This is a genomic window from Trueperaceae bacterium (genome assembly GCA_036381595.1).
Taxonomy (GTDB): domain Bacteria; phylum Deinococcota; class Deinococci; order Deinococcales; family Trueperaceae; genus DASVCN01.
This window is the reverse complement of sequence record DASVCN010000002.1, coordinates 57,672-112,441: the sequence shown is the minus strand read 5'-3', so window position 1 is coordinate 112,441 and position 54,770 is coordinate 57,672. Positions and strand designations below refer to the sequence as shown.

Sequence of the window (54,770 nt, the reverse complement as noted above, 5' to 3'; positions counted from 1 at the left end):
GGGCGGTGACCACCCGCGGTGAACTGCGCACCTACCTGGAGAGCAACTACAGGGTCGGGGACGAACTCGAGGTGACGATTGTCAGGGGGAGCGTCGAACGGCAGCTGAGCGTCGTGCTGGCGGAGCAGCCGCAGTAGCACTTGCCGCCCACGCGCCCGGCGTCAGCTGCGGGATGGTCTACCCGAAGGTCGCCGCCGCAGGTGAACGGACCGCTACCTCTGCGCCGTCTCGACCGTGGCGGGATGTGCCCGTTCGGAGAGCCGCACGGCGCCCTCGTCGGTCACGATCACCGGGGGCAAGGAAGAGGGCCGTATGGGCAGCATGGTGGCCAGGTCGAATGTGGAGTAGGTGATGCGGAGGGGCTCCCACCAGACGTCCACGAGGGTCACGGTCGAACGAGCCGGCTCGTCGCCGGCCAGCAGCCGGCGTGCCCCTACCCCGCCCGAGAAGAGCAGCTCGACCTCGCCCAGACGACCGGGATAGTAGGCGGCGTGATGACCGCTCACGTAGAGGTCCACTCCGCCTTCCTCGAGGATGCGAAGCAACACTTCGGGATGCTCGAGCACCTCGCCCGGCCGGTCCCGACCTACGCTCACGGGAACCAGCGGAAGGTGCCCGACGACCACGCGCAGCCCGGCGACCCGGGCGGTAGGGAGCGCCAGCACACGCCTGAGCCACTGTCGCTGATCGACGCTGACGGTCGCGCTCGAGGCGTCGAGGATGACGACGAAGGCCGGTCCGGCGCGGAAGGCGTAATCGAAGGGGAAGCGCTCCCGCTCAACGTAGAGGAGGTTGCTCTCGTAGAGTGGCTGCGTCCAGTAGTCGAGGGCCGCCCGCCGGTCCCGCTGGAAGACGAACTCGCCCGCGGGACCGCGAAGGCTGGAGGCATCGTGGTTCCCCATCGCGAAGGCGTAGGGGATGCCCGCTGCCCTGAGCGGAGCCGCTATCTCCCGGTCGAAGACCCGCCACATGTCCGCGTACCGGCTCTCGGGGAGAGACTTGTTCTGGCCCGCGACGACGTCGCCGGCAGAGAGGAGCAGATCGGGACGCCAGCTTCGGGCTATCGCCCTCATCGCCTTCTCGACGGGCGGAGGGTAGTCGAGGGCGCCGTACGATCCGTTGAAGTCGCCGAACACGGCGAACCTCAAGTCCCCCCGCGGAGGATCGGGCACGGACTGGCCGGCGGCGATGGCGCCGATGGAGAGGAGGAGGGTGACGACGAACAGGGCAGAACGTGGGGGCATGCATCTTCATACCGGGATGCCGCGTGCGCTGCGGTATGAGACTTCTCGGTTCCTGCTGCTCCTTACTCCCCTTGCCCTCGTTCAGCCCCTGTAGGCGGCCTCCAGCTGTGCGAGGTCGAGTTTCTTCATGGGCATGAAAGCGCGGATGACCCTGTCGACCTTGCTCCTGTCGGGATCGACCAGCATCCGCCCAAGAGCCCGGGGCGCGATCTGCCAGGAGACTCCGAACCTGTCCTTGAGCCAGCCACACTGCTGGGCTCTCGGGTCGCCCCCTTCCCCGAGCCGTTCCCAGTAGCGGTCTATCTCGTCCTGGTCCTCGCATTCGACGAGCAGCGATATCGCTTCGTTGAATGTGAACGGGTGGACGGCGCCCCCGTCCATCGCCACGAACGGCTCGCCGAACAGGGTGAACTGCGCGTGGGCGATCATCCCCTCCAGGGGGCCGCCAGCGGGGTGGGGGAAGGTGGCTTCGATGCGCGAGTCCGGGAAGACCTCTGTGTATAGCTCCATCGCCGCTTGCGCCTGCGGCTCCTCCCCGGTGAAGAGGAGACTGGGCACTAGGCGCCGGCGCCTCTGCTGCGCAACGGTGTGCATGACCTGCCAGCTCACGCCGAAGCGGTCCTGTACCCAGCCGTAGCGGTCGCTCCAATCGTAGCTGTCCAACTCCATCAGAGCGACGCCGCCCTCGGAGAGCTGCGCCCACAGGCGGTCGACCTCGCCGATAGAGTCGCAGTGGACGAAGAACGAGATGGAGGGGTTGAACCGGAAGTGAGGTCCGCCGTTGAGCGCCATGAAGCGAGTGCCGGCCAGCTCGAACTCCACCGTCATCACGCTGCCGGGTGGCCGGCCGTGGATCTCCCGCCCTTCTTCGCTGTAGCGAGTCTCCGTGCCCCGTCTGGCGTCGGGGAAGACCGAGGTGTAGAAGGCTACCGCCTCTTCAGCCTGCTCGTCGAACCAGAGGTGCGGGACTATCTTCTGATCGCGTGCGGTGACTCCGTTGGCCTGCTGATCGCTGCTGCTCGCCGGCATCGTCATCCTGGCTCTCCCTTGGCTGTGGTCTTGGGTTCGAGTGGGGGTGATCGGTACGAGGGCGGCCGGCCCTCGGATACCTCCTGCTTCTTGGACTCCCGGCAAGTGTATGTACACGTAACGGCAGAGTCAATACCTATGCGGGGCACGAGGGGCAGATGGAACTCCCGGTGTGACCGCAACGTCCGGTATCTCCCGTCATCCCCTCTTGAGTCAGCCCCCCATGAAGAGAAGGTTCCAGCGGTGTCCGTCCAGGTCGATGAAGCCGGCCCCGTACATGCGTTCGTCGCCGGACGGGCGCCCGAAGACCTGACCGCCGGCCGCCTCGACACGGTCGATGACCTCGTCAACCTCTGTCTTGCTCGCCACGCCTATGGTCACGAGCAGTTCGTGCCCGGCGTGCACCGCGTCTATCGCTGCGAAGTGCCGGAAACGCTCCTCCTGCACCAGCATGATCGGCATCTGATCCTGACCGATCCGCAGGGCGGCCATGTCGGGCGGTGTCGAGGGGTCGGCATCGAAGGCGAGACCGATATCAGTGAAGAACCTTCGAGCCCGGGTCAGATCATGTACCGGCAGATTCAGCCAGTAATCCCTTGCCACCGTCGACCTCCAGCTTCCAGCCGAGTCTAGCGGAAAGCCGCGAACCTTCACCAGGGCTCGAGGGCATCGGCACTGCGGGGGCGGGCAGGTGTAGCCCAACGTATTCGGCCGGGCGGCGCGTTACGAGGTTGCGCGGAGGCGGCAAGACCGAGTCGGCCCGCGTTATCGCGAACCGACTCCGCTTACTTCAATCTGCGATCCGCGAAGACATTCATCGCATCGCGAACGTACTTGGCGCCGCCTTCGCCGTGCTCGTCGTAGTTGGCCGCGAACCTCGGGTCGTTCACGTACATCTCTGCCAGTCCGCGGTACGCCTCGGCGCTCGGCTCGCGACCCTGCCACCCGATCTTGATCCAGCCGTAGTGGCGCTCCACTATCGCCTGGACCTCGTCGCTTGCGGGCTCTCGGCCGGCCGCCATCGCCTTCCCGAAGTCGGCCGCGATGTCGAGGTGGAGTTGCCCGAACTGCCGCTTCTCGTCCTCCGACAGCGAACGCCACCACTTGTCGCCCCGCTCGTAGGCATCCTTGCCCCACCGTTCGATGACCTCAGCCTTGTAGCGGCTGTGATCGAATCCTTCGAACATCTCTTCCGCCATCAGCGCCTCACCTCTCTCGACCTTCTCGATCGTCTCTCTCACGGTTTCCGTCAGGCGTGCGAGCCTGACTCTCTCCACTTCGAGCAGCTCCAGGTGCGTCCGAAGTGCGGCTGCAGCGTCCCGCTGGCCGGCAAGGACCTGACCGATCACGGGAAGGCCCAAACCGAGTTCCCGCAGCAGGAGGATCCGTTGCAGGCGCAAGAGGGCGGCACTGTCGTAGTACCGGTAGCCGTTGTCGCCGATCCGGCTGGGCCTGAGCAGGCCGAGCTGGTCGTAGTGGCGGAGCGTCCTGCTGGTCGTACCGGCTGCCCTTGCCAGCTGCTGGATCGACCACTCTTCGCTTGAACTCAACCTCACCTCCCGTCCGGTCGACAGTTCGACCAAGGTGAGTATCGGGGTTGACGTAGCGTCAAAGTCAATACCTAACGGGCGATAGACACGATTCGGAGACGGGGCTCCAGCGATGTGAGTGATGGGAGCAGGTCAGTTTGGGGGACGATACGGCGGCTGAAGACGTCTACGCCCCCACCTGACGCTTCACTACCTGCGGCATCTCCAGGAACGAACAGTTATCAGTAGGGAGTGGACTATAGAGCTGGTCGAAGACGCCTAGACCCGGGCTCCGATCGCTCGGTTGCCGATGACCGGAGTACCGTCGGCGAGGACGCCCAGGCGCGTCAGTTCGGCGTCGAGCTCCTGCCAGTCGAGCGGTTTGAGCAGGCAGGCATCGGCTGTTTCCCGCCAAGCTTTACGGGTCTCGTCGAAAGACCCGACGAGGAGCAGCACCGGGATCCGGCGGGTGCTCTCATCCGAACGCAAGGCCAACAGGACCTCATGTCCGTCGAGCTTCGGCAGGCGGGAGTCCAGGAGGATGGCGAGCGGCGCTGTCGCCGCGTGCTGGACGTGTTCGAGAGCTTGAGCACCGTCTGCCACGCACACCACCGCGTGCGGGAAGTCATTCCGAGCCAACGTGCGCCGTGTCAGGAAACAGTCGTCGGCATTGTCCTCGACACAGAGTAGATACGGCTCGCTCGCACCTTCGGGCTTTGTCCTGCTCGAACTCATCCAGCCGACAAGCTAACGTGCCGACATGAGAGGCGGCTAGACGCAAGCGCAATCAAGTAGAGCGTGCTCGTGTACCAGGTCACTTTCCCCCAGCCACGGGTGGGAGCCGTCATGACCTATTTCTACGCCAGCCCCGAACTCGCGCAGCGAGCGTCTCTCTTACCAGCTGTCGACCAGCAGGCGGTAGGTGGCGGGCGTACTCCGGACTAGAACCGGAGGATCACGAGATCCTCCTTGAAGCGGAGCGTGGGTGGCCGTGTCGATGCCGTAAAAGACGGTAATCCTGGGGCGCTAGATACCCGGATACCCGAAAGGCCCTCGCAGGAGGCCCCAGACAATCAAGTCGCCCTGGCGTACGGTTACTCGGAGGCGGATCTCCTTCGGAAGGTTCGTGAGAGACTATGGTCCCTGACATACTCATCATCGACGACAGCCGGGACGACTGCGAGCTGATGACGTGGGCACTGAACAAGGCCCTGCCGGAGGTCGTAGTCGATGTGTGCCGCGAACCGCAGGAGGCCCTGGCCAAACTCTTCGACGAGAGCGTCCCGCTGCCGCGAGCGGTGATCCTCGACGTCCATCTGAGCGACCATGTAAACGGCCACGACGTTCTCCGGGAGATCCGGGCGCACCGGAGGACTTACCACCTCCCTGTCATCGTGCTTACCGGCTACCCCGACGTCGGGCTGTCGGAGCTCAGTTATCAGTTGCGGGCCAACTCTCACGTGCTCAAGCCGGTAGAGGCTGGCGACCTGTCGGAATTGATGGGACGCATCGGCCACTACTGGACCACCCTGAACGCGCTTCCCACCGGCCCCTTCCCGGAGAGTGCGCCGAGCAGCTGATGCGAGAGGTCACGTCGTCACCGCTGGTGCTCGGGAAGCACTGCTCCCTCGTATCAGGGCCAGCTTGCCCGCCGTGGGCTCTGGATCTACCCTGCGTCCTAGCTGTCGCTTGACTCGGGTCTAATTTGGCACCACGGTAGCCGTTCTTGCCTCGAAGAGAGGAAAGGCCCGCTTTACGCGGGCCTTTCCTTCGCCGCTCCGTACGGCCATTTCTGTGGTGGGCGATGACGGGCTCGAACCGCCGACCTACCGCTTGTAAGGCGGCCGCTCTTCCAGCTGAGCTAATCGCCCCCGTTGCCGAGGAAAGTGAATCGAGGAGGCGCTCAGTCGGCCTCCTCGAATCTTGGTGACCCCTACGGGATTCGAACCCGTGCCGCCACCTTGAAAGGGTGGTGACCTAAACCGCTAGTCGAAGGGGCCGCTCTTTGGTGGGTCGTGTAGGGCTCGAACCTACGACCCGCTGATTAAAAGTCAGCTGCTCTACCGACTGAGCTAACGACCCAGCAGCCTGCGCAGTATATAGGTGGCTCGGAGCGAGCGTCAAGCAGTTGCGATAGCTCCTTCGGCCGAAAGGCTGACGGTGATCCCCCAGGGGTCGTCGGCGAGAAAAGTGCCGTCCTGCTCGGTCACCGGGTAGCCGGCTGCGCGCAAGCGCGAGGCCACTGCTGCGACGTCCTCCGGGCCAGGCAGCCGGAGCTCCCAGGTGAGGAGCCGGGCGTCGTCCGGGCCCGATGGCCGGGAGCCGGCCGCCCAGACGTTCGCGCCCACGTGGTGGTGGTAGCCGCCGGCAGAGAGGAACAGTGCGCCCGGGAAGTGCCAGGTGACTTTGTCGAGGCCGAGCGTCCGGTGGTAGAACTCCTCGGCCTTCACCAGGTCACCGACGAAGAAGTGCATGTGGCCCATCGTCGTCCCCTGGGGAAGACCGGCCCACGGCTCTGCGCCCGCGGCGGCGGCCACCCCTTCGAGGTCGAGCGGTTCCGTCGACCCGATGATCTCCCCGTCGGCAGCCAAGGTCCACTCGTCCCGCGGACGGTCGCGGTAGACCTCGAGGTCTATCCCGTCCGGATCGGTGAGGTAGGTGGCCTCGCTGTAGAGGTGGTCGGCCTGGCCGATGCGCGCCCCGCTGGCGTAGGCGTGCCGCAGGAAGCGGCCCAAGTCGGCGCGCGACGGCAGAAGCACGGCGAAGTGGTAGATGCCCAACCGAGCGTTTCGCGCCGCCGGCCTCGCACCCGGTTTCTCCTTCAGTTCGAGGAGGGCGTCCTCACTGCCCGCGGCGCCAAGTCGGGCGGTTCCCTCGCCCCGCGACAGCAGGCGGAAACCGATGACTCCTCGGTAGAACTCCAGCGACCTGTCGAGGTCAGCGACCTGGAGGGTTACCGTGCCTACGTGGGTCCGATCGGGCAACCTCTGGGGAGCATGGACACCGATCTTCGCCGGAGGAACCGACGAGTAGGGAACGGGCGGCCCAGCGAACACGACTTCAGTCCCCAAGGGCGGCCGCGACGGCCTGGGTGAGGGTGGTGGTAGGTCTCCCGATGAGCCGCCTCAGGTCCTCGCTGTCGGTGTAGAGGACTCCGCGTTCGAGTCCCTCGTCGGCATCGGCCAACATCTCGGCCACCGGCTCGGGTAGGCCGAAGCCGAGGAGCGCGTTCCGGTACTCCTCTGCGGGCAGGTCGCGGTACTCGACCGGCTGGCCGCTCTGCCGGCTAACCTCCTCCGCGAGTTCGGTCATGGTGAATGCCTCATCGCCACCCAACTCGTAGGTCCGGCCCTCGTGGCCCTCCTCGGTGATCACCGTTGCCGCAGCAGCGGCGTAGTCGGCCCGCGCTGCCGCGCTAACCCGGCCAGCGCCGGCCGTACCGAGTATGGCGCCGTTCTCGAGCGCCTGGCCGAGAGTGCCGGTGTAGTTCTCGAGATACCAGCCATTGCGCAGGAAGGTGTGGGCGATGCCCGAACGAAGGATCAGCCGTTCGGTGGCGCTGTGCTCCCGACTGAGGATGGTGTCGGCGCTGTCCGCGGCGAGGATGCTCGTGTAGACGAGATGCTCCACCCCCGTCTGCCTGGCGGCGTTCACCACCTGGCGATGCTGCTCCACTCGCTTGCCCACGTCGCTCGCCGACACCAGAAGCAGTCTATCGATGCCTTCGAATGCCGCTACCAGGCTGTCACCGTCGTCGTAGTCGGCGTTCCTCACCTCCACCCCGCGGGAGGCGAGGTCACTCGCCTTCGCCGGCGTGCGGACTATCGCCACGATCTCTCCGGCAGGGACGTTCCTGTCGAGAAGTTCGCTCACTATCAGTCGGCCCAGGTGGCCGCTTGCTCCCGTAACTGCGATCATCGTTGCTCCTCGTCCGGGCGGCCTGCTCAGCCTTCCCACTAACAACTAGTAAGCAACTATAGATAGTTGACCAGGTGCGGTCAACCTCGCCCGCTACAGGGTGCCAGTTCGCTCCGCGAAGCCCAGCCGATGAGGTCGCTTGCGTCGGGCCGGAAGCGACCGGCCCGATCGCCACCAACTCGTCCTAATGGTCGCCGCTTCCGCTGCCATGCTCATGGTGCGGCATCGCGTCGATGGCGACGAGCGAGTGGGCGTAGCCAGCGCCGGCGCGCATCTCGGCAGCCACCCAGATCGCCTCCATCAACTCCTCTTCGGTGGCGCCAGCCGCAAGCGCTTGCCTCGTGTGGCCCTTGACGCAGTAGGGGCACTGGGTCACGTGAGCCACGGCAACGGCGATCAGTTGCTTGGTCTTGCCCGGCAGGGCGCCGTCGGCGAAGACCTGCCGGCTGAATGCCCGCCAGGCCTCGAAGGTCTCGGGGGCGAGCCGTTTCCGCTTGTCCGTCAACTCCTTGCTTACCTTGGGCAGCATCTCGTCAGCCATGTCTCAGTCTCGCATTCCGGGCCGCCCGGCCCAAGGGGTTCGGCGGGGTTCGGACGTGGGCCGGAGGACCGGCGGGAACTGCCCGCTCCTCAGCCGGCGATGTCCAGGGTCCGGCGGACGCCGGCCAGGCTCTCCTCGTCGGCAAGGACGAGCAACCGGTCGCCCTCCAGGATCACAGTGCTGCCCCGCGGAACGATGAACTTGTCGTCTCTGCTTATCAGCACCACCAGAGCGGGTTCTGGCAGGTGCAGGTCGACTATCGACCTGCCGACGGCGGGCGAGCCGCCCGGTACCGGTACCTCGACGAGGTCGCTGTCGAGATCGGCAGTCTGCTCGAACTCGAGCGGATAGCGGGGAGAGGCTTGAGCGAGAGGTTCGTCGGCGTTCAGCCAGCGTGCCACCACCGGGATGAGCGGCCCCTGGAGGAGCACCGACACGATGACGACGAAGAAGATCACGTGGAAGATCACGTCGGCGTTCGGTACCTCGCTAACCAGAGGATAGGTCGCGAGGATGATGGGCACCGCCCCCCGCAAGCCCACCCACGAGATCATCGCCTTCTCCCGCTTGGGCATCGGGAAGGGGAGGAGTGCCAGGAACACGCCCAGTGGCCGGGCCACGAGGATGAGGAACAGAGCCAGCGCCAGGCCCGTCCAGATGACCGGCCGCAACTGAGAGGGGAATACAAGCAGGCCCAGGGTGATGAACATCGCGATCTGCATCAGCCAGCCCAATCCGTCGTGGAAGCGGCGGATGCTCCGCTTGTGGATGAAGTCCTGATTGCCCATCATCATGCCGGCGAGATAAACGGCCAGGAAGCCGTTACCGCCCGTCACTGCGGCGAGCCCGTACACGAGTAGCACTATCGCCAGGGTGAGGACCGAGTAGAGGCCGTCGGCGGTGAGGTTTATCCGGTTTATCACCCAGACCATAGCCCAGCCGACGCCCAGGCCTATGGCCGCTCCGAGGACCATCTGGACGACGAACATCGGCACCAGGCCGAGGATCGAACTGCTCGGTTGGACGATCAACCCGATGACCCCGGTAGTCAGGAAGATCGCCATCGGGTCGTTGCTCCCGGATTCGAGCTCGAGCAGACGCCGCAGGTGATCCCGAAGTCCGATCCCACGGGAGCGCATGACCGAGAAAACGGCGGCGGCGTCGGTGCTCGAGACTATGGCGCCGAGCAGCAATCCGTCGATGAATCTGAGGCCGAAGAGCCAGGTGGCGAAGAGACCCATGCTCACCGCCGTCAACAGCACCGCAACCGTGGAGAGGCTGAGTGCCGGCCACAGCACCGGCCTGACTGAAGGCCAGCTGGTGTCGAGGCCGCCGGAGAAGAGGATGAACGCGAGCGCTACGACACCCAGGGTCTGCGCCATCCCGACGTCGGCGAACTCGATCCCGCCGATCCCCTCGGAGCCGGCGAGCATGCCGACTGCAAGGAAGAGCAGCAGCGACGGCAAACCCAGCCTGCCCGAGGCCTTGCTGGCGAAGATCGCGATGACCAGCAGGATGGCGATGCCCAGTAGGAGTTGGTCGATGAAGATGTTCGGCCGCCTCTCTGCCTGCCGGAGCAAGGCACCTCGCCGGGTCGCGTCCCCGCCGCTGTCGTCCGATTCTCGCATAGCCGGATGCCCATGGATTGGACGCTCTCCTCACGTTGTCGCCGCTCGCGGACGGGTGCTAGAATGAGGGCGTTCGGAAGTTGTGAAAACCGGCACAAGCCGGTGATCACGCAGAGAGAACGGGCTCGAGGCAGACTCGAGAGGAAAGGACCCACCGGTTGTACATAGCGGTGTTGATCATGTTCCTTGCCGCCGGGTTCATCGGGGCAGCCGCACTCATGGCGAGCGCACTGCTGGGGCCGAAGAAGGCGACGGTCGACAAGCTGGCCGCCTACGAGTCGGGCGTTCCGGCGACCGGCTCGGCCCGGGAGCGCTTCCCGGTGCACTTCTACCTCGTTGCCATGCTCTTCATCATCTTCGATATCGAGACCGCGTTCTTCTTCCCGCTCGCCGTGAAGTTCCGCGCGGCGCCCGAGTTCCTCTTCGTCCAGGCCTTGATCTTCGTGATCATCTTGGCCGTCGGCTACCTGTACATCCTCAAAAAGGGTGTCCTCGACTGGAAGTAGGGTAGATGGCTCTCACAGATCTGTTCGAAAAGGACGTTCAGGAGTTGGAGGACGAGGGCATCCTCATGACCACCCTCGCCAAGCTGGTCGCATGGGGACGTTCCAATAGCCTCTGGCCGGCTACCTTCGGCCTCGCCTGCTGTGCGATCGAGATGATGCAGTCGACCAACCCGCGCAACGATCTGGCCCGTTTCGGCTCCGAGGTGTTCCGGGCCAGCCCGCGGCAGGCCGACGTGATGATCGTCGCCGGCAGGCTTTCGAAGAAGATGGCTCCCGTGATGAGGCGGGTGTACGAGCAGATGCCCGACCCCAAATGGGTCATCTCGATGGGCGCCTGCGCCTCCTCCGGTGGCATGTTCAACAACTACGCCCTGGTGCAGAACGTCGATTCGGTAGTGCCCGTCGACATCTTCGTGCCGGGCTGCCCCCCGCGTCCCGAAGCGCTCATCTACGCCGTTCAGCAGTTGCAGAAGAAGGTCCGCGGCGAAGCGTTCGACGAGAGGGGCGTGAAGCTTCCCATGGTCGAGGGGTGGGCAGGCAAGTGACGCAGCAGCTTGGAAGGCAGGAAGTCGGCAACGTGCTGGAAGCGCTGGGCGGACGCCGCAGCGAGTTCAAGGGGATGGTCTCCTACACGGTCGAGAAGGGGCGCGTGATCGAGGCGCTCGAGTGGCTGAGGTCGAACGGCTTCGAGATGCTCTCCGACATCTTCGGGATCGACTGGCTCACCTACCCGGGTTTCGATCGCACCGGGGAGAAGCGCTTCACCGTCGCCTACAACGTCTACGGGGTAGAGAACGGCTCCCGCATCTTCATCAGGGTCTCAGTGGACGACGGCGAGAAGCTTCCCACCGCGACCGGCATCTGGCGCTCCGCGAGCTTCATGGAGCGCGAGGTGTTCGACATGTTCGGCATCGAGTTCGAAGGGCATCCCGACCTCCGCAAGTTGCTCACCCCGGAAGACCTCGACGGGCACCCGCACCGCAAAGATTTCCCGATCGGAGAGACGCCCACGCTCTTCAACGACGGCCGCTACCTCGATCCTGCAGCGTTCAGGGCCGGGATCATCGGCAGTGACGCTGGTCTCACCGGCTGGAAGGGTGGCGCCCGCAAGGGCGTTCGCAGCGATCAGGGGCTCGACCTGGTGGGCCATGAGGTCACCGGACAACCGGGGGAGCCGGCGAAATGACGCTGCAGAAGCCGGTTGTCACCCCACCCAGCGACAGCGATCGACGCGGCGAGTTCGAGACGCGTCACATGCGGGTCAATGTGGGCCCACAGCACCCTTCCACCCACGGCGTCCTGCGCCTCGTGGTGGATCTCGACGGTGAACGCATCGCGGCCATCAAGCCGCAGATCGGCTACCTCCACACCGGTTTCGAGAAGACGATGGAGAACCGGCCTTACCAGCAGTGCGTCACCTACTCGAACCGGATGGACTACCTGCACGGCTATGCCCACGACCTGGCCTACGTGCTCTCGGCAGAGAAGCTGATGGACGCCCGGGTGCCAGTGCGGGCCCAGCGGGTGCGGGTGATCCTGAACGAGCTCAATCGCATCGCCAGCCACCTCGTCTTCTTCGGCACCGGCGTGCTCGACCTGGGCGCGCTGACCCCGTTCTTCTACACGATGCGGGAGCGCGAGCGGATCCTCGACATCTTCGAGCTGGTATGCGGCGTCCGGATGAACTACGGCTACTTCCGGGTGGGCGGTCTCTCACGTGACGTGCCCGAGGGCTTCGAGGAGGCTGTCCGCAGCTTCCTCGACGACTTCCCGCCGATGCTCGACCAGTACTACGACATCTTCGCGGGCAACAAGATCTTCATCGACCGCACCAGAGGGATCGGCGTCATCAGTCGCGCGGACGCTATCGACTACGGCCTCACCGGGCCAAGCCTGCGCGCCTCGGGAGTGAAGCTGGACTTCCGCAAAGTACAACCCTACTCGGGCTACGACGAGTACGACTTCGAGGTGCCGATCTCCGAGGCGGGTGACGTCCATGCCCGCTTCATGATGCGCTTCTACGAACTGAACGAGAGCCTCAAGATCATCCGCCAGGCCCTCGATAAGCTCGAGCCCGGACCGGTGAAGGACCCCGACCGGCGCATCAGCCTGCCGCCGCGAAGCGAACTCGAAGACTCGATGGAAGCCGTCATCTTCCACTTCAAGCTCGTCACCGAAGGGTTCCACCCGCCCCGCGGCGAGGTCTACGTGCCCACCGAGAGCGCTCGCGGCGAGTTGGGTTACTACCTGGTCAGCGACGGCGGTTCGATGCCGTACCGCGTGAAGGTGCGGGTTCCCAGCCTCATCAACCTGCAGGCGCTCGAGCCCGCCTGCATCGGCGGCCTCTTCGCCGACATGGTCGCCAACATAGCCAGCCTCGATCCTGTGATGGGAGACGTAGACAAGTGAAGATAGAGCCCCCGAAGTTCTCGGCACGGTCTTTCAGAGGCATGCGGCCGAAGTTCGGTATCGGTATCGCCATCGGCGCGCTACTGGTGATCGGAACGCAGCTCTCCGGAAGCGATTCCGCCTTCGCGATGGTCCTGGGGGGTGGCGTCGGAGTCGCACTGGGTCTCACCGGACGTTCCTTGCCGGGGAAGCTCGCCACAGCGGCCGAAGAACAGGAGGAGCCGGAGGCGGACGGGCGCTGATCGCCCGGACGACCGACGTTCAGAGATGGTCGAACTAGAGACGGTCGAACCCTTCTTCGCCAGCAGGCAGGAGCTGCTGGACGAGATCCTGGGGCGCTACCCGGAGTATGGCCGCAGGAGCGCTCTCATGCCCCTCCTATGGGAGGTGCAGCGGGCCGAACGGTACGTGAGCGAAGCGCGCGTGGAGGAGATCGCCGGGATCCTGGGCATCCACCCCACCGAGGTCCGCGGGGTGATGAGCTTCTACTCCACCTATCACGACCACCCGGTTGGCAGGTACCACCTGCAGGTCTGCTCGACGCTCTCCTGCTCACTGGCCGGCTCGGACGAGCTCTACGACTTCCTCGTGGCCGAGCTCGGCATAGTGAACGGCGAGACAGACGCGGAGGGACGCTTCTCCATCCAGAAGGTTGAGTGCCTCGGCTCATGCACCACTGCCCCTGTCCTGCAGGTGAACGACACCTATTACGAGCGCTTGGGACGCAGCCGTTGCGCTCACCTGCTCCAGGCCTTGCGGAACGACCAACCGCCCGAGCCGTGGCGTGAGCGCGGCGGCGACACTCTGCCGCCCGCCCGGGACGGCACCTCGAACCGGGGGACCAGTGAGACGGAAGGGAGTGGCGAGTGAGCGACGTCGTCGCCCAACGTCCCGAACCGATAGTCTCGCGTAGCGACCCGCGCTTCGAAGTAGTGATGTTTCGTCACGTAGGGGTAAACGGAGCCTGGACGCTCAACTACTACCTCGGTCATGGCGGCTACTCCTCGGCCCAGAAGGCCCTCACGAGGATGACGCCGGAAGAGGTCGTGGCAGAGGTCAAGGCCTCCGGCTTGCGCGGTCGCGGCGGGGCCGGCTTCCCCACGGGGGTGAAGTGGTCGTTCATGCCCAAGCCCGACGGGCGCCAGCGTTTCCTAGTGTGCAACGCCGACGAGTCGGAACCAGGCTCCTGCAAGGACCGCTACGTCCTCGAGGACGACCCCCACCAGCTCATCGAGGGCATGATCATTGGCGGTTACGCGATCCAGGCCACGCTGGGCGTCATCTACGTCAGGGGCGAATACTATCTCGCCTACGAACGGTTGAAGAACGCCATCGAGGAGGCGCGAGCCAAGGGCTACCTGGGCGAGAACATCTTCGGCAGTGGCTTCGACTTCGACCTGATCCTCCACCGCGGCGCCGGCGCCTACATCTGCGGCGAGGAGACGGCGCTCATGAACTCCTACGAGGGGTTGCGCGCCAACCCCCGGCTAAAGCCCCCCTTCCCGGCGCAGGCCGGGGTCTACGGATTACCCACCACGATCAATAACGTGACCAGCCTCGCCTCCACGGTCCACATCCTCGAACGAGGCGCCGGCTGGTTCTCCGGCATGGGCACCGAAGATTCGAAAGGGTTCCACCACGTTCAACTCTCCGGCCCCTTCAACAAGCCGGGCGTCTACGAAGTGCCGATGGGCATCACCTACCGGGAGATCATCTTCGAGGTAGGCGGGGGCCCGGCGATGCCGGCGAAGGCGTTCATCCCCGGCGGCACCAGTTGCCCCATGTTCCCATTCACCGACGAGTACCTCGACACGCCGATGGAGTACGCCTCGGTCGCCCGGAAGGGCTCGATGTTGGGTACCGGGGGCCTGATCCTCATCCCGGAGGAGAAATGCATCGTCGACGCGATGTACAACGTGGTGCGCTTCTACGCCCACGAGTCGTGCGGCAAGTGCACGCCTTGCCGTGAGGGCGTAGCGACCTGGCTGCCGCAGATGTACCGCAAGCTGCTAGAGGGCCTGGGCGCGCCCGGAGACCTGAAGCTGATGGAGGACATGGTCAGGAACATGCGCGGGACAGCATTCTGCCCGCTCGCCGATGCCTGTGCCATGCCCGTGCAGGCCTCGTTCAAGTTCTTCCGCCACGAGTACGAGTACCTGGTCGAGCACGGCCGACCCAAGTACCAGAAGAGCGACTGGTGGCAGGCATGAGGGGTCCCCGATGAAGGTCACCGTCAACGACGTCGTCCTCGACCTGAAGCCGGGCACGAGCGTCATCGACGCGGTCTTCGCCGCCGGATTCGACGTGCCCTACTTCTGCTCCCAGGAGTACATGTCGCCCATCGGCGCCTGCCGCATGTGCCTGGCGCGAGTCGGTGCGCCCCGCAAGGGGCCCGACGGCGAGTGGATAAAAGACGAGGAGACAGGCGGCGCCAAGATCTTCTACTTCCCCAACCTGATGGCTACCTGCACCACTCAGGTGATGGAGGGGATGGTCGTCGATACGCTTGCCGAAGACGTGGTCGACGCTCAGAACGGCATGGTGGAGTTCACCCTCATCAACCACCCGCTCGACTGCCCCGTCTGCGACAAAGGGGGCGCCTGCGAGCTGCAGGACCGCGCCTACGAGTACGGCACCGGCATCTCCCGCTTCCAGTTCGACAAACGCCACCTCGAGAAGCACGCCGCCCTCTCCGAACTGATCACCCTCGACCAGGAGCGCTGTATCCACTGCAAGCGCTGCGTCCGCTACTTCGAGGAGGTGCCGGGCGACGAAGTCCTCGACTTCATCGACCGCGGTGGCCACACCTACATCGACTCGTTCGAGGGGGATGGCCTCCCCAGCAACTTCAGCGGCAACATCACCGATATCTGCCCGGTTGGCGCGCTGCTCGACACCACCGCGCGTTTCCGCGGACGCAACTGGGAGTACGACCACACTCGCACCACCTCTCTCGACGACGCCTCTGGCAGCGCCATCGTGGTGGACGCCAGGACCGGCCGCATCGAGCGGATCAAGGCGGGCCTGAACCCGCAGGTGAACAAGATCTGGATCGATGACGGTACTCGCTTCGGACACGAGTACGTCGATGCGCCCGACCGGATCAAGGAGCCGCTGCTGCGCAAGGGGGACCGCCTCGTGCCCAGCACCTGGGAGGAGGCTGCCGGCTTCATAGCGAAGAAACTCGCTCAGATCGATCCAAAACGGGTCGGCATCGTACTGCGCGCCGACTCCACCCTCGAGGAGGGGGTAGGCGCCAAGGCGCTGGCCGAGCAGTTCGGCAGCGGTCGGTGTGACCACTACCCTCGCACCGAGGTTTCTTTGCTCGCCGCCAGCAACCCCGCGACGCTGGAGGAGCTGGCGAGCGCCGACGCGATCTTCGTCATCGGCGACCCCACCGAAGAGGTGCCGATCGTCGACCTGCGGATAAAGGACGCCCTCAAGGGGGTGCCCTCGCCCGAACTGATGCCGCACGGCGTGCCCATCGCCGACCTGCGCCTGAAAGAGCGGATGGCCCGCAAGCGGGAGATCCTCACCGTCGCCAACCCCTATCGGGTCGACCTCATGAAGCACGCCGGCACTACCGTTCTATATCCGGTGGGCGCAGAAGCCGAGCTGCTGGGCGGGCTGAGGCGTGCGGCCGAGGCGCTCGCCAACATGGACGAGGCGGCCGAGGGTAACCCGGAGGACCTGCCTGCCGTCGCTGGGATGGATGGCCGGAAGGCTCGCGCTCTGATGGAGCGCTTGCGGGCGGCCGAACGAGCGGTGATCGTCTACGGAGCAGCGGTGCTGGCCAGTCGCGAGGCAGCCGACGCCCTGCACGCGTTCGCGCGGTCCGTCGACGCGAAGACGATGGCGCTTCCGCCGATGGCGAACTCGTTCGGTCTGGAAGTGGCCGAGGTGCTGCCGTCGCACGCTCGCTACGGCTACCCTCAGATGCTCGACGGCGAGGTGGACGCGCTGATCGTCTCCAACCTGGATCCCGCTGCCAACACGGCCGTGGCTCAGAAGCTGCGCGAGCTCGATCTTCTGGTAGTGCACGCCTCCTTCCCGAGTGCCACCACCGACCTGGCCGATGTCGTGCTGCCGGCCAAGACCGGTTACGAGAAGGACGGTTCGCTCATCAACCTCGAAGGCAGGCTCTTGCCGGTCTTCTCGGCACCGGTGGACAACGGATCGAGCGAGGACTTCACCGGCGTGGTCAAGCGGCTCGGTGAGGCGTTGGGGAACCGGCTCGAGGGGCGGAGCGTGCGAAGTGCGAGGAGGATCCTCAAGCGCAGCCTCGGGACCGATTTCGCCACCCTGCCCGCCGAAGGTGAGCTCCTCGAACTCGCCGGCAAGAGCGCGGCCCGTGTGAGCGTCAGGGGGCCGGAGCGACCGGCGGGTAACCTGCTGCTCGTGCCCAGCATGATCCGCCACGAGTACCTCTCCCGCAACCCGCACCTGCTCGCCGCTTACGGTGAGAGCCCGCTGCGCCTCCACCCGACCGACGCTGCCCGACTCCAGGTGGCGGAAGGCGACATCGTGCTCCTCCCCGTGGACGGCGTCGTCCGTCGCGCCGCCGTCCGCGTAACCGAGGATGCACCCGCCGGCCTGCCGCTGCTGCCCGCCCTCCCCGACCAGCCAGCCGGCAGCGCCGTGGCCGACTTCGAGGCGCTCGTGAAGGAACGGCACGCGCTGGAGGTCGCCTGATGGACCCACAGCTCGCAGACCCCTGGTACATCACTGCCATCAAGGCGCTGATCCTCTGCGCTATCCTGCTGGGCGCCTTCGCCTACATGACTCTGGTCGAGCGGCGCATCCTGGCCCGCATGCAGCACCGCGTGGGACCCAGCAGGGTCGGACCGTTCGGGCTGCTGCAGCCGATCGCCGACGCGCTCAAGTCGGTTTTCAAGGAAGACATCACCGTGAGCGCCGCCGATCGTTTCGTCTACTACCTCGCGCCGTTCATCAGCATCACCTTCGCCCTCTCGGCCTTCGGCATCATCCCTGCCGGACCCGAGGGCAGCCTCTTCGGGTTCGATCCCTGGGTGATCGACCTCGACATCGGCCTGCTCTACGTACTGGCCGTCACCAGCATCGGCATCTACGGGATCTTCCTTGGCGGGTGGGCATCGAACAGCAAGTACTCGTTGCTGGGGTCGCTGCGCTCCTCGGCCCAGATGATCTCGTACGAGCTGGGACTGGGCTTGAGCGTGCTCACCATCATCATGATCGCCGGCACCCTCAACCTGCGCGAGATCGTCGACCTGGGAGTCTGGTCGGTGAGCCCCTGGCTCTGGCCAGGGTTGGTCATCGCCTTCGGCACCTTCCTGATCTCCGGTATCGCCGAGGTCAACCGCACGCCGTTCGACCTGCCCGAGGCCGAGCAGGAGATCGTCGCCGGCTACCTGACCGAGTACTCGAGCATCAAGTGGGCCCTCTACCAGATGGCCGAGTACGTCAACATGATGACCGCGGCCGCGTTCATCAGCACGCTCTTCCTGGGCGGCTGGCGGGGGCCCGCCTTCCTCGACGCGGTCGTGCCCGGCATCTCCGAGTGGCCGTTCATCTGGCTCCTCGCCAAGATGGCGATCTTCATGTTCCTCTTCATCTGGCTGCGAGCCACCCTGCCGAGGCTCCGTTACGACCAGCTGATGCGCTTCGGCTGGCTCTACCTGTTCGAGATAGCGCTGGGAGCGGCACTTCTCACCGGGGCGGTGATCGCGTTTGTTCTCTAGGGACCTTTCGATAGGAGGAACGCCATGAGTGTCCTCAGCATCGCCAAGGGGATGGGCGTCACCCTGAGCCACCTCTTCAAGAAGCCCGTGACCGTGAACTACCCCGAGGAGCCGGCCCAGATCAAGCCGCGCTTCCGCGGGCGCCACCACCTGCTCCGGCACCCCGACACCGGCCTCGAGAAGTGCATCGGTTGCTCGCTCTGCGCCGCCGCCTGCCCGTCTTACGCCATCTACGTCGAGGCGGCCGAGAACGACCCGGACGATCCGGTCTCGGCAGGGGAGCGTTACGCCAAGATCTACGAGATCAACATGCTTCGCTGCATCTTCTGCGGCATGTGCGAGGAGGCGTGCCCCACCGGCGCGGTGGTGTTGGGCCACGAGTTCGAGCTGGCCGACTTCCGCTACGACGACCTCGTCTACCGCAAGGAGGACATGCTGGTCGGGGTCAAAGGTTCGAAGTGGCAGCGCCGCGAGGCAGAGCGCAAGGGCAAGGCCGTGAAGCTCGGCTTCGTCGCCGGGCACCGGCCGGAACTCGAGGGGGTCGACTACTGATGTTCGGCTTCATCATCCTCGCCGTGGTACTGCTGGCCGGCGGCATCGGCGTCATCACTTTCCGCCAGCCGGTGCACGCGGCGCTGTCGCTGGTAGCGACACTGCTGACCCTGGCGGTCACCTACATCACCCTCGAGGCGCATTTCCTGGCGGCCATCCAGACCATCGTCTACGCGGGCGCGATCATGGTCCTCTTCCTCTTCGTGATCATGCTCCTGAACGTAGGCGGAGAGTCGTCGGCGGAACGTTTGCCCGGCCTGCGTCCGGCCGCCTACCTGGCGGGCCTGCTCGCGGCCGCGGGCATCGCCGTGACCGCCTTCCTCGATCCCAGACAACTTCCCAGCGCCGAGATGATCCAGGCGGCGTTGGGCGGGGGAGGCGCCGAGCGGGTAGGGGAGTCTCTCTTCGGCGACTTCCTGCTGGCTTTCCACCTGGTGGGCGTGCTCCTGCTCGTCGGCATCGTCGGCGCCGTCTCCCTGGTCCAGCGCAAGTCCCATGAACTAGCCGGTGACGCCGGGGCTGCCTTGGACGAACCGGAGCGGGAGCTCACCCGTGCATAGTTCGGCGCCCGCACCGCACCTGAAGCCACGGCCGCCGGGTACTACGGGAGGCGGGCGGTGGTAGCCACCGAGTATTACGTAGCTCTTAGCGCGATCCTCTTCGCCATCGGCGCTGTCGGCGTGCTCACCCGCCGCAGCGCCATCCTCGTCTTCCTCTCGATCGAACTGATGCTCAACGCCGCCAACCTGGCGCTTGTCGCCTATGCCCGCCAGTGGAGTTCTTCAGGGCAGGCGGTCGCCATGAGCGGCCAGAGCGCCGTGTTCATCATCCTGGCGCTCGCCGCCGCCGAGGTAGCGGTGGGTCTGGGAATCCTCGTCGCGATCTTCCGGCAGCGCACCAGCACCGACATCGACGCCCTTTCCGAGGTTCGCTACTGATGACCGGGGCCCTCTTCTCGTCTCCCGCCTCCTACGCCGCGCTGGCGCCGCTCCTGGCGCTGCTGGGCTCCCTCGTCAACGGCCTTTTCGGCCGTAAGCTTCGGGAGCCGCTGCCAGGGATCATCGCCAGCGCCACCGTTGGGCTGGCCTTCATCCTCTCACTGGTCGCCTTCGTCTCGCTGCCCGAGGGGGGCCTCTCACTCGAGTTCTGGCCCTACCTCGTCGCCGGTGACCTGCAGCTCTCGCTCGGGTTCGTAATCGACCGGCTCAGCGTCCTGCTGATGCTCGTGATCACCGGCGTCGGCTTCCTCATCCACCTCTACTCGGTGGGCTACATGCACGGAGACGACGGCTTCGCACGTTACTTCAGCGCACTCAACCTCTTCGTTGCCGCGATGCTGGTGCTCGTCATGGCCGACAGCTACCTGCTCATGTTCGTGGGATGGGAGGGAGTGGGGGTGTGCTCCTACCTCCTGATCGGCTTCTGGTACAGCCAGGGGCTCAACGCCAGCGCCGCTCGCAAGGCGTTCATCGTCAATCGGATCGGTGACGTGGGCTTCCTGCTGGCGATGTTCCTGCTCTACCGCACCTTCGGCACCCTCGAGATCGCCGCCGTCAACGAGGCCGCCGGCGGCCTCGCCTACGGTTCGGCCCTGCTTACCGCCATCGGGCTGCTCTTCCTGCTCGCGGCGGCAGGGAAGTCGGCCCAGCTGCCGCTCCAGGTGTGGCTCCCCGACGCCATGGCCGGCCCCACACCGGTTTCGGCACTGATCCACGCCGCCACGATGGTAACGGCCGGCGTCTACCTGGTAGTCCGCTCGGCGCCGCTGTTCGCTCAGGCTCCCGATGCCTCGGCCACCGTCGCCTGGGTGGGCGGACTCACGGCCCTGGTCGCCGCCTTCGCCGCCCTTGGCCAGACAGACATCAAGAAGATCCTCGCCTACTCGACGGTCTCCCAGCTGGGCTTCATGTTCGCCGCCGCCGGCGCCGGCGCCTACGCCGCCGCCATCTTCCACCTCTTCACCCACGCCTTCTTCAAGGCGCTGCTCTTCCTCACCGCCGGCTCTGCCATCCACGCGCTGGGAGGCGAGCAGGACGTGCGGAGGATGGGCGGGCTGGGCCGAGTCATGCCGCTGACCGGACTCACCGCCTTAGTTGGCACCCTGGCCATCGCCGGCGTCCCGTTCCTGTCCGGCTTCTTCTCGAAGGACGCGGTGGTCGCAGGCGTCTACACCAGTGAGTGGCTGCGCGACTACGGGGGGCTCGCTCTTTACATACTCCTCCTCCTTACCGCCGCGATGACGGCCTTCTACATGTTCCGCTGGTACTACCTCGCCTTCGCCGGCCGTCCCCGCTACGACGACGCCGTCGCCGCCAAGCTCCACGAGTCTCCAGCCGTCATGACGATCCCGCTGCTGATCCTGGCGGTGTTCAGCGTGGTGGCAGGCTACCTCGGTCTGCCCGAGTTCGCCTTCCCCAACTGGATGAATGCCTGGCTGGAGCCGGCCATAGCCGCAGAGGTGCGGTTCCTGCACCCCACGGTGACCGTCGAGTGGCTGCTGGTGGGACTCTCGATCGTCGCCGCCGCGGCCGGGTTGGGCCTCGGTTACTGGGTCTATCACCTTCGCTCCGGCAGGCCCGCACAGCGTATCGGCAGCGGGGCCCTCGGCAACTTCTCGCGTGAAGGGGCAGGTTTCGATGCTCTCTACCGGAACACCTTCGTGGCGGCGGCCGAAGGCACCGCGAGCGGGCTGGGCGTGGTCGACAGGGAGCTCGTCGATCGCGGGGTGAGCGGCAGCGCTGGAGTCACCGGCCTCCTCGCCCGCGCGGCCACGGGACTCCAGTCTGGCTTCGCTCGCACCTACGCGCTCACCATGCTGCTAGGGGTGGTGGCGTTGATACTGGTCCTGCTCCTCGGCGTTTGGCTCGGCGGGGAGCTGGCATGAGCGGCACGATCGACTACGAAGGGATCGAGAACTGATGCTGGGCACCCTCGTCGTTCCATTGGGCGCGGCTCTCCTCGTCGCCTTCCTCCCGGCACGTGCTGCCCGGGCGGTAGCCGGAGCCGCCGCCGTCACCACCTTCATCGCCGCCCTGCTGATGCCGGCAGACGCGTTCCTCAGTCTCCCCTGGATCGACGGCCTGGGCATCACCTTCAGCTTGGGGAGCGCAGGCGCTGCATCGGTCCTGGTCCTCGCCGCCGCTCTGGCTATGGTGCCGGCGGTTATCTGGGCCGCGCTGCAGGTAGAGGAGCGCAACGCCTCGTTCCTGGCGCTGCTGCTGGCAATGCAGGGCTTCCTCAACGGAGTCTTCCTCGCGAAGGACCTGGTCCTCTTCTACGTCTTCTGGGACGCTACCCTCATCGCCAGCCTGCTGTTGCTAGGTGGTTGGGGCCTGGAGCGGCGCCGTGAAGCGACGGCGAAGTACCTAGCCTACGCGCTCGCCGGTTCGTTCCTGATGCTTGTGGCTATCCTGGCCCTCAGGCCGTTGTCGGGCGCAGATTCCTACCTCATCGGCGATCTTCTCGAAGCCACGCCGGCGCTGCCACCGAATACGCAGATGTGGCTCTTCGCGGCATTCGCCGTGGCGTTCGCGGTGAAGATGCCGATGCTACCGCTGCACTCCTGGCTCGTAGACTTCCACGATCAGAATCATCCCTCAGGGGCCGCTGACGTCGCCGGTACCCTCTACAAGGTCGGAGCCTTCGGGTTCTTCGCATGGGCCATCCCGCTGCTGCCGGCCGCTGCCGAGCGATGGAGCCCGCTGCTGATCGCACTCTCGGCCGTGACCGCCCTATACGCAGCGATAATCGCCGCCAGGCAGGAGGACCTGAAGCGGCTCCTCGCCTACGCTTCGCTCTCACACATGGGGATCGCCGGCGTCGGCGTTTTCGCACTCGAGCTGACCGGCTCCAACGGGGCGATGTACCTCCTCGCGGCGCAGATGCTGACCACCGGCGGACTCTTCCTCCTGGCTGGCATGCTCCACGCTCGCAGCGGCACCTACCTCCTTGCCGCCTACGGCGGACTCGCTCGCAGCGCCCCGGCGCTCGCCGCCATCACCCTCTTCGTGTTGTTCGCGAGCATCGGGGTGCCAGGCCTGGCCAACTTCCCGGGCGAGTTCCTCAGCCTGCTAGGTGCGTTCCAGGCCAGCGTCACGGCCGGAGTCGTCGCGGTGTGTGCCGTCATCGCCGCCGGCGTCTACGGTGTCAACCTCTACCAGCGCATCTACCAGGGGCGGGCCGAGTTCCGGGCCAGCGACCTGCGCGCTGCTGAAGTGGTCGTGCTGATGCCCATCCTCGCCGGCATACTCTGGCTCGGCCTGACCCCGGCTCCACAGCTCGAGCGGATCGAAGTGCAGTCCCGGGTCGCGCTCGAATCCTCGACAGGCGAGACTGCCGGCAACCCGCCCGCCGGGATCACCGCCACTCTGCAGGAGGAGAAGCGCTAGATGTTCCCGCCCGCTCTCGACATCAACTGGCTGGCGCTCACGCCGCCCCTGGTTCTCCTGTTCACCGCGGCCGCGGGCCTGTTCTTCGCGCTCTTCCAGAGTAACGGTCGCAGTACGGCTGTTCTGAGCCTCGTCGGCCTCGTAACGGCCGCCGTCTTCACCCTGGTCCTCTTCCAGGACGGCAGGGCAGGGGCGGGGTCGGCTGCCTTCGGCCTGCACTATCTCGCCGACCTGCCAGCGGCAGCGTTCCAACTGCTGATAATCCTGGGGACCGTCATCGCGGTTCTCGTCTCCTACGACTACCTCGAGCGCACCGGCCTGGATCACCCCGAGTACTACCCGCTCATGCTCCTCTCGGCAACCGGCGGCATGGTCATGTCGGCAGCCGGTGATCTCATAACGTTGCTGCTGGGCCTGGAGATCACCTCCCTGGCGGTGTACGTCCTTTCGGCCTGGCGTCAGGGAGCTCGCGAGAGCGAAGAGGCCGGCATGAAGTACTTCCTGCTGGGGGCCTTCGCCTCCGCCGTCCTCATCTACGGGATAGCTCTGACCTACGGCGCAACCGGGCACTTCGTCTATGCCGAGGTAGTCGCTGCGGTAACCGCCCCAGGGTTCCAGTCGCTGCTCCTCGCCACCCTTGGCGGCCTTCTGCTGGTGGCTGGACTCGGGTTCAAGGCCTCGATGGTGCCGTTCCACCAGTGGGCGCCCGATGTCTACACCGGCGCGCCGACCGCCGTCACCACCTTCATGAGCGTGGTCGTCAAGACCGCCGCGTTCGCCGCCCTGCTGCGGGTGGCTTCCACGATTCTCCCGGAACTGTCGCCCGTGGTTCTCGAACTGTTCGTGTGGATCGTCGGCCTCACCATGATCGTGGGGAACCTGGCCGCCTACGTGCAGCGCGGAGTGAAACGGATGCTCGCCTACTCGGCCGTGGCGCACGCCGGTTACCTGGGCCTGGCGGTTCTCGCGGTCGACAGTGGAGGCCTCCAGGCTGCCACCTGGTACCTGCTCGCCTACACCCTGATGACGGCCGGAGCGTTCGCCGTTCTTACCCTGTTAGGTGACAGGTTCGACCATGGGGACGACCTCGAGCGTTTCGCCGGCCTCTCACGGACCCGCCCGATGCTCGCGGCTGCGATGGCGATCTTCATGCTGAGCCTCGCCGGGATTCCACCGCTGGCGGGTTTCGCCGGCAAGGTGATGGTTTTCGGTGCGGCCCTGCAAGCCGGCTACTTCCTGCTCGCGGTCATCGGCATCCTCACCAGCGTGGTGGCGGCTGCCTACTACTTCCGAGTGATCGCTTTCATGTACTTCCGCGAGCCGGCCTACGGCGCGCCTCGGTACCGCAGCGCATTCACCAGCACGGCGGTGGTACTGGCGGCCGTAGGCACGGTCCTGCTGGGACTGTTCCCCGGCTTGTGGTACGGCCTGCTCGAATCGGGCGCAAGGGTCGTAGCGGGCCTGTAATCTGCGAACGCCCGGACGCTAGCGGGCCCCCGGCAGCAAGTCGGGGGCCCGCTTCTCCAGGCCGACGATCAGTCCCGCTCTACCGGGTACCCTGCGCCCTCCCAGGCCACGATCCCGCCGGCGACGTTGACCGCTCGGTACCCCTTATCCAGCAGTAGACGCGCTACCTGATCGCTCCTGGACCCTGTACGGCACTGGATCATCAGCTCCTCGTCCTTCGGCAGTTCCTCCTCGTAGCGCTCCAGGAACTCCGACATCGGCAGCAGTTCCGCCCCAGGGATGCGCCACTCGCTGTGCTCGCGAGGTTCACGTACATCGATCATCTTCACGCCGGATTCCAGGCGGCGCCGTGCCTCCTGAACGTCTATCTGCTGCGCCTCTCGGGTCATGAGCCAACTATAGCGAGTCGCCTGTGACCGTCCTGTAGAGTGTGCGGGTGCAGAGCTATCAAGAACGAATCCTGGCGACACTCGGCGATGAGGATCCGATCGAGGTCCTGCAGATGACCCCACTTCGGATCGAGCAGCTGGTCCAGGAGTTCGGCTCGGACGACTTCGCCAGCAGCTACGCACCGGGGAAGTGGAGCGCTCGCGAGATACTCGCTCATCTCGCCGACGTGGAACTGGCGCATGCCCTCCGCTTCCGCCAGACGCTTGCCGATGACCAACCGATACTGCAGCCGTTCGATCAGGACGCGTGGGCGAAGCGGTACGGTCGCGCAGACCCTTCACTCGCCGTCGCCTGCTTCGCCGGCGTGCGCTCCTGGAATCTGGCCCTGCTGACGACCCTCGATCTCGATGGCTGGCTGAAGGAGGCCTACCACCCGGAGCGTGGCATGATGTCGATGGACCTGCTCGTTCGGACCCTCGCCGGGCACGACCTCAACCACCTGCGACAGCTCGAGACGATCGCCGGAGTCCGTTGACTCTGGAAGTCCCGCGGTTCGACTCGACAGGGGCGGGTTTCCCGTCGCGGGCGCTGTGATATCCTTTGCGGGTTATGGCTTCTGAACGCACTTTCGCAATGGTCAAACCCGACGGCGTCAAGCGCGGGCTCGTAGGAGAGGTAGTCCGCAGGCTCGAGGCCAAGGGATACAGGATCGCAGCCATGAAGATGATGCAGATCCCACGGGAAACGGCCGAGCGCCATTACGGGGAGCACGAGGGGAAACCGTTCTTCGAGGGCCTCGTCTCGTTCATCACCAGTGGACCCGTTGTGGCGATGGTGGTGGAGGGGGAGAACGTGATCGCCGAGTGGCGCAAGATGATGGGCGCCACCAACCCGGCCGACGCCGTTCCTGGCACCGTCCGTGCCGACTTCGCAACCACTATCGATGAGAACGTCGTGCACGGTTCAGATGCCCCCGCTACCGCCCAACGTGAGATCGAGATCTTCTTCGGGGGCGAGCTGAAGTAGAGCCGGACTTCCACTTCCTAGGAGAGCCATGCCCCAGCTTTCGAGAAGCATCCAGAGTCTGAAGGCCTCGGCCACGGTCGCTTTCAACACGAAGGCGAAGGAGTTGGCGCGCAGCGGCGTGGACGTGATCGCCATGACCGCTGGGGAACCGGACTTCCAGCCTCCGGCGCACGTCTTCGATGCCGTGCGTGACGGGTTGGAGCTGGGGCTCACCAAGTACACGCCGTCAGAGGGCACGTTCGAGCTGCGCCAGGCTGTTTGCGGTAAGTTCGAGCGGGAGAACGGGCTCCGGTACTCACCCGAACAGGTGATCGTCTCCACCGGCGGCAAGCAGGTGCTCTACAACGCCTTCATGGCGACGCTGGATCCGGGCGACGAGGTGATCGTCCCGGCACCCTACTGGGTGTCCTATCCGGCACAGGTTCAACTCGCCGGCGGAGTGACGGTGCCTGTGGTAGCCAGCGCCGAGGATGGGTTCGTCCCCGATCCCGCGGCCGTGCGCGCCGCCATCACCGACCGCACGAAGGTCATCCTCCTCAACTCACCCTCGAACCCCACCGGAGCCGTCTATCCTCGTGAGGTAGTCCGGGAGATCGTCGAGATGGCGGCCGAACGCGACATCTGGATCTTCGCCGACGATCTCTATGAGCACCTCGTCTACGACGGCGAATTCACCGCCGCGGCGAGCTTCGCTCCGGAGAAGACGCTGATCGTACACGGAGCGTCCAAGGCGTACGCCCTCACCGGCTGGCGGATCGGTTACGGGGTGGGACCGATGCCCCTGATCAAGGCGATGAACCGGCTCCAGGGCCAGGCCACGAGCGGAGCCAACTCGCTTGCCCAGCATGCGGTGACCGTGGCACTGAACGAGGTCGAGAAGACACGGGAGTTCATCGACATGACTCGCCGCGCCTACGTCGAACGGCGGGACGTGCTGGTGGAAGGGCTGAACCGGTTGGGACTCGCGACGCCGAAACCGCAGGGCGCCTTCTACGTCATGACCGACCTGACCCCCATAGATCGTGACGAGACGGTAGCGGCCACCCGACTACTCGAGGAGGCTCACGTGGGCGTAGTTCCGGGAACCGACTTCCTGGCTCCGGGCAAGGCCCGCTTCTCCTACGCCACCAGCCTCGATAACGTCCGAGAGGCGCTGGAGCGGATAGGGAATCTCCTGGGTAGTTGAGCGATCGCGGTGAACCGTCGCTCAGAGCAGGTACCAGAGGGCCGCGAGGACTACAAGCACCAGCAGCAGCGCGATGAGGAGCCTACGCGAGGGCGCCTTCGGTCCGTTCGGGGGCTCGAACGAGGAGCGGGGGAAGAGGTCCTCGTCCTCCTCGTCCTCGTCTTCGTCGCTGACGCCTTCCGCTTCCGGCGGCCGACTCGCGCCGAACTGGGTCTTCCAGATGCTCGGTGTGTCCTCGGCCCCCTTTTCGGGTGCCGGTCCGGCGGTCGTTTCCTCTGCCCTCAGCGGCGGACCCACCGGAGGTGGCGCTGCCGTCGCCGCGTCGAGCGTGCCGGGAACTCGGATCGAGGCCTGCAGCCCGGCCTCCCGGAATCGGCGAGCGACGGCGACTGCCGTGGACTCGGGTATCGGCTTGGTGACCTCTGCCGGCAGACGCCGGAGCAGCGAGTCGAGCTTGTGCGGGTCGAGGCCCAGCAGTTCGGAGAGGCGCTGACGCGTCTCGGCATCCGGCTCCTGGGTCGGTGCTGCGACGTAAACGACGTACTGTTCAGCCATCCTCGTACCTCACAAGCGTGAGAGACACTCCTCATCGTGCTCCGGCAATGATTCCACGCCTTTTCGCGGTTCGGGTGTGAAGTATCACCGGCGCTACCGGCGAGATGTGGGGTCGGGCGGACGGGGGCGGTGCGCGGCGCGGGACAAACCGGCATCGGCATTGGTTAGGCTGTCCCATGGTACCGAAGGATGGAGACAGAAGGGGCGATGTGGTCCCCGACTCGCCGAGCGCCGAGGTAGAGGGCGATCCCGGCACGGTTACGGTGCAGGACAACCTTCCCGAGTCGGATGTACCGTCCAGCGCTCAGCGGCCCGGAAGCGAGAACCTGATCTACGCCAACCCGGAGAAGTGGGCGATAGGCCGCGAGTTCCTCGAGAGATACACCGGAACGGCGCCCGAGCGCTTCCAGAAGCAGATAATCCTCACCAACTTCCACTACTACCTCGAGCGCTTCCAGTCCCTCTGTGACGACTCGGAGGTTACGGAAGGCTCCGCGATGACCGCGGCGCACAGTGAGAAGCAGGGCGTTTCGATCATCAACTTCTCGATCGGCTCGCCGGTCGCGGCCCTGATAATCGAGGTGCTGGCGACAGCCGACCCCAAGGCGACGCTCTTCCTGGGGATCTGCGGTGGCCTGCACCGCTCACTTCAGGTTGGCGACTTCATCCTGCCTACCGCCGCCATCCGCGACGAGGGGGCGTCCCGGCACTTCATGCCGCCACAGGTTCCCGCGCTCCCTACTTTCAAAGTCCAGAAGTTCGTCTCGCAGATAATCGTCGAGAAGGGGCTCGACTACCGCACCGGGGTCGTTCACACCACCGACTACCGCTTCTGGGAGTTCAACGAGCGGTTCAAGACGCAGCTCTACGAGGAGCGAGCGCTCGCCATCGACATGGAGACGTCGACTCTCTTCTCGGTCGGCTTCGCCTCCAAGGTACCGATCGGCGCGCTCCTGCTGGTATCCGACTTACCCCTGCGCAAAGGCGGGATAAAGACCAAGGAGTCGGCACGCAAAGTCTTTCGGCAGTACACCGACCTGCACATCGAGATCGGACTTCAGGCCATGAGTGAGATCGCCGAGCGGGGGGAGCATATCAGGCACTACCGCTGGTAGGCCACCGGGCGGAAGTTGATCGTAGCGCTTAGCTGTGTTGTCGTCGCGATGATGTAACTACCCAAGCGTCGATCTTCGGGATTGAGGTTGTAACGGTCAACTCGACAATCGGTCAAATCTGAGGTTCGACTTCGGTCGCCGTTTTGCAGGGGCGAGGAGGCGAACCGTATCCTCTAGCTGGAAGAGAGGAGGTCTAGTCCTGAGTCGATTACGGCGGGTATTCGTGCCTCCGGAACCTTCGACAGAGATGCGAGACTCCAGCCGGCGGCAGTGAGGGCACCGACTACTCGCCAACCGGCGTAGTACGCGGTTCTTGAAAGCCCTGCAGCTCCTGCGCCCATCGTGAACCGCTCGACGGTTGCGGAGTCGCTGGTATGCAGACAAGTCCTGACTGAGTCGAGTATTTCTGACTCGTTGGCCGTGCAGAGTTCGTACAATTCTGGGTCGTGATCCGTCGTGTACCGCTCGGCCTCATGTCCAGGGATCAGCTTCTCCGTTACTCGCGTGGCGAGGCCTTCCTCCATGACGATGCGGGCGATGCTGCGCTCCCACGTCATAGCCATACCGGCGTTTATGCCGTGGATGACATGGGTGACCTCATGGGGCAGCATGAATGCGCGTTCCTCGGGGGACTGTTCGATGGGCAGCGACAGCGTTGTCATGCCCTCGATATCTGCGACAAACGGATTGCCTTCGAACCCTCCGACGAAAACGATAACTCTGAGCTTGGCGTCGGTTTCGCATTCAAGTAGCTCGGCGACACGGTGGAGCTCATGAGATGGTTCAGGGCTGAGGCCTTCAGCGCCGCGTCGAATTCGGTCCAGTTCTGTCGGATAGCGGTCCCAGGCTTCATCGAGCAACTGCCGCGCCCGAACCTGCCCGGCGGGCGTAGGGGGGACGGCGGCGAAACCGTAAACGCTCTTCCACAGCTCCCAACGATTTTCCGGATCGAGATCCTTTGCGACTGCGTCAGCGTAGAACTGTAGGAAGCGAGGCGATAGATCTAATACCTCCAAGGTCGGGGGCATAATCGACGATAATTGGTGTAGTTCACACTCGTCAATCGGCGTACTTGCTGCTAGAGTCATCGCCGTTTCAATTCGATAGGTGTCGATGCCTGCCTAGATCCAATCTAGGGCGCGAAAACGGAGGTTAGGAGGCGCTGTCTCTTGCTCGTGAGCGAGACTGGGTATCTGTTCTCGATAGGCCGCTCTTCATTGGAATTGCGAGTTAGATAGGTATTGCAGGGGTTGGTCAACGAGCAAGACGACGAACAGTGTCAGGCCTGCTTGGACAATCAGTGTCGGGCCTGCTTGACAGTCTCCTGTACAGGAGATACTGTGCGTCATCGGGCCCGCGGTTTATCCGCGGGCTTCGTCATTATGTAGTCTCCGACAAGAGGTGTTGGCAGACGGAGAAGTCCTTGAGGATGGGGACGCCGACGTCGTCTGAAGCGGCTGCCATTGCACGGTTGAGAAACTCCTGAACGGTAACCAGATGTTGATCCACGAACTCTTGATGACGCGTCTCTATTGCGTTGCGGGCGAGAGCGTAATGGGCCGCAAGCTGCTTAGCGGGAAGGCTACTAAAGTTTCGCCTGAGTAGGTCGTGGACGTCGAGAACAGTGAATGGTCTAAGGCGTCCGACGAAATCGTTCCAGATGGGAAGAAGATGCTCGTCGTACTTGATGAAGCCCTTATCGTGCATCAGGCCGCGGAAGTTCGAAAAACCGATAAGGTCGGCGGCCTGACACAAAGGGACTTCATCTGTATTCCCGACACGTTGAATCGAGGACAGTCTCTCGAGCTCCATAACCTCTGACATCGCACTTACAACTCTCTGGGCGTCGACTCCGTGTGAATCGCCAAACGGGTCAATTAGGAGTTCGAGGGAGGCCTGCTTGACGGTTCGCATGTGCATTTCAAGAGTGCTTATCACCTCGAAAAGCATTGGCAGAAGTGGGCTCGTCAGCCTCTTGTGAAATCCGGCGTACATCTTCTTATGCCGACCACGGCTGGCTTGTCTCAGGAACTCCATCTCGGCCATGTGGACGGGGTGACGGAAGAACTCCGCGAGCCGCTGTGATTCGAGCCTTCTGATTCGTCCTGCTCCGACAACTGCTACTCTTTTCGGCTTCTCTGCGGCCGCCAGGATAATTTCGAACGCCCGGCGGACCCACTCCTTGATTTGCTCGAAGTCCGCTCCCACGTAGGGGTTCGGACGGTTCCTATAATTCTTCTTGAGATTCCGTCCCCACATGATTCGCATGTGGATTGGTGGGGGATCCGGGCACCCTAAGGCGACTTGGATATCCGCCTGCAGTTGCTTCCATGCTGAGTTGAATTCCGGGAGTTCAGCTTCGTGGACGAAAATGCCGGCAAGCAGCGTGAGAGGGTGATCCCCCGGGATATATGTTCCGTCCCACCTAACTAGCGGTTCAATTCCCCCGGAATCGTCCACTGCCGCAACATAACGAGCCATCCGCAGGTACCATACACTCCCGCGGTGCTCGTCGCTCCCGCTTTATAGTTACTAAAACCTATGTTAAATCGCGGGCCTTCTGAGGATAGGGCGCGACAGTGGAGGTTTGGCCGAGAAATTCCGCCGGAGGGCAGGGGTGCGCGAAGCCGGACGAATAACGCATCCGCAAGTCGATGAAGCCAAAGGTAAGTGCCCTGCGCACGAGGTTCTGGCCCTTACCTGGCGGCAAGCAGAGGGTGAACTCGAACAGCCGTCTTAGCACACCGTGGCTGACAATGATGACCTGCACGTGGGGTAGGGGGCAAGGCTGGCATCAGAAGGGTGCTCCAGCCTCGCCACCTTCTTGACTCCGCGTGAAATGGCCTCCCGAGGGCGTGTCATGGCTATGCCTCGTCCCAGTCCAGGATTTTCAGTCGCGGCCAGATTTCACGCCACCTGCTGATCTTGTTCTCGTAAATCTTGCGCGTGATCTGTCGCTTGTTTGCTCTAACAACAAGGTTCGTGAGATCGTCGATGCCGAATGGTGCAAAGACCTCGTACTCGTCCCCGCTCTTCCGGATTGCGACGGCAGTAGCGGTGGTCGGGAAGGTCGAAATCGCCTGTTCTGCCGAGGCGTAAGGGGCAATCGAGTAGCCAAACGCTTGCTCGTACCAGAGGTGGACCCGAGCTTCGTTCTTGACGTCCAGCTTCATTGGCACGCCCGGGAAGTGTCGTGTGACGCACTGTCGATCAGCCTGTTCTTTCGATTCGGAGAGATCGGGGTCGAAGTAGACGAGATCGATGTCTTTGATGTCGGCTGCTGGGTCCCGGCCGTGCGACAGGTTCCATACGGTCTGCGCGATGCACCCGGCTGCGACGAAACAGTTTGCCAGTGTGAGTTCTGGAATCGCGTCAACTACCTCGGCAACGAAAGGATTCTGTAGTACTTGGTTCACCAAGTCGCGATGCATGGATGAGCGATTGTAATTCAGGTCGGCGCCTCTCAGGTTGGCTGACGAGATTGATGGTGTCGGGCGCGACAATTGAGGTCTTGAGCTTTTCCAGGTAGGCGGGGGCCGGTCGTTTGCGAGCCGGCGGTCGAGTATGGTCAACGTATGAACAATCGTCACGAGAGTATGGGTAGGGATGCTCTCGAGCATCTGGTGGAGAAGTGGAAGCCGGTGCTTGGCCTGAGTGAGTGGGCGATCCGGGTCGAACTGGTGGACTTCTCGCGGGAGTGGCAGAGTGGTGATGTCAAGGTTGATGAGGTCGAGAAGTCGGCTCTGGTCTTGATGAGCAGGCGGCCGTTCCGGGATGAGGAGCAGGTCTTGTTACATGAGCTCGTTCATGTCGTGCTCTGGCCGTTGGACCGGGCGGCTATGGACTTGGTGGAGACGGCCCCTCAGAACAGCCGGGAGCGGGAGCTGGGGGAGGCGATGATCTTCCGCGCGTTGGAGCCGGTAACGGAGCAGTTGACGGCGGCGCTCCTACGCGCCAGTGGCGTGGGTGTGCGGCCCGCCTGGGCGGCGTTGGAGGAGGAAGCGAAGCCGAGGTTGGCGCACCTTCCGGGAACGGCCGAGTGGGGTTTGGATCAAGCGGAGGTTCTCGAGGTGAGAGAGGAGCTGGTGGTGTCGTCGAGGCAGGGGGTTGGGATCGAACAGGTGTGGGAACGGATCGAGCGCAGTGCCGGCGAGCCTTTTCGGCAGCTCCGAGGAGGTAAGTTCACCTACGAAGTTCGTGGCAACGCGCTCTTGCCAGACAGGACGAACAGGCAATTGGCCCGGTCGCAGTTTGAACGGGCTCTTGAGCTTGTGCCGCTCGAAAACACTGCGGCGGTGCAGCATCTGCAGGGACCCTCCTACATCTACGCGATTCTGATGGACCCGAGAGTCCGCAAGGACGACTGGTAGCTCAGTCGCTCCCTGACTTCGAGCGTGCAGAGTAAGGCGGTGGATTGGACGACGTGGTGGGGAACGGCTGCTAGTGGCAGGTATGGTAGCCGTATGACCGCACCTATGCGCGACCCCTCCGACCCGAAGCGTGCGGTGTGAGCGGGCGGCCGGCAGTCCTTGCCCGAGGAGTGAGCAAGAGGTTCGGCTCGGTGGTGGCTGTTGACGAGCTGGATCTCGAGATAGGGCAGGGCGAGGTTTTCGGCCTTCTAGGGCCGAACGGCGCGGGTAAGACGACTGTCATTCAGATGCTGTTGGGCTTGACCGCCCCGAGTAGCGGTCTGGTTAGGGTTCTTGGCGTCGATCCAGCGGCTGATCCCTTGCTCGTTCGCGCCAACGCAGGGGTGGTGATGCAGCGGGCGACGCTGGATCCGTTCCTTACGGGCTGGGAGAACATTCAGCTCTACGCGGAGTTGTATCCGTTGCTGCCATCCGAGAGGAAGGACCGGATTGACTCCGCCCTGTCTTGGGCGGGCCTGACCGAGTCAGCCGATCGTTTGGTTCGTACCTATTCGGGTGGGATGAAGCGCCGATTGGATCTGGCCATCGGCACGCTGCACCAGCCGCAGTTGCTGCTACTGGACGAGCCTACCCTGGGCTTGGACATTCAGACGCGAAGGCAGCTCTGGGACCTGATCCGGGACCTGAAGTCGGCCGGTACGACGGTCCTGCTGACGACTCACTATCTGGAGGAAGCTAACAGGCTTTGCGATCGGATCGCGATCCTTCATCGCGGCCGACTTGCGGCGCTTGGTTCACCCGAGGAGCTTCGCGCCAGGCACGTTTCTTCGTCGCATCAACTGGTCGTGACCCTCGAAAGACAGATTGAGCTCACCGGCAGGGCGCTTCCGGTCGCGCCCACGCGCGAGGGCGAGAGATTGGTCTTTTCCGGCCCACCGGAAGTCCTGTGGAAAACGTTCTCGCTGCTGCAGTCGGAGTTCGAGGAGGACATCGTCGCGGTGAGTTACGAGCAGCCGTCGCTCGATGACGTGTTCGTGTTCCTGACCGAGGAGGCAGAGGATGTCAGCGCTTGAGCAGTCAACTAGGCGTAGTCGCCCTGTCGCTGAAGCCGGGTTGGAATCACGTGGCACACCTTTCTTGCAGGCCTCGTTCGCGTTGAGCAAACGCTGGTGGTGGCAGCTCAAGCGAACGCCGTTGGAGATAGTGGTGGCGCTGGCTCAGCCGGCCCTCTGGCTGGTTCTCTTCGGCAACCTCTTCGCGAACAGTGGGGTGGTGACAGGCACGAGCTACATTGCCTTCATGACCGCCGGCGTAGTCATCATGACGGTGTTCAATGCCGCCTTGAACGGCGGTGCCCAGATACTCTTCGATCGCGAGACCGGGATGCTGCATCGTTTGCTGGCTGCCCCGATCCCGCCCGGTGCAGTGCTGTGGAGCCGCTTCTTCTACGTACTCGGGCTCACCACTTTCCAAGCGCTGGTGATTCTCCTCGTGGCGTCGCTCCTCGGCGTGAGGATTGCGTCTGGCGTAGCTGGCCTCGTGCTGGTGCTGGCTACTGGCATCCTGTTGGGGATAGGGGTCACGGCCCTGTCGATGGCGCTCGCCTTCACTTTCAAGCATCACGGTCAGTGGTTCTCGGTGATCGGGTTCGTGAGCTTGCCGCTGTTGTTCGCATCTAACGCCCTGGCGCCGGTCGAAGCAATGCCACGGTGGCTGCAACTTCTCACGACATTCAACCCGATGACCTACGCGATCAGCGCGGCCCGTCAACTTATCCTGGAGGGGTTCGACTGGTGGGTGATGACCACCATGGCCAGCGCCCTGCTGTCGTTCGACATAGTAATGATTCTCGTGGCCTTGGCCGCAATGCGTCGAGCACTCGACTAGGAGTTCCGCCCGCAGAACTCCTCGATCCGGGCGCGAATAGTGAGGAATTGCCCATGGCATGTCGAGATGCTTGTTTCAGTTCGGCAGGTGGAATCTGAAACTGGGTGGGTAGAGAATGTGTCATGGACCAGCCATCAGAACTACTGGGATCCCTCAAGGCTCGCCTCGTTCTGGAGGGGTACGCCGAGCCGGCAAGCCCTAGTGAAGTGGCCAGGGTGCTGGAGATGCCAGCCAACAGCGTTCACTACTGGACCAAGCGGTTACTCGAGGACGGATTACTGGAGCAGGTTTCTCGGAAAGGCCGCGTTCGCACTTACAGATCTCGATTGGTAGATGGGGAAGAAGCGTGCGAACCAGAGTCTTGTATTCCTTTCGTGCGCAATGTACTCGGCGTCCTCAACAAAGTGGTCCTGGCAGCGGCAGAGAGGCACGAACTTGGAGATGCGGGAGCCGGCATTAGGCGCCCGGAAATCGGTGTGCATGAGGTGAAGCTACGCCCTGCAGACGTTGGCAGGATTGTAGAGGCTCTCAAATCCACCATTCCCAACTCGGAAGACCAGACTCACGAGGATGGAGATACCTACACGGTGTCGTTCATCGTCGCTCCCGGCAGAGTCAGCGATCACCTTTGAGCCTCGCTCGCAACCCCTCTTGAATGCGGGAGGCAAAATTGCTCACTAAGGGCGCGACAATGCGACTTCATTAGAGGCCCAGGGCGAGTCATCGATAGTTGTTAAGTCCTTCGTTTGTGTGCCGTCCTGTCGCTTGTGTTCCTTCTAGTTGGTCCCGGGGAGGCGCCGCTCTGGTCTTCCCCCGGTTCGGTGGACACATGACTGCTTGAGCTACAGTGCTCAGGAAGGAATAGTGTCCGAAGAAGAGAGCCAGTAACAACTCGCCCTATCATCTCGAGTTCAAGGTCGAGGCGGTGCGCTTGTTCCGGGAGAACGGCCGATCGGCAACATTCCACCCGCCGAGTTCGAGCAAATGTACTATCAGCAGCAGAGCCAGGTAGCAGCCTGACTCAAGCCTTCAAGCCTCCGGAAAACACGGGGCGATTCACATCTGGCATTGCCTTTTATTTTGGTTGCCCTCTGTTTCAGCCTAGTCTCGCATGTTCCTGGTTTTCATAGTTGGGAACGTCGTAACCGCCGCACGTGAGGAGCACTTAAGCAATTCGGAAGATGGGCTTCAATCCGAGGCGCGATGATACGGCTGCATTTTTCGTCTTAAGAGCGGCGTAGAGGAGTGTCAGGCACGGCCGAGGGTGATGGGTTCGCTTACCGCGGTCGCCCAGGGCGCGGGCTGGCCATGCGATACTTCCTCGCACGTCGACCCGCACCCACTAGGAGCCACGATGAAGTACCTACTCACCTCAGGTGGTGTCACCAATTCGAGCATCCGTAATGCCTTGACAGGACTGCTCGGCAAGGCGATTCCCGAGTGCAACGCCCTCTGCATCCCAACGGCCATGTACGGCCACCCCTGGGTCGGGCCGGGCGAGCGGGTTTGGGAGTTCATCGCCGGCAAGAGCCAGGACTCCATTTGTGCGCTGGGCTGGAAGTCTCTCGGCGTGCTCGAGTTGACCGCCCTTCCCAGCATCGATGAGACTCTATGGCTGCCGAAGGTGCTGGAGGCCGACGCCCTGCTGGCGTCAGGTGGCGACGCGCTCTACCTGTGCCATTGGATGCAACGCTCAGGGCTCGTCGCTCATCTGCCGGCCCTGTCCGAAACGGTGTGGCTGGGACTAAGCGCAGGCAGCATGGTGATGACGCCGCGTATAGGAAACGAGTTCGTAGGCTGGAAATCCGAATCTGGCGACGATACCGCTCTCGGCCTCGTTGACTTCTCGATCTTCCCGCACCTGGACAATCCGGATCTGCCCTCGAACACACTGGCTGCAGCCGAGAAGTGGGCAAGCCAACTGCCGAACCCGAGTTACGCCATCGACGACGCAACAGCGATCTCCGTTGACGGCTCGAGAGTCGAGGTCGTCTCAGAAGGGCGCTGGAAGCAGATTTCGGCACAAAGCTGAGCTCCCAAGCCGCTGAGGAAGTAGCTCGTGCCGCAGGCGTCCCGAAGCGCCAGTCGCCACCGCCGCGGGTGGGTGGTCGTTGCGGACGAAGAGCCTGCCGGGCTAGTCCACTGATGGCGGCGACCGGAGTCGGCTGGACCAGGAGCGCGGAAATCGCTACTGTCGACGTGTGAGTGTTACTGCGAATAGTGCCAGGGAAGATCTCATCGCCGGCCTGGCAGATTGCTTGAGACCCCTCGAGTTCGTGCATGCCGCTTGGCTCGAGGGCGCCGACCCCCACGAACGCGTGGATGAGTACAGCGATATCGACCTGTGGGTGGACGTCGCTGATGGTCGTGAGGATCGAGCGCTGGAAGCGGTGCGAACGTATCTCGAGGAGTCAGCTCCCCTTGAACTGTGCATCGAGGTCGATCACCCGCATCCATTGGTCCGCCAGGCCTTCTACCGACCAGGCGGAGTACCTGAGTTCCTGATCGTCGACACCTGCGTTCAGTCCCACTCGCGTCAGTACACGTTCACGGAAGAGCGAACGCTGGTGCTGTTCGACAAAGGGTCGGTAGTACGCTACAGGGATCTCGACGAAGAAGAGCTAAGGGCGGAATCCCTGGCGCGGCTGGGGAGGCTCGAGAGCCGGCTGGCCGTCTATCCGACCTGGGTTCGCAAGGAGGTGGCGCGCGGGAAGTTCCTGGAGGCTCTGGGGGCCTATCACGAACATGTGCTGAACCCACTGGTGGAAGCGTTGCGCCTGATGCACACACCTACTAAGGTCGACTTCCACCTTAAGGGGGCGAGCGCTGACCTGCCACCGGAGGTCGCCGCGAAGCTGGAGGCGTTCTACGGGGTCAGGCAACCGGAGGAGATCGCGGACGTCCTGCCGCCAGCGCTAGAGTTGTTGAGGGGTACGCTGGCGGAGATCCGGGATTCCCTTGGGGAGGATGGCGATAAGTCTCGTCGGGAAGTGCCGAAGGTATGAGCGCCGCAGCCGGTGATCCTCGAATGCTGGTACTGGAGCTGGACTTGGATAAGTCCGCTCTCTGGCGACAGGATTTCGATTCGCTGCTAGCGGGAAGCTTCGCCTCGCAGGTTCACTTCTTCACCTTGGCAGAGGTTGGGGATTCGCGCGATTCCCGCCGGCGACTGTGGCATCGCTCCTCCACACGAGCAACGTTCCCAACTCGATCTGAGCGCCCGCGACCGGCCGCCGTTCCTCCAACCAGGTCTCGAAGGCGTCCCTTTGAACCCACAGCTCTGCAACGAGCTCCGGTTCGAATGCTGTCATAGCGGTAGCGAAGCAGTTCCCGCCGCTGTCCGGCAGGAACGTTCCAGCCATAGCTCGCACCCCCGGCAGCGTTTTATCGATCTTGGTCCACTGACCCCCACTGATCGAGCGTCTCTTGCAGACCGCCTGATCTTGCGCTGCGAAGCGGTACAGGAATTTCTTCTGACTGCGTGCCGTCAGTCGCTCGAAAGCACGTGGCCACAGTAGGAAGAGGTCCTCGGGAAACGCTTCGCGAAGTATGGCGACCTCGAAGTCCTCCAACTCCCCGATCCAATCTTCCCAAACGAAGATTGCTCCGCGTCCGCCGGCTCGGTTCGAGGCCAGTAACTCCTGCGCCTGCCCGCCTTTCAGCTGCGAGAACGTCGTTTCGTCAAGCAGGAAGGCGACAGGCAAGGACCTCGAAACCTCATGTACTCCGAAAGTGTCCTTCTGGCTGAGGGGGAGGCTCCTCAGTCGTTCTAACGGACGCCGACAGTCCGGCGGCAACCGGCTCGAATCCGCCTTGCTGGCGAAGAAAGGCTGCCGCTCCGGTACCAAGTGCGCTTTCCAAGCGGCGAGCAGACCTTCGGTTACGGTGCAACCAAGGAGTTCGGGCATCTCTTCTCCGATGGACGTCCAGACGAGTTTACTCAGTAGAGCTTTTCAAGGACTCCCCTTCAAGTTGAAATGCTCGTTTGGCACACTAGGACATGTCCACCTATGCTGATGATCTCGGAATTGAGACCGAGCAGGAGAAACTGCTGGCAAGCGTTAGGGCGAGGATGATCCTGGCCGCCAGCGGCCTAACCGCACCGCACGACATCGAGACGGAACTTCTGTACCGGGCGACACAGAGCCGGTGCCGGGTGTTGACGTAGAAATTCTCCAGAGGCTCGGGCCGGTCGATGGAGCCTCACGCCCTGCGGGAAGTGGCGTTTATACCTACAGTTGGAGTGGAACACCGACCGGCCGAAGTCAGGCAACGGCAGCGACCCCGCCGCACGGCGGGGCCTGCCATCTACCCATGCCGACCTGTCGAACGCCTGATCCGAACCCTGCTTGTAGTCTGCCCATAGATGCTTTCCGCCGCCGGCGATGACGACACGCCTGTCGAGCGGGGCGTGTTGGCGCCAGACCTGAAGATCGTCTTCGTCGCCTTCGAACCGGGACCTGCCGATATCCGGCTCCGGCACCATCATGCCCGTCGCAACAACCAGTTCTGGCGGCTGCTGGCTCAGTCGGGCCTCACCCCCAGGCGGCTCGAGCCGAAGGAAGATGAACGCCTCCCCGATTTCGGCCTCGGGCTCCTTAGCGTCGTCCCAAGAGGCTCAGGGCCGGCAGGCAGACGGCTCACGGAACTGGTGCGGAGATGCCCTCCACGGGTGCTGGCCTTCACCGGCAAGGGTGTGTACCTGGCCGCTTCAGGCGAGAAGGACGCAGCGTGGGGACCGCAGGCGGAGGGGATATTCGAGGGCGTCGCCGACTTCGTGCTGCCCTCTCCCAGCGGCAAGGCGCGGATGACCTTCGCAGCGAAGCTTCACTACTACGCCGAGTTGGCCGCCGCCGTCGATCGTTCGTAGCCGGGGGTGCTACGAAGCGTCGCCGTCCCTGGCCCCATGGCCGGCCCGCACCAGCGCGCAGAAGGCGCCCTTCTGGGCAATGAGCCTCTGGCACTTCTGATCGAACAGCGACTTCTCTGCCGCCCGTAGCTCTCGCTGGTGATGAAGTGCTTTCGTGAGGTCGCCCAGCTCCTCGTGAGCCTGGCTCAACGCCTCGTGCACCGCGGCTAGCTGCACGGTCCGCTGACCGCGTGTTGCCGCCTCCAACGCCGCAGTCAGGAACGTGAGCGCCTCGCTCGCGCGCCGCAAAAGAACCAGGTTCCGGCCGATCTTGAGGAGAGCATCCAGCTGACCGGCGGAGTCGCCCATGTTGCGAGCGAGCTTGAACGCCTCCAGATGGGTTTTCACCGCTCGATCCGCCTCGCCAAGTGCGGAGTGGGCGTCACCCAGCCCGTCCAGGTTGTCGATCTCGTACTGCCGGAAGCCGAGGCCCCGGGCCATGGCCAACGCCTCGTGGAAGAGCTGCCGAGCGAGCGCCCACTCGCTCTCCAGGCCCAGGACGTTCGCGAGGCTGTTGAGCGCTACGACCTCGACCATCTGGTCAGCGATGGCCCGGCCCACTTCGCGTGCCCTCGTGTAGTACTCCTTGGCCGTCGCCAACTCACCGAGGTCGCGGTGGAGGTGCCCCAGGTTCGTCAGTGTCGCCGCTTGGGTGCGGGACTCACGGCCTGCGCCTTCGACGGTAGCGAGGGCCTCACGGAGGCACTCGATGGCCTGCTGGGGATCGCCGACCCTCATCGCAAGCTGCCCCATGTTGCTGAGCAGCTCCGCCTGCCGTTCGTTGAGGCCCAGCTCGCGAGCCTTCCCCAAGGCGAACTCGAGCCGCGACAGGGCGCCTGGCTCATCACCTTTGCTGCTGAGCAGACCCGCGCTCAGGTTCAGCGCCTCGATCTCGGCGCTGCTGTCGCATATCTCGCGGCTGAGGGCTAGCGCACGCTCCACGTAACTCGTCGCATCTTCGAGTTGGCCCAGGTCACGGGCGGCGCGGCCGGCCAGAAGCAGCGCCTCCAGTTGACCTGCGAGGTCTCCCGCCGCTTCGAATCTCCGAGTGGCTTCCACCAGGGGCCCCAACGCCCGCTTCGGTCGACCCGCTCGGTATTCCGACTCGCCGATGCCCAGCAGTCCCCGAGGGTGCGTTACGCGTTCGGGGGCACCCGGGTGCCCGGTGAGGTGAGAGTGGGTGACAGCCTGGTCCATGTCTGATCCGGTTGCGAGCGAAAGTCCTCGCTCCGTACGGCTCATTCTGGTCGAGGCCCGCTTACAGGCTTCTTACACTAGCTCCCGGCCCGTCATCCGAAGGCGGTCGCTACTGAGCCGCTGTCGACTCGCCAGTTGGCGCCGTCCACGAAGCTTGCGCGGTCGGAACAGAGGAAGGCGATTACATCGGCCACCTCCTCCGGGCGACCGCGGCGATTCTGGGTAATTCCGCGACGCTCGCTCGCGAGGAAGCTCCGCACGGCGTCATCGACGCTCACCCCGCTCTCGAGCGCCCGCTTGGCCATCATCTCGTCGGTCATCGGCGTCTCGATGAACGCCGGAGAAACGACGTTGACGTGCACTCCACGCCTCCCGTACGCCTTCGACAACGACTTGGTCAGATTGACTACCGCCGCCTTCGCGGCGTCGTAAGGAGGTTCCTCGCCGTACGGTTGCACGGCGTTCTCCGAAGCGGTGAGAACGATCCGGCCGTAACCGCGCTCGAGCATCCCGGGGATGAAAGTCCTGCACACCCTGACCGCTCCCATCAGATCGATGTCGAGAGTGCGGCGCCAGCCGTCGTCATCTATCCCCAGGAAATCGCCCGCAGCTCCCCGAGCGCCGGCCAGGTGGGCCAGTATCGCAGCTCCGCCCAGCTCGTCTGCCGCCTCTAGCAGCAGCTCGACGTCGGCGGGCCTGGTCAGGTCGGCAGCTCTAGCGTGCAAGCGACCGGCCGGCACCGCCTGCTCGATGTCGGCTGCAGCGGCTTCAAGTGACGCCTCCTCGAGATCGGTTATGAGCACCCGAGCCCCCTCGACGGCTAGCACACGGGCGGTCGCCAAGCCGATACCGGAATCGGCGCCGGTTACGACCGCAAGCTTCCCCGCCAGTTGGAGGTCCATGCCCAAAGGTTAGGGAAGGTGTGGCCCGGCGAAACTGGCGCCAGTTTCATTCCGCGTTGCCTTCGCTCCGCACGTCGCCATCCGCCGGGCCGATGCGAGCCCGCAGGGAGCGCGCGAGGAGCAGGCTCGCCAGGAAGAGAGCGGCCGCACCGACGATGTACGCGAGGTCCACCGATACGTCCGCGCCGAGACCGCCCACTTCTATCGCTGCGCCAGCCAGCACGGCCATCGTCAGGGTGAGAGAGTTGCCGACCGCTATGCCCAGCAGGAAGGTGGGGAAGTGTAGTCGCAGAATGCCGGCGGGCAGGTTCACCAGGTCGGCGTGGAGGTACATCAGTCCGCCTGCCGCAACCGCCTCGAAACTGCGGCTCCGCAACAGCCTCACGAAGCGCCAGCGCACCTGCGATCTCGTCGCCAGCTCCTCCGTACCCAGCGACATGCCGATGGCGTACCCGGTCGAGGCGGAAACCAGCGTACCCAGCAGGGCCAGCGGGATACCGGCCGATGCGCCAAGAGCGAAACCGCAGGCGAGGTTGAGGACGGTGATGGGCAGAAGCAGGAGCGGCCTCGCGGCGTAGAGCGCCAACAGCATCGCCGGCGCCCAGCGAGAGAGGGCGAAGCTTCGTGCCACCTCCCGCAGCAACCGCAGTGGCTCCCCGCTCTGGTGGCTGAGGAGCAGCCAGAAGGATAGCAACAGGAGCACCCAAACGACGACGGCGAGCGGGCGGAGGAGCCGCAGTCGCCCGGCGCCTCGGGAACGCTCGTCGCCTGCCTGGTCCGGCTGCAGCAACCTCCTCCTTCCAAGACAGTCTAGTCCGGACCCGTCCTGGCCGGAGACCTTCCGCTAGTCTTCGACTCCTGTCGATTCCCGATAGGATAGGTGTCAAGGGCCCGCTTCTGCGCGTACGACCTGGGTACCACGAAACGGGCCCCGTTCCGGACGGCGGTCAGGGTAAGCGGCGTGGTTCCCAGGGGTTCACCGTCCAACTCGACGTCGAGGGGCGGATTGGCTTCGATCCGCAGCTGCCGTGCCTGCATGAAGCGCAGGCGTTCGTAGCCGGAGAGTCGACCGCTTACGAGCCGCAGGGCGACCTCCAGGATGCCGAACAGGGATGCGGGCGTAACGATGGCGATGTCGAGCTTGCCGTCGTGAGGGTCGATCTCGACCGCACCGGGCAGCTTGAGCCCTTCGATCATCGCGATGTTCAGGGCCATCACGGTGTGGGCCCGGAAGTGGTGATGGTCTCCGTCGACCTGGAGGAGGATGTACGACCGTTTGAGGCGGAACAGGTTCCGGAGTCCGGCGATCAGGTAGGCAGAGAAGCCCATCCGGTTCTTGAGCGCCCGCGGCGTGTCTTCCATCAACTGGGCGTCGAAGCCGGCTCCGGCGACCATGGCGAAGTAGCGTCCGCTGCCTTCCTCCCGGCCGACGTCGTGCTCGATGACGACGCCGCTCAAGGCGACGTCGATGGCGCCATCCAGATCCGTGGGTATGCCCAGTGCCCGGGCGAGCAGATTGGCCGTCCCGGCCGGGATCTGGGCTAGCGGTATGCCCCGCTTGCCATCGATGAGCCCGCTCATGACTTCCATGATCGTGCCGTCGCCACCCAAGGCTACGACCAGGTCGACGTCCGATGCCTGCCGGGCCCACTCGAGTGCGTCGCCCTCACCGGTGGTCTCCCGGATCTCGAACCGGTACCCGGCTTCGCTTAGCCGCTCTTCGAGCGTCGCCAGGTTCTCACCGGCCGCCCTCTTGCCCGCCGCAGGATTGACGATCACGAGCGCGCTCCTGCCCAACTCGCACCCCCCAGACGGATGGTACAGGGGCCCGATCGCGATTTCCTGGCCTTCCGACACTCCATATGAGGAGCCGACGTGGAATTTTCCTCCGACGCGGAGGGGAGCGCCGGTGTCATATGAACTATGTACCTGTCGTCGGTTCGATTGGCACGAGCGGGGAGCGGAGACTCGGCTGCTTGCTCCTCGCGTGGGGCCGACTCATGACTCCAGGCCCTCGCAGCCTCTTCTACCGCAACCGTTGGCGGCCGAGGCTGGCTTCCCTCCTGTTGGGGGCGCTTCTCATCGCCGACGTCGGGTTCATCGCGTGGTCGCTGATCGAGCCCGCCGGGTTGGAGAGGCTGGTCGAGGAGTCGTGGATGGAACGGTTGGTCGTCGCTCTTCCGATGGCGCTGCTCGTCTTCCCCGGCCTCCTGGCCTTCTTCGTCATCGAGGGAAGGCGCGCCCTCGACGACAGGCCGTTGCTGGTGCTCGACGAGCGGGCGATCTTCTACCGTGACTGGCGTTGCCGTCCTATCGCCTGGCGTGGTGTAGAGGGATTCGAACTGATCGAGGTAGCGGTGGACGGCGGGCGCTTTCCGGATCGGAGCGAGTGGTACCTCGAGTTGGAGCTCACCGACCCAGAGAAGTACCTCCTGGAGGCGCACGGTGGCGGCGAATTCTCTGAAGGGTACATGCGGCGGTACTTCCGCATCCCCCTCCGTGACGTCGATGGCAACAGAAACGCCGTCACTCGGGCTCTCGAGGCGCGCTGGCAGGCATCGCGGGATCGCGCGTTCCAGCTCGAGCCGTCGCTGGTGGGCCTGGGGCCGTCCGCCGTCTAGGCGACCTTCTTGCGTTCTTCGTCCAGCGCACGCACCGGCGTCATGCCGATGCTGAACACCCTCCAGTCGAGAGCCATCACTCTGTCGCGCGCATCGGCGAGCCTGTCGAGCAGATCTCGTTCGTCCACCGGAACGACCTGCGCCTCGAAGAAGTAGATCCGGCCCTCCTCTCGCGATCTCAGATCGACCTCCGCGACCCACGGCAGACCCTGGAGCGTGTCCTTCACCTTCACTACCAGGGGGTCCTCCGTCTCGCCCCCGACCAGTGTGGGCTCCATGTCCATGAGGTCGAAAACCGCGATTCGCGAGTTCCGGTATCCGTCCATCAGGATATTCAGCGAGATGAAGCCGGCAGCGACAGGATCCACCCACCAGAGGCCGAAACGGATGCCCAGCACGCCGACTATCGCTGCCACGGCGGTCAGCCAGTCCGCGCGGTTCATGTCTGCGTCTGCGTCGAGGACCTTGTCGTGCAGTGCTCTCGCGGGTCGGCGCTTGGCGCGTCCGAGAAGGATGGCCACGATGCTGTCGAACATGATGGCGATCATCAGCCAGCCTCGCCAGATATCGAGACCGAAGAGCTCGAGAGTGCCGATGCTCACCGGTTGCGGGTGCAGCAGGCTGTTCGCCGAGATGTAGAGGAGGAAGCCGCCGACGAAAAGCAGCGCGATGCCCGCGCACAGGTGGGCCACGGAGGTGACGCGGTGCAGTCCGTACGGGAACTTCCGGCTGGGAGGCCGGTTCATGTAGCGGACGGAGACGAGGAATACGACCGGTGGGATCAGCTCGAGGAAGCTCTCGATCCAGGCGGCGCGGACCGCCTGCGATCCGCCCAACACCAGGTACACGAGGACGATGTCCGCGCACAGGTAGGCGATCGTCAGCCACTCCAGTCGCTTCGCCCTCCTGAACTCGCTGGTCAGGCTACCCGGGAGCTCTTCGTCGCGGGCGTCGATCATGCCGCATTACACGTTCTGACGGGCCGGCGGAAGTAGTTCCTCGGAACAGAAGGCGTCGGAAGCCGCTCTGCTCAGACCAGGCCCATAGCCGCCATCGCATTTGCCACCTTCTGCATGCCGCTTATGTTGGCCCCCAGCACGTAGTTCCGGGGCACGCCGTACTCCTCGGCGGTTTCGAAGCAGCGGGCGTGGATCTCCTTCATGATCTGCCTGAGTCGCTGATCCGTGTACTCGAAGCTCCAGGCGTCTCGACTGGCATTCTGTTGCATCTCCAGCGCGGAGGTAGCTACTCCTCCGGCGTTCGCTGCCTTGCCTGGGCCGAACGAGACGCCGGCGTCCAGGAAGACCTCGACGGCCTCGGGGGTCGAGGGCATGTTCGCGCCCTCGCCAACGGCTATGCAGCCGTTCTCCACCAGTCGAACCGCGTCGCGTCCGTTCAGTTCGTTCTGTGTCGCCGAAGGGAAGGCCACCTCGCACGGTATCTCCCAGATGCTGCCGCCTGGGGTGTACTTCGCATGCTCGTGGATTTCGGCGTACTCGGCGATGCGGCGGCGCTGCACCTCCTTGAGCTGCTTGACGGTGTCGAGCCTTATGCCGTCGCGGTCGAGGATTACCCCACTCGAGTCGGAGCAGGCGATCGTCTTCGCGCCCAGGTGCTCGAGCTTCTCCATCGTGTAGATGGCGACGTTGCCCGAGCCCGAGACAACGCAGGTCTTGCCATCCAGAGAATCTCCGCGGGCGTTGAGCATCTCCTCGACGAAGTAGACGCAGCCGTAGCCGGTCGCCTCCTTCCGGACCAGGGAGCCGCCCCAGTCGATCCCCTTGCCGGTCAGCACGCCCGACTCGTAACGGTTGGTGATCCGCTTGTACTGGCCGAAGAGGTAACCGATCTCCCGCGTGCCCACTCCGATGTCGCCGGCGGGAACGTCGGTGCTCTCGCCGATGTAGCGGTAGAGCTCGGTCATGAAGCTCTGGCAGAAGCGCATGATCTCAGTCTCCGACTTGCCCTTGGGGTCGAAGTCGGAACCTCCCTTGCCGCCGCCTATCGGCATGCCGGTGAGGCTGTTCTTGAAGATCTGCTCGAAGGCGAGGAACTTCATCACCCCGAGGTTCACCGAGGGGTGGAAGCGCAGGCCGCCTTTGAAGGGACCGAGCGCGCTGTTGAACTCGATCCGGAAGCCCCGGTTGACGTGGACTTCGCCGTTGTCGTCCTGCCACGGTACGCGGAAGATGATCTGTCGCTCCGGTTCGCAGATGCGCTCGAGGATCTTGCCGGAACCGAGCTCCGGATGCTTGGCGAGCATGGGCCCCAGAGAGGCGAGCACCTCCCGCACTGCCTGGTGGAACTCCGTCTCTCCGGGATTCCGCTGCTGGATGAGAGCGTAAACGTCCTGCAGTTTCTCGTCCATCCCGGTGTGGCTCCGGTCGATCGCCTGCGTCTTCAAGGTTTGCAACTGCCGACTCCTTCCCCTCCCGACTTCGAGGGAAGCGCCTGGAATTATCTCATGATGGGAGCGCTTCGGTGGGAAGGCGCGTGCGGTGCGTCGGTGAGGGAACCGGCTCCAGCTGTCGGGTTCAGTGGTTCTCGTCTGCCGTTATCTCGACATTCAGTTCGCCCGCATCGGTGTCCGCTACTTCGATCCGCCCCTCTTCGCTGAGTTCGAGGAATGCTCGAACTACTGCCGGATCGAAGTGTCCACCCGACTCCCGTCGAAGCAACTCGGAGGCTGCCGCTACCCCGACGGATTTGCGATAGGGCCGCTCGCTCGTCAGTGCCTCGAAGACGTCAACGACCCCCAGAATCCGTCCGAAGAGGGGGATAGCTTCGGCTTCCAGTCCGGCCGGGTAGCCGGTGCCGTCCCAACGCTCGTGGTGAGTCCTGATGCCGCTCGCCACGAGCTCGAAGTCTCCACCCGCCCTCCCGACGAGGTCGGCTCCCACGGTGCAGTGGGTCTTGACCAGTTCGTACTCCTCCTCGCTCAACGGCCCGCTCTTAAGCAGGATCCGATCGGGGATGGCTACCTTGCCAAGGTCGTGGAGGACACCCGCCCAGTGGAGTGCGTCGAGCTGCGCTTCATCGAGGCCCAGCTTGCGGCCTACCACGGTAGCGTTCCGGGCGACTCGCTCGCAATGTCCCGCGACCTGCTCGTCGCGCGTGGCGACGAGCGCGGCGAAGCTGTGCAGGGTGTCGGCGAAGTTCTGTGCCAGGTTTGCGGTTCGGATGGCGAGCAGCCGCGCCAGTTGTCCGGTGAGTACGCCCACGAGGGCGAACACCAGGAGGCGGAAGAGCCAGCTGAACGGCTCCTGCGCGACGCCGGTACCGACGTCGAGCGGCATCAGCGGGCCAAGGAGGAGTCCGGCTGCGATACCGGCCAGCAACCCGCCGCTCCGGTGGAAGAGGAACCCTGCGAGGATGATGGGCAGGTAGGCGAGGTGGAGGTAGGCCTGACTGGTGCCGCCGCTCGAGTAGACGACCAGTGTCGTCAGGCCCAACAGGACGGCGATGAGGGCGATGGCCAGAGCCAGACCGCCGCCGCGCGGCTTCTGGTGGATTTTTAGTAGTGTTGAGAGATTCTCTGGCAAGTTCGGGGACCGGTCCGCAATTGGATTGTCGGGAATGATACCAGTTCGGTCGAGCCGGCAAAAGAGAAGAGCCGGCGCCCCCGTGCCGGCTCAATCTCATTCAGGTGGTCCCGCTACCCCCGTAGTGTCTAAGGTACGCGGTCCGTTGCCGATTGTGAAGAAGCTTCTGACTCACCTCGTTGGTGACAGCTGTGAATGTACTGGCTCAGGCCAGCGGATCCGGCAGCTTGCCGTCGGGCGCGCTGTCCTGGCGAAGCTGGCGCCCCCGACCGATCTCGGTCGTCTCCTGCTCGGGATCCGGCAGCCAGTTCTCGGCCCACGCCGAGATTGCGCTAACCGCCGACTGCAACGCCTTGCCCTTTTCCGTCAGGCTGTACTCGACGCGTACCGGAGTCTCAGGTTTGACGCTGCGTTCGACGATACCTTCCGCCTCGAGCTCCTTGAGGCGCTCGGAGAGCATCCGGTCACTCATCTCGGGGATCCTGGCCGCCAGTTCGTTGAACCGGGAAACACCCTGGAGCAGCAGAACGACTATCGCCCCGGTCCAGCGCCGGCCCAGGAGTTCGACCGCGTGGTGGTAGCGCGGACATACGTTCGCCATCTCCTTCATGGTCGACAGCCTAGCACGCCGAGCCGTTCTGTATAGTAACTTGACATTCGTAAGCGCAGTCTGTATAGTCACTTATCGGAAGTAAGCGGCAGCTTGCTCCGGACATCAGGTAAAGGGAGATCGAACATGGATATAGCACTGCTAGTGCTCCGGGTAGTCATCGGATTGCTCTTCGTGGGACACGGGGCGCAGAAGCTCTTCGGCTGGTTCGGAGGTCACGGCCTCGCAGGTACTGCGGGGTGGCTCGGCAGCATGAATCTGAAGCCCGCTCCGTTGTGGGCGTTCGCCGCGGGCGCGTCGGAGTTCTTCGGCGGACTGTTCCTCACGCTCGGTCTGCTGACCCCTATCGGCGGGATCGCAGTCATCGCAGCGATGCTAGTCGCCACTCTGCTCGTACACCTGCAGAACGGCTTGTGGAACACCAACGGCGGATACGAGCTGCCACTGGTCTTCTCCGCTGGGGCCTTGACCCTGATCCTGGCCGGTCCCGGCGCCTACTCGCTCGACGCGCTGCTCGGGATCGCCGTCCCCGGCTCCATCACCCTGGTAGCGGCTCTCGCCGCGCTTGGGAGCGCTATCTATCTCGTGGCCAGCCGGCGCGCCGCGACGCAGACCGCCACGGCGACGAACGAGGCGTAGGGCGGATCGTTCCCATGGAACTCACCGGCTTCCATCACCTCACGGCCGTCACCGCCCAAGTGCGTGACAACCACCGCTTCTACACCGAGACCCTCGGCCTGAGGCTTGTCAAGCGCAGCGTCAACCAGGACGACGTGAGCGCCTACCACCTCTTCTACGCCGATGGAGCCGGTACTCCCGGGACCGACATAACCTTCTTCGATTGGAGAGTTCCCCCGGAACGCCGGGGGAACCGCAGCATCAGCAGAACCGGCCTGATGGTAGAAGGGCCGGAATCGGTCGATTGGTGGCGCCAGCGCCTAGACGGTCTCGCCGCTACGGCCGAGCCCGTCCTCCGCGACGGCCGGCTCACCCTGGATTTCGAGGATCCGGAGGGGCAGAGGCTCGCCATCGTCGACGCCAGCGGGTCCGATTTCGATTCGGTCCCATGGGAGCGCAGTCTGGTGCCTGCCCGACATCAGATCCGCGGGCTCGGGCCTATAACCATCACCGTGCCGGAACTCGAACCCACCGATCTAGTGCTCACCCGCCTGCTGGGGATGCGCCGGTCCCGCAGTTATCCGAGCCCGGAATCGGCGGACGAGACGGTTCACGTGTTCGAGATGGGCAGGGGCGGAGCGGGCGCCGAGTTGCACGTCGAGGTGCGCCCGGCCCTGGCGCCCGGGCGACCGGGGGCAGGAGGGGTTCATCACGTCGCCTTCCGAGTCCCCGATGATGACTACGACGAGTGGCTCGAGCGCCTCGACCGGGCCGGCGTTCCCAACAGCGGTCAGGTGGATCGCTACTGGTTCCGCAGTCTCTACTTTCGCGAGCCGAACGGCATCCTGTTCGAGATCGCGACCGATGGACCCGGGTTCGCCGTCGATGAAGACCCGGAGGCTCTGGGCGAGACGGTGGTGCTCCCGCCCTTCCTGGAGCCTCGACGAGATCGCATCGTCGCGAACCTCCCGCCCATCGACTAGACCGCCCATCGGCTAGACCACGCGAGCAGACCCCAAGGAGGAAGATCATGAGCAAGACGAAACTGGCTGTCATCTACTACAGCACGTACGGGACCAACTACGACATGGCCAAGATCGCGGCCGATGCTGCCGAAGAAGCCGGCGCGGCCGTGCGTTTGAGGAAGACGCCCGAGACGGCCCCCAGGCAGGTCGTGGAAGGCCAGGAGGGCTGGCTGGCGCAGGAGAAACGAACCGCCGACGTGCCTCAGGTGACCACCGACGACATGATCTGGGCCGACGCCTACCTGTTCAGCTCTCCGACCCGTTACGGAGTGCCCGCAAGCCAGATGCGTGCCTTCATCGACACGCTCGGCCCGCTCTGGCAGGAGGGCAAGCTCGCCAACAAGGCGGTGTCGGCGATGACCAGCGCGATGAACCCCCACGGTGGCCAGGAAACCACCCTCCTAAGCCTCTACACCACCTTCATGCACTGGGGCGCGGTGCTGGTGCCCCCGGGATATACCGACGAGAGCGTCTTCGCCAGCGGCGGCAACCCGTACGGCACGAGCGTCACCGCTGGCAAGGGGATCACCGACGAGGACCGCAAGGCGATAATCCACCAGACCAACCGGTTGCTCGAGGTGGCGGCGAGCCTTCGCAGCGAGGCCAGGATCGACCGCCAAGCTGCATGAGGCGAGGCGGAGGCCACGAGGGGACGGGGAGCGCTGCTGCGCGACCCGTCCCCTTCTCTTGGGTCCGAGGTCCTGCTATCCCCGGACGCGCTCCTCGCTCCGGTCGGTAGCGGGTGGAGGGGCTGGGGAGAGGGCCGAGACCTCGCGCCGGACCTCGTCTGTCATCACGAACTCGAGGGCCGCGAGCGAAGGCTCGAGTTGTTCGACGCTCCGAGCCCCGATTATCGGGGCGGTAACGCCCGGATGGGACCCTGCCCAGGCGACGGCCAGCGTGGCAGGGTGTACGCCTTGCGCGTCTGCGTAATCGACGAGCCGCTCTGCCACCCGGTAATACTCGGCGTCGCGGTAGCGGCTGGCGTACATGCGGTTCTCCGTCAGACGGCCCTCCGCCTGCATCCCATCGCGGCTGTAGCGACCCGTGAGGAGCCCGGCGGCGAGCGGGCTGTAAGGGATGACGCCGAGCCTCTCGGCGATCGCCAGCGGAAGGATCTCGACCTCTGCCTGTCGCTTGACGAGGTTGTACATCGGCTGGATGAGCTCGAAACGTGCCAAGCCCTCTCGCGTGGCGATGCCCAGTGCCTTGGCGATCTGCCAGGCTGACCAGTTGCTCACCGCCGGGTAGAGGATGAGCCCACGACGCACGAGATCGTCCAGCGCGCGCAGCGGCTCCTCCATGTCCACTGAAGTGTCGAACTGGTGCAGGAAGTAGAAGTCGATCCGGTCGGTCTTGAGGCGACGGAGGCTGGCCTCGACGGCCCGGATGATGTGGCGCCGGGAGAGCCCAGCGGCATTCACGTCGTCGCCCGTGCGCCCGAACACCTTGCTGGTCAGGACGATCTCATCCCGTTCGCCCTCGATCAACCTGCCCAGGATCTCCTCCGACCTGCCGGCCGCATAGACGTCCGCTGTATCGAAGAAGTTGATGCCGCGCTCACGACAGGCGCGGTACATAGCGGCCGACTCGGCTTCATCGGCCTTGTCGCCGAAGGTCATGGTGCCCAGGCAGAGGGGCGAGACCTTCACCCCGGTGCGGCCTATCGTCCGGTAATCGGAGGCTGCGTGAGTCATGACGCGATGGTAGCTCACCGCTCCACGACGGCCGGCGCGCGGCCTCAGTCCTATACTCGGCTCATGTGCGGACGATACGCGATAAGCCATACGGCGGGAGACCTGCAGTCGCTGTTCGACGTTGTCAACCCCGAGGATTTCTCCGTCGAACCGCGCTACAACGTCGCGCCCACCCAACTCGTCCCGATGGTCTTCCGCAACCGTGAAGGCGAACGATCGGCAGGGAACGCGCGCTGGGGACTCATACCGGGATGGGTGAAGAGCCCCGGGGAGTGGAAGGCCTCGACGTTCAACGCGCGCAGCGAGGAGGCCGGGTCGAAGCCGACTTTCCGGAACGCCTTCAGACGAGGACGGGTGCTGATCCCCGCCAGCGGTTTCTACGAGTGGAAGCGTGAGGGCAGCAGCAAGACCCCGTATCACATCCGCAAGAAGAGCGGGGAACCGCTGGCGTTCGCAGGTCTGATGGACATCTGGCGGGACAGGGAGAGCGGCGAGCGGCTCGTCTCCTGCACGATCCTCACGACCGCCTCCGCGGGACCGGTGGAAGAGCTGCACAACCGGATGCCGGTCATGGTCGCCAAGGAGGAGTTCGACACCTGGCTGTCGGGCGACGATCCCGAAACGGCCCTGAAGGAGGTCCTGGCCAAGGCTCCTCTGGACGACATCGAGCTCTATCCCGTGTCGCCGGCGGTGAACAACACCCGTAACGACGATCCCAGTTTCGTGACTCCCCTCGCCTGAAGTGTGTCGGCCGATCGTGGGCCAGGCGGCCGGTTGTACCTGTTCGCCCCCGCTCCCGGAGTTAGCAGGCTAAGAGTTCTGTGACAAGCCGTCTGAGATGGTCGACGACATGAGCCGACCATCCCACGTCATGCGCACCGTTACCCTCCTTGCTCTCCTGACGCCGTTCGGTTTCGCTCAGACCCATCCCCGCGCGATCGAGTTGTTCGAGTCGAGCGCCGAGATCCTCTTCGCGGGAGAGGAGATAGAGCTGCCCGCCGCGATGTCGATGAACATCTCTACGCGCCAGTTCACCGAAGGGTCGCCCGCCATGCTGCAGTCCGTGGCGTTCGACTGGACCCGGCAAGCGATGCGAGTCCGCAGCTGCTTCGACTCCGAGCTGGTCTTCGACTCGGTGTTCGAGGGTGGCACCGTCACGAGCTGGGACTCGTACAGCGGAGAGGTCACCCAGACTCCGATGGCCGATGGGCAGCTGCAAGAGTTGCTGGATGGGTTCCTGAACGATCCGGGTGCGCTGTTCGAGGGGGTCGAGTCGTCGATGATGAGTTACGACGGCCATGTCGACTACGGGGTACTCAGCGGGGAGCAGGTAACGGTCGACTACGACGGTTTCCAGCTCCTGGACAGCGTGCCGGCGATCGACGAGGTGGGGATGATCTTCGCCACCGACGGAGTGTGGCTCGGTCAGGTCATCCATACGGAACAGGGCACCCTCCTCGCGGTGCAAGACGGCATCATCTCGACCGATATAGGACCGAGCCTTCGCGGCATGACGGTTTACCAGCCCGACGAGAACGGCGTGATGCAGGAGAGCTTCCGGATGAGGATCTGGAATGTCAGGGGTCACGACTCGCTCGGAGAGGAGTGGTTCTCCCTCGACCATCTCCGGAGGGCTCAGTCGAACGCCGATCGGCGCGATGAGCTGAGCCGACGTCTCGATGAGCTGGCAGAACGGATAGCCGAGGGAGATCCCGCGGATCCCGAGCTCGCCACCCTGACCGATGAACTGGAAGCGATCCACGAGCAGTTCATGGCTAGTCTCGAGCCCGCACCGATACCTTGCCCTGAACCGTTCTAGGCTGCTTAGTCGGGCTCGGCGGGGTAGCGGCCGAGGAACTCGGCTATCGCCTCGAAGTCCGCCTCGGAACTGAGGCGGCCTATTCTAGTGCTGCACGTGGAGCCTCCGGTGCCCCTTGACTCGAAGGCGGGCGATGCTCCACACTGTATCCACCAACAGGCTGTAAACGTTTACGTGCCATCCGGGCAAGAACGCAGGCGCTTTGGATCCTGATAGCGAGAGCAGGGGCGAGTGGCCAAGCGGAGCGCGACAATTCTGGATGTAGCCAACGCTGCGGGCGTCTCGACAGCCACCGTTTCGAGAGTCCTCAACGGTGGCAGAGCTTCGGAGGCGGCGAGAGCCGCGGTCGAGCGGGCAGTGGCTGAACTGA

Annotated in this window: 59 protein-coding genes and 3 tRNA genes (1 of these 62 only partly in view); 35 read left to right on the top strand and 27 right to left on the bottom strand. The window is 64.3% G+C overall.

The features are described 5' to 3' along the window. Positions 1-212: 212 nt before the first annotated feature. The 5 genes from VF168_00675 to VF168_00655 form a co-directional block, all read right to left on the bottom strand. The gene (locus tag VF168_00675; protein ID HEX7002687.1) at positions 213-1,244 is read right to left on the bottom strand and encodes a metallophosphoesterase; all 1,032 of its coding nucleotides are present in this window, start codon (positions 1,242-1,244) and stop codon (positions 213-215) included. A gap of 81 nt (positions 1,245-1,325) precedes the next feature. Further along, positions 1,326-2,279, bottom strand: a complete 954-nt coding sequence (locus VF168_00670; GenBank protein ID HEX7002686.1) for a VOC family protein — start codon at positions 2,277-2,279, stop codon at positions 1,326-1,328. A gap of 207 nt (positions 2,280-2,486) precedes the next feature. Beyond that, entirely contained in the window at positions 2,487-2,876 is a 390-nt protein-coding gene (locus tag VF168_00665) for a hypothetical protein (protein ID HEX7002685.1), read from the bottom strand. A 182-nt stretch (positions 2,877-3,058) separates the two neighbouring features. Continuing rightward, positions 3,059-3,823, bottom strand: coding sequence for a TipAS antibiotic-recognition domain-containing protein (locus VF168_00660; GenBank protein ID HEX7002684.1), 765 nt, complete (start codon positions 3,821-3,823; stop codon positions 3,059-3,061). Between the two features lie 258 nt (positions 3,824-4,081). Next, positions 4,082-4,537, bottom strand: a complete 456-nt coding sequence (locus VF168_00655; GenBank protein HEX7002683.1) for a response regulator — start codon at positions 4,535-4,537, stop codon at positions 4,082-4,084. 401 nt (positions 4,538-4,938) lie between these two features. Between VF168_00655 and VF168_00650 the strand changes: the two genes are divergently transcribed. Continuing rightward, on the top strand, positions 4,939-5,382 hold the full coding sequence (locus VF168_00650; protein ID HEX7002682.1) for a response regulator: 444 nt from the start codon (positions 4,939-4,941) through the stop codon (positions 5,380-5,382). A 215-nt stretch (positions 5,383-5,597) separates the two neighbouring features. Here the strand turns inward: VF168_00650 and VF168_00645 are convergent. The 7 genes from VF168_00645 to VF168_00615 form a co-directional block, all read right to left on the bottom strand. Further along, positions 5,598-5,673 (bottom strand) — tRNA-Val (locus VF168_00645). Between the two features lie 53 nt (positions 5,674-5,726). Next, a tRNA-Glu gene (locus VF168_00640) sits at positions 5,727-5,802 on the bottom strand. Positions 5,803-5,808: 6 nt separating this feature from the next. After that, positions 5,809-5,884 (bottom strand) — tRNA-Lys (locus VF168_00635). A 38-nt stretch (positions 5,885-5,922) separates the two neighbouring features. Continuing rightward, complete coding sequence (locus VF168_00630; protein ID HEX7002681.1) at positions 5,923-6,786, bottom strand: VOC family protein; 864 nt, start codon at positions 6,784-6,786, stop codon at positions 5,923-5,925. A gap of 76 nt (positions 6,787-6,862) precedes the next feature. After that, complete coding sequence (locus VF168_00625; GenBank protein ID HEX7002680.1) at positions 6,863-7,720, bottom strand: SDR family oxidoreductase; 858 nt, start codon at positions 7,718-7,720, stop codon at positions 6,863-6,865. A 184-nt stretch (positions 7,721-7,904) separates the two neighbouring features. Then, positions 7,905-8,261 (bottom strand): carboxymuconolactone decarboxylase family protein, encoded by a 357-nt coding sequence (locus VF168_00620; protein ID HEX7002679.1) that lies wholly within the window; start codon positions 8,259-8,261, stop codon positions 7,905-7,907. A gap of 89 nt (positions 8,262-8,350) precedes the next feature. Continuing rightward, the gene (locus VF168_00615; protein HEX7002678.1) at positions 8,351-9,841 is read right to left on the bottom strand and encodes a potassium/proton antiporter; all 1,491 of its coding nucleotides are present in this window, start codon (positions 9,839-9,841) and stop codon (positions 8,351-8,353) included. A 206-nt stretch (positions 9,842-10,047) separates the two neighbouring features. Between VF168_00615 and VF168_00610 the strand changes: the two genes are divergently transcribed. The 15 genes from VF168_00610 to VF168_00540 are packed head-to-tail and all read left to right on the top strand — an operon-like array spanning position 10,048 to position 24,931. Next, complete coding sequence (locus tag VF168_00610; protein HEX7002677.1) at positions 10,048-10,395, top strand: NADH-quinone oxidoreductase subunit A; 348 nt, start codon at positions 10,048-10,050, stop codon at positions 10,393-10,395. A gap of 5 nt (positions 10,396-10,400) precedes the next feature. Next, the gene (locus tag VF168_00605) at positions 10,401-10,940 is read left to right on the top strand and encodes an NADH-quinone oxidoreductase subunit B family protein (GenBank protein HEX7002676.1); all 540 of its coding nucleotides are present in this window, start codon (positions 10,401-10,403) and stop codon (positions 10,938-10,940) included. Next, positions 10,937-11,581, top strand: coding sequence for an NADH-quinone oxidoreductase subunit C (locus VF168_00600; GenBank protein HEX7002675.1), 645 nt, complete (start codon positions 10,937-10,939; stop codon positions 11,579-11,581). Before VF168_00605 ends, VF168_00600 begins: the two co-directional genes overlap by 4 nt. Beyond that, on the top strand, positions 11,578-12,804 hold the full coding sequence (nuoD, locus tag VF168_00595; protein HEX7002674.1) for an NADH dehydrogenase (quinone) subunit D: 1,227 nt from the start codon (positions 11,578-11,580) through the stop codon (positions 12,802-12,804). The genes VF168_00600 and nuoD overlap by 4 nt, the downstream gene beginning before the upstream one ends. Positions 12,805-12,845: 41 nt before the next feature. Further along, positions 12,846-13,046, top strand: coding sequence for a hypothetical protein (locus VF168_00590; protein ID HEX7002673.1), 201 nt, complete (start codon positions 12,846-12,848; stop codon positions 13,044-13,046). Between the two features lie 25 nt (positions 13,047-13,071). Then, entirely contained in the window at positions 13,072-13,674 is a 603-nt protein-coding gene (locus tag VF168_00585; GenBank protein HEX7002672.1) for an NAD(P)H-dependent oxidoreductase subunit E, read from the top strand. Beyond that, positions 13,671-15,014, top strand: coding sequence for an NADH-quinone oxidoreductase subunit NuoF (nuoF, locus tag VF168_00580; protein ID HEX7002671.1), 1,344 nt, complete (start codon positions 13,671-13,673; stop codon positions 15,012-15,014). Before VF168_00585 ends, nuoF begins: the two co-directional genes overlap by 4 nt. A 10-nt stretch (positions 15,015-15,024) precedes the next feature. Next, positions 15,025-17,496, top strand: coding sequence for an NADH-quinone oxidoreductase subunit NuoG (gene nuoG, locus VF168_00575; GenBank protein HEX7002670.1), 2,472 nt, complete (start codon positions 15,025-15,027; stop codon positions 17,494-17,496). Then, positions 17,496-18,524: an NADH-quinone oxidoreductase subunit NuoH gene (gene nuoH / locus VF168_00570; GenBank protein HEX7002669.1), complete on the top strand. Its 1,029-nt coding sequence runs from the start codon at positions 17,496-17,498 to the stop codon at positions 18,522-18,524. Before nuoG ends, nuoH begins: the two co-directional genes overlap by 1 nt. 24 nt (positions 18,525-18,548) lie before the next feature. Further along, entirely contained in the window at positions 18,549-19,076 is a 528-nt protein-coding gene (gene nuoI, locus VF168_00565; GenBank protein HEX7002668.1) for an NADH-quinone oxidoreductase subunit NuoI, read from the top strand. Then, positions 19,076-19,636, top strand: coding sequence for an NADH-quinone oxidoreductase subunit J (locus VF168_00560; protein ID HEX7002667.1), 561 nt, complete (start codon positions 19,076-19,078; stop codon positions 19,634-19,636). Before nuoI ends, VF168_00560 begins: the two co-directional genes overlap by 1 nt. A gap of 57 nt (positions 19,637-19,693) precedes the next feature. Continuing rightward, a complete protein-coding gene (gene nuoK / locus VF168_00555) occupies positions 19,694-20,014 on the top strand; it encodes an NADH-quinone oxidoreductase subunit NuoK (GenBank protein ID HEX7002666.1) in 321 nt (106 codons plus the stop codon). Beyond that, on the top strand, positions 20,014-21,960 hold the full coding sequence (gene nuoL / locus VF168_00550; GenBank protein HEX7002665.1) for an NADH-quinone oxidoreductase subunit L: 1,947 nt from the start codon (positions 20,014-20,016) through the stop codon (positions 21,958-21,960). Before nuoK ends, nuoL begins: the two co-directional genes overlap by 1 nt. Positions 21,961-21,994: 34 nt before the next feature. Beyond that, on the top strand, positions 21,995-23,464 hold the full coding sequence (locus VF168_00545; GenBank protein ID HEX7002664.1) for an NADH-quinone oxidoreductase subunit M: 1,470 nt from the start codon (positions 21,995-21,997) through the stop codon (positions 23,462-23,464). Beyond that, the gene (locus tag VF168_00540) at positions 23,465-24,931 is read left to right on the top strand and encodes an NADH-quinone oxidoreductase subunit N (protein ID HEX7002663.1); all 1,467 of its coding nucleotides are present in this window, start codon (positions 23,465-23,467) and stop codon (positions 24,929-24,931) included. A gap of 68 nt (positions 24,932-24,999) precedes the next feature. Here VF168_00540 and VF168_00535 read toward each other — a convergent pair whose 3' ends face one another. Beyond that, positions 25,000-25,320 (bottom strand): rhodanese-like domain-containing protein, encoded by a 321-nt coding sequence (locus VF168_00535; protein HEX7002662.1) that lies wholly within the window; start codon positions 25,318-25,320, stop codon positions 25,000-25,002. A 47-nt stretch (positions 25,321-25,367) separates the two neighbouring features. Between VF168_00535 and VF168_00530 the strand changes: the two genes are divergently transcribed. The 3 genes from VF168_00530 (at position 25,368) to VF168_00520 (ending at position 27,533) form a co-directional block, all read left to right on the top strand. Beyond that, positions 25,368-25,856 (top strand): DinB family protein, encoded by a 489-nt coding sequence (locus VF168_00530; GenBank protein HEX7002661.1) that lies wholly within the window; start codon positions 25,368-25,370, stop codon positions 25,854-25,856. Between the two features lie 74 nt (positions 25,857-25,930). Beyond that, on the top strand, positions 25,931-26,347 hold the full coding sequence (gene ndk, locus VF168_00525; GenBank protein HEX7002660.1) for a nucleoside-diphosphate kinase: 417 nt from the start codon (positions 25,931-25,933) through the stop codon (positions 26,345-26,347). Positions 26,348-26,375: 28 nt separating this feature from the next. Continuing rightward, positions 26,376-27,533 (top strand): pyridoxal phosphate-dependent aminotransferase, encoded by a 1,158-nt coding sequence (locus tag VF168_00520; GenBank protein HEX7002659.1) that lies wholly within the window; start codon positions 26,376-26,378, stop codon positions 27,531-27,533. A gap of 21 nt (positions 27,534-27,554) precedes the next feature. On the opposite strand, the gene VF168_00515 is transcribed toward VF168_00520, so the two are convergent. Next, the gene (locus tag VF168_00515; GenBank protein HEX7002658.1) at positions 27,555-28,088 is read right to left on the bottom strand and encodes a hypothetical protein; all 534 of its coding nucleotides are present in this window, start codon (positions 28,086-28,088) and stop codon (positions 27,555-27,557) included. A gap of 176 nt (positions 28,089-28,264) precedes the next feature. On the opposite strand from VF168_00515, the gene VF168_00510 reads away from it, so the two are divergent. Beyond that, positions 28,265-29,203, top strand: coding sequence for an AMP nucleosidase (locus VF168_00510; GenBank protein ID HEX7002657.1), 939 nt, complete (start codon positions 28,265-28,267; stop codon positions 29,201-29,203). A gap of 173 nt (positions 29,204-29,376) precedes the next feature. Here the strand turns inward: VF168_00510 and VF168_00505 are convergent, their stop codons facing one another. The 3 genes from VF168_00505 to VF168_00495 all read right to left on the bottom strand — a co-directional run bounded on the left by VF168_00505 (position 29,377) and on the right by VF168_00495 (position 32,634). Then, complete coding sequence (locus VF168_00505; GenBank protein ID HEX7002656.1) at positions 29,377-30,231, bottom strand: hypothetical protein; 855 nt, start codon at positions 30,229-30,231, stop codon at positions 29,377-29,379. A 352-nt stretch (positions 30,232-30,583) separates the two neighbouring features. Next, the gene (locus VF168_00500) at positions 30,584-31,663 is read right to left on the bottom strand and encodes a hypothetical protein (protein ID HEX7002655.1); all 1,080 of its coding nucleotides are present in this window, start codon (positions 31,661-31,663) and stop codon (positions 30,584-30,586) included. A gap of 404 nt (positions 31,664-32,067) precedes the next feature. Further along, positions 32,068-32,634, bottom strand: coding sequence for a nucleotidyltransferase family protein (locus VF168_00495; protein HEX7002654.1), 567 nt, complete (start codon positions 32,632-32,634; stop codon positions 32,068-32,070). 144 nt (positions 32,635-32,778) lie between these two features. Between VF168_00495 and VF168_00490 the strand changes: the two genes are divergently transcribed. The 6 genes from VF168_00490 to VF168_00465 all read left to right on the top strand — a co-directional run bounded on the left by VF168_00490 (position 32,779) and on the right by VF168_00465 (position 38,465). Further along, positions 32,779-33,573, top strand: coding sequence for a hypothetical protein (locus tag VF168_00490; GenBank protein ID HEX7002653.1), 795 nt, complete (start codon positions 32,779-32,781; stop codon positions 33,571-33,573). 170 nt (positions 33,574-33,743) lie between these two features. Further along, complete coding sequence (locus VF168_00485; protein ID HEX7002652.1) at positions 33,744-34,646, top strand: ATP-binding cassette domain-containing protein; 903 nt, start codon at positions 33,744-33,746, stop codon at positions 34,644-34,646. Between the two features lie 82 nt (positions 34,647-34,728). Next, positions 34,729-35,460 carry an ABC transporter permease gene (locus VF168_00480; GenBank protein HEX7002651.1) on the top strand — a complete coding sequence of 244 codons (732 nt, stop codon included), beginning with the start codon at positions 34,729-34,731 and terminating at the stop codon, positions 35,458-35,460. A gap of 374 nt (positions 35,461-35,834) precedes the next feature. Beyond that, complete coding sequence (locus VF168_00475) at positions 35,835-36,092, top strand: hypothetical protein (GenBank protein HEX7002650.1); 258 nt, start codon at positions 35,835-35,837, stop codon at positions 36,090-36,092. Positions 36,093-36,814: 722 nt separating this feature from the next. Then, the gene (locus VF168_00470; protein HEX7002649.1) at positions 36,815-37,492 is read left to right on the top strand and encodes a Type 1 glutamine amidotransferase-like domain-containing protein; all 678 of its coding nucleotides are present in this window, start codon (positions 36,815-36,817) and stop codon (positions 37,490-37,492) included. Positions 37,493-37,718: 226 nt separating this feature from the next. Further along, positions 37,719-38,465, top strand: a complete 747-nt coding sequence (locus tag VF168_00465; GenBank protein ID HEX7002648.1) for a hypothetical protein — start codon at positions 37,719-37,721, stop codon at positions 38,463-38,465. 120 nt (positions 38,466-38,585) lie between these two features. Here the strand turns inward: VF168_00465 and VF168_00460 are convergent, their stop codons facing one another. Next, positions 38,586-39,164, bottom strand: a complete 579-nt coding sequence (locus VF168_00460; protein ID HEX7002647.1) for a hypothetical protein — start codon at positions 39,162-39,164, stop codon at positions 38,586-38,588. 296 nt (positions 39,165-39,460) lie between these two features. On the opposite strand from VF168_00460, the gene VF168_00455 reads away from it, so the two are divergent. Together VF168_00455 and VF168_00450 are read left to right on the top strand one after the other, a co-directional pair. Then, the gene (locus VF168_00455; GenBank protein ID HEX7002646.1) at positions 39,461-39,628 is read left to right on the top strand and encodes a hypothetical protein; all 168 of its coding nucleotides are present in this window, start codon (positions 39,461-39,463) and stop codon (positions 39,626-39,628) included. A 198-nt stretch (positions 39,629-39,826) separates the two neighbouring features. After that, on the top strand, positions 39,827-40,330 hold the full coding sequence (locus tag VF168_00450) for a mismatch-specific DNA-glycosylase (GenBank protein HEX7002645.1): 504 nt from the start codon (positions 39,827-39,829) through the stop codon (positions 40,328-40,330). A gap of 9 nt (positions 40,331-40,339) precedes the next feature. On the opposite strand, the gene VF168_00445 is transcribed toward VF168_00450, so the two are convergent. The 4 genes from VF168_00445 to VF168_00430 form a co-directional block, all read right to left on the bottom strand. After that, positions 40,340-41,566, bottom strand: coding sequence for a tetratricopeptide repeat protein (locus VF168_00445; GenBank protein HEX7002644.1), 1,227 nt, complete (start codon positions 41,564-41,566; stop codon positions 40,340-40,342). A gap of 92 nt (positions 41,567-41,658) precedes the next feature. Then, complete coding sequence (locus VF168_00440; protein HEX7002643.1) at positions 41,659-42,468, bottom strand: SDR family oxidoreductase; 810 nt, start codon at positions 42,466-42,468, stop codon at positions 41,659-41,661. A 46-nt stretch (positions 42,469-42,514) separates the two neighbouring features. Continuing rightward, entirely contained in the window at positions 42,515-43,258 is a 744-nt protein-coding gene (locus tag VF168_00435; protein ID HEX7002642.1) for a VTT domain-containing protein, read from the bottom strand. 20 nt (positions 43,259-43,278) lie between these two features. Continuing rightward, the gene (locus VF168_00430) at positions 43,279-44,247 is read right to left on the bottom strand and encodes a diacylglycerol kinase family protein (GenBank protein ID HEX7002641.1); all 969 of its coding nucleotides are present in this window, start codon (positions 44,245-44,247) and stop codon (positions 43,279-43,281) included. 221 nt (positions 44,248-44,468) lie between these two features. Between VF168_00430 and VF168_00425 the strand changes: the two genes are divergently transcribed. After that, positions 44,469-45,089, top strand: a complete 621-nt coding sequence (locus tag VF168_00425) for a hypothetical protein (protein ID HEX7002640.1) — start codon at positions 44,469-44,471, stop codon at positions 45,087-45,089. On the opposite strand, the gene VF168_00420 is transcribed toward VF168_00425, so the two are convergent. The 4 genes from VF168_00420 to VF168_00405 all read right to left on the bottom strand — a co-directional run bounded on the left by VF168_00420 (position 45,086) and on the right by VF168_00405 (position 49,241). Continuing rightward, positions 45,086-46,048 carry a cation diffusion facilitator family transporter gene (locus VF168_00420; protein HEX7002639.1) on the bottom strand — a complete coding sequence of 321 codons (963 nt, stop codon included), beginning with the start codon at positions 46,046-46,048 and terminating at the stop codon, positions 45,086-45,088. The genes VF168_00425 and VF168_00420 overlap by 4 nt on opposite strands. Positions 46,049-46,119: 71 nt before the next feature. Beyond that, entirely contained in the window at positions 46,120-47,502 is a 1,383-nt protein-coding gene (gene gdhA, locus VF168_00415) for an NADP-specific glutamate dehydrogenase (GenBank protein HEX7002638.1), read from the bottom strand. Between the two features lie 121 nt (positions 47,503-47,623). Continuing rightward, on the bottom strand, positions 47,624-48,631 hold the full coding sequence (locus VF168_00410) for an HD-GYP domain-containing protein (GenBank protein HEX7002637.1): 1,008 nt from the start codon (positions 48,629-48,631) through the stop codon (positions 47,624-47,626). A gap of 205 nt (positions 48,632-48,836) precedes the next feature. Beyond that, entirely contained in the window at positions 48,837-49,241 is a 405-nt protein-coding gene (locus VF168_00405) for a helix-turn-helix domain-containing protein (protein ID HEX7002636.1), read from the bottom strand. Positions 49,242-49,367: 126 nt separating this feature from the next. Between VF168_00405 and VF168_00400 the strand changes: the two genes are divergently transcribed. The 3 genes from VF168_00400 to wrbA are packed head-to-tail and all read left to right on the top strand — an operon-like array spanning position 49,368 to position 51,513. After that, the gene (locus tag VF168_00400; GenBank protein ID HEX7002635.1) at positions 49,368-49,880 is read left to right on the top strand and encodes a DoxX family protein; all 513 of its coding nucleotides are present in this window, start codon (positions 49,368-49,370) and stop codon (positions 49,878-49,880) included. Between the two features lie 14 nt (positions 49,881-49,894). Then, positions 49,895-50,842, top strand: coding sequence for a ring-cleaving dioxygenase (locus tag VF168_00395; GenBank protein ID HEX7002634.1), 948 nt, complete (start codon positions 49,895-49,897; stop codon positions 50,840-50,842). Positions 50,843-50,889: 47 nt separating this feature from the next. After that, positions 50,890-51,513: an NAD(P)H:quinone oxidoreductase gene (gene wrbA, locus VF168_00390; GenBank protein HEX7002633.1), complete on the top strand. Its 624-nt coding sequence runs from the start codon at positions 50,890-50,892 to the stop codon at positions 51,511-51,513. A 75-nt stretch (positions 51,514-51,588) separates the two neighbouring features. Here wrbA and VF168_00385 read toward each other — a convergent pair whose 3' ends face one another. Continuing rightward, positions 51,589-52,581 carry an aldo/keto reductase gene (locus VF168_00385; protein ID HEX7002632.1) on the bottom strand — a complete coding sequence of 331 codons (993 nt, stop codon included), beginning with the start codon at positions 52,579-52,581 and terminating at the stop codon, positions 51,589-51,591. Positions 52,582-52,644: 63 nt separating this feature from the next. Between VF168_00385 and VF168_00380 the strand changes: the two genes are divergently transcribed. The 3 genes from VF168_00380 to VF168_00370 all read left to right on the top strand — a co-directional run. Continuing rightward, a complete protein-coding gene (locus VF168_00380) occupies positions 52,645-53,322 on the top strand; it encodes an SOS response-associated peptidase (protein HEX7002631.1) in 678 nt (225 codons plus the stop codon). 109 nt (positions 53,323-53,431) lie between these two features. Beyond that, positions 53,432-54,400, top strand: coding sequence for a hypothetical protein (locus tag VF168_00375; protein ID HEX7002630.1), 969 nt, complete (start codon positions 53,432-53,434; stop codon positions 54,398-54,400). 231 nt (positions 54,401-54,631) lie between these two features. Further along, positions 54,632-54,770, top strand: partial view of a LacI family DNA-binding transcriptional regulator gene (locus VF168_00370; protein ID HEX7002629.1) — the 5' portion only. Its footprint extends 902 nt past the window's final position; the window shows 139 of its 1,041 coding nt (coding positions 1-139); the start codon lies at positions 54,632-54,634; its stop codon lies beyond the right edge, outside the window.

Excerpts from the sequence above, each read along its gene's own strand:
- VF168_00440 (HEX7002643.1), bottom strand. The coding sequence starts at position 42,468 with ATGGACCTCCAACTGGCGGGGAAGCTTGCGGTCGTAACCGGCGCCGAT.
- ndk (HEX7002660.1), top strand. The coding sequence starts at position 25,931 with ATGGCTTCTGAACGCACTTTCGCAATGGTCAAACCCGACGGCGTCAAG.
- VF168_00515 (HEX7002658.1), bottom strand. The coding sequence starts at position 28,088 with ATGGCTGAACAGTACGTCGTTTACGTCGCAGCACCGACCCAGGAGCCG.
- VF168_00520 (HEX7002659.1), top strand. The coding sequence starts at position 26,376 with ATGCCCCAGCTTTCGAGAAGCATCCAGAGTCTGAAGGCCTCGGCCACG.
- wrbA (HEX7002633.1), top strand. The coding sequence starts at position 50,890 with ATGAGCAAGACGAAACTGGCTGTCATCTACTACAGCACGTACGGGACC.
- VF168_00605 (HEX7002676.1), top strand. The coding sequence starts at position 10,401 with ATGGCTCTCACAGATCTGTTCGAAAAGGACGTTCAGGAGTTGGAGGAC.
- VF168_00425 (HEX7002640.1), top strand. The coding sequence starts at position 44,469 with ATGACTCCAGGCCCTCGCAGCCTCTTCTACCGCAACCGTTGGCGGCCG.
- VF168_00450 (HEX7002645.1), top strand. The coding sequence starts at position 39,827 with ATGCTTTCCGCCGCCGGCGATGACGACACGCCTGTCGAGCGGGGCGTG.
- VF168_00585 (HEX7002672.1), top strand. The coding sequence starts at position 13,072 with ATGGTCGAACTAGAGACGGTCGAACCCTTCTTCGCCAGCAGGCAGGAG.
- VF168_00380 (HEX7002631.1), top strand. The coding sequence starts at position 52,645 with ATGTGCGGACGATACGCGATAAGCCATACGGCGGGAGACCTGCAGTCG.
- VF168_00625 (HEX7002680.1), bottom strand. The coding sequence starts at position 7,720 with ATGATCGCAGTTACGGGAGCAAGCGGCCACCTGGGCCGACTGATAGTG.
- VF168_00405 (HEX7002636.1), bottom strand. The coding sequence starts at position 49,241 with ATGAAGGAGATGGCGAACGTATGTCCGCGCTACCACCACGCGGTCGAA.
- VF168_00670 (HEX7002686.1), bottom strand. The coding sequence starts at position 2,279 with ATGACGATGCCGGCGAGCAGCAGCGATCAGCAGGCCAACGGAGTCACC.
- VF168_00675 (HEX7002687.1), bottom strand. The coding sequence starts at position 1,244 with ATGCCCCCACGTTCTGCCCTGTTCGTCGTCACCCTCCTCCTCTCCATC.
- VF168_00400 (HEX7002635.1), top strand. The coding sequence starts at position 49,368 with ATGGATATAGCACTGCTAGTGCTCCGGGTAGTCATCGGATTGCTCTTC.
- VF168_00650 (HEX7002682.1), top strand. The coding sequence starts at position 4,939 with ATGGTCCCTGACATACTCATCATCGACGACAGCCGGGACGACTGCGAG.
- VF168_00510 (HEX7002657.1), top strand. The coding sequence starts at position 28,265 with ATGGTACCGAAGGATGGAGACAGAAGGGGCGATGTGGTCCCCGACTCG.
- VF168_00655 (HEX7002683.1), bottom strand. The coding sequence starts at position 4,537 with ATGAGTTCGAGCAGGACAAAGCCCGAAGGTGCGAGCGAGCCGTATCTA.
- VF168_00470 (HEX7002649.1), top strand. The coding sequence starts at position 36,815 with ATGAAGTACCTACTCACCTCAGGTGGTGTCACCAATTCGAGCATCCGT.
- nuoG (HEX7002670.1), top strand. The coding sequence starts at position 15,025 with ATGAAGGTCACCGTCAACGACGTCGTCCTCGACCTGAAGCCGGGCACG.
- VF168_00490 (HEX7002653.1), top strand. The coding sequence starts at position 32,779 with ATGAACAATCGTCACGAGAGTATGGGTAGGGATGCTCTCGAGCATCTG.
- VF168_00445 (HEX7002644.1), bottom strand. The coding sequence starts at position 41,566 with ATGGACCAGGCTGTCACCCACTCTCACCTCACCGGGCACCCGGGTGCC.
- nuoD (HEX7002674.1), top strand. The coding sequence starts at position 11,578 with ATGACGCTGCAGAAGCCGGTTGTCACCCCACCCAGCGACAGCGATCGA.
- VF168_00545 (HEX7002664.1), top strand. The coding sequence starts at position 21,995 with ATGCTGGGCACCCTCGTCGTTCCATTGGGCGCGGCTCTCCTCGTCGCC.
- VF168_00375 (HEX7002630.1), top strand. The coding sequence starts at position 53,432 with ATGAGCCGACCATCCCACGTCATGCGCACCGTTACCCTCCTTGCTCTC.
- VF168_00385 (HEX7002632.1), bottom strand. The coding sequence starts at position 52,581 with ATGACTCACGCAGCCTCCGATTACCGGACGATAGGCCGCACCGGGGTG.
- VF168_00560 (HEX7002667.1), top strand. The coding sequence starts at position 19,076 with ATGTTCGGCTTCATCATCCTCGCCGTGGTACTGCTGGCCGGCGGCATC.
- VF168_00535 (HEX7002662.1), bottom strand. The coding sequence starts at position 25,320 with ATGACCCGAGAGGCGCAGCAGATAGACGTTCAGGAGGCACGGCGCCGC.
- VF168_00495 (HEX7002654.1), bottom strand. The coding sequence starts at position 32,634 with ATGCATCGCGACTTGGTGAACCAAGTACTACAGAATCCTTTCGTTGCC.
- nuoH (HEX7002669.1), top strand. The coding sequence starts at position 17,496 with ATGGACCCACAGCTCGCAGACCCCTGGTACATCACTGCCATCAAGGCG.
- nuoL (HEX7002665.1), top strand. The coding sequence starts at position 20,014 with ATGACCGGGGCCCTCTTCTCGTCTCCCGCCTCCTACGCCGCGCTGGCG.
- VF168_00620 (HEX7002679.1), bottom strand. The coding sequence starts at position 8,261 with ATGGCTGACGAGATGCTGCCCAAGGTAAGCAAGGAGTTGACGGACAAG.
- VF168_00590 (HEX7002673.1), top strand. The coding sequence starts at position 12,846 with ATGCGGCCGAAGTTCGGTATCGGTATCGCCATCGGCGCGCTACTGGTG.
- VF168_00505 (HEX7002656.1), bottom strand. The coding sequence starts at position 30,231 with ATGCCCCCGACCTTGGAGGTATTAGATCTATCGCCTCGCTTCCTACAG.
- VF168_00455 (HEX7002646.1), top strand. The coding sequence starts at position 39,461 with ATGTCCACCTATGCTGATGATCTCGGAATTGAGACCGAGCAGGAGAAA.
- VF168_00420 (HEX7002639.1), bottom strand. The coding sequence starts at position 46,048 with ATGATCGACGCCCGCGACGAAGAGCTCCCGGGTAGCCTGACCAGCGAG.
- nuoI (HEX7002668.1), top strand. The coding sequence starts at position 18,549 with ATGAGTGTCCTCAGCATCGCCAAGGGGATGGGCGTCACCCTGAGCCAC.
- VF168_00395 (HEX7002634.1), top strand. The coding sequence starts at position 49,895 with ATGGAACTCACCGGCTTCCATCACCTCACGGCCGTCACCGCCCAAGTG.
- VF168_00540 (HEX7002663.1), top strand. The coding sequence starts at position 23,465 with ATGTTCCCGCCCGCTCTCGACATCAACTGGCTGGCGCTCACGCCGCCC.